The 43,511-nt window shown below is 66.8% G+C and carries 42 protein-coding genes; 20 read left to right on the top strand and 22 right to left on the bottom strand.

All coding sequences use genetic code 11. The annotated features are described in order from the left end of the window. Window positions 1-1,571: MMPL family transporter (locus JOZ00_RS08565; protein ID WP_293342460.1), on the top strand; the 1,571-nt coding region annotated here is incomplete at its 5' end. Here JOZ00_RS08565 and JOZ00_RS08560 read toward each other — a convergent pair. The 6 genes from JOZ00_RS08560 to bfr are packed head-to-tail and all read right to left on the bottom strand — an operon-like array spanning window position 1,568 to window position 8,178. Further along, a complete protein-coding gene (locus JOZ00_RS08560; protein ID WP_293342463.1) occupies window positions 1,568-2,698 on the bottom strand; it encodes an amidohydrolase family protein in 1,131 nt (376 codons plus the stop codon). The two genes, JOZ00_RS08565 and JOZ00_RS08560, sit on opposite strands and share 4 nt — an antisense overlap. Before the next feature lie 8 nt (window positions 2,699-2,706). Continuing rightward, on the bottom strand, window positions 2,707-4,059 hold the full coding sequence (locus JOZ00_RS08555) for a glutamine synthetase family protein (RefSeq protein ID WP_293342457.1): 1,353 nt from the start codon (window positions 4,057-4,059) through the stop codon (window positions 2,707-2,709). A 42-nt stretch (window positions 4,060-4,101) separates the two neighbouring features. After that, complete coding sequence (locus tag JOZ00_RS08550) at window positions 4,102-4,983, bottom strand: TIGR03854 family LLM class F420-dependent oxidoreductase (protein ID WP_293342454.1); 882 nt, start codon at window positions 4,981-4,983, stop codon at window positions 4,102-4,104. A 53-nt stretch (window positions 4,984-5,036) separates the two neighbouring features. Then, window positions 5,037-5,531 (bottom strand): carboxymuconolactone decarboxylase family protein, encoded by a 495-nt coding sequence (locus tag JOZ00_RS08545; protein WP_293342451.1) that lies wholly within the window; start codon window positions 5,529-5,531, stop codon window positions 5,037-5,039. Between the two features lie 37 nt (window positions 5,532-5,568). Next, the gene (locus JOZ00_RS08540) at window positions 5,569-7,635 is read right to left on the bottom strand and encodes an MDR family MFS transporter (protein ID WP_293342448.1); all 2,067 of its coding nucleotides are present in this window, start codon (window positions 7,633-7,635) and stop codon (window positions 5,569-5,571) included. 39 nt (window positions 7,636-7,674) lie between these two features. Further along, window positions 7,675-8,178, bottom strand: coding sequence for a bacterioferritin (gene bfr / locus JOZ00_RS08535; RefSeq protein WP_293342446.1), 504 nt, complete (start codon window positions 8,176-8,178; stop codon window positions 7,675-7,677). A gap of 259 nt (window positions 8,179-8,437) precedes the next feature. Between bfr and JOZ00_RS08530 the strand changes: the two genes are divergently transcribed. Continuing rightward, on the top strand, window positions 8,438-8,632 hold the full coding sequence (locus tag JOZ00_RS08530; protein ID WP_293342443.1) for a (2Fe-2S)-binding protein: 195 nt from the start codon (window positions 8,438-8,440) through the stop codon (window positions 8,630-8,632). Here the strand turns inward: JOZ00_RS08530 and JOZ00_RS08525 are convergent. The 4 genes from JOZ00_RS08525 to JOZ00_RS08510 are packed head-to-tail and all read right to left on the bottom strand — an operon-like array spanning window position 8,629 to window position 11,516. After that, window positions 8,629-9,387: an enoyl-CoA hydratase-related protein gene (locus JOZ00_RS08525; protein ID WP_293342440.1), complete on the bottom strand. Its 759-nt coding sequence runs from the start codon at window positions 9,385-9,387 to the stop codon at window positions 8,629-8,631. The two genes, JOZ00_RS08530 and JOZ00_RS08525, sit on opposite strands and share 4 nt — an antisense overlap. Window positions 9,388-9,415: 28 nt before the next feature. Beyond that, window positions 9,416-9,859: a TIGR03618 family F420-dependent PPOX class oxidoreductase gene (locus JOZ00_RS08520; protein WP_293342438.1), complete on the bottom strand. Its 444-nt coding sequence runs from the start codon at window positions 9,857-9,859 to the stop codon at window positions 9,416-9,418. Window positions 9,860-9,869: 10 nt separating this feature from the next. Continuing rightward, the gene (locus JOZ00_RS08515) at window positions 9,870-10,571 is read right to left on the bottom strand and encodes an EthD domain-containing protein (protein WP_293342435.1); all 702 of its coding nucleotides are present in this window, start codon (window positions 10,569-10,571) and stop codon (window positions 9,870-9,872) included. Between the two features lie 9 nt (window positions 10,572-10,580). Continuing rightward, window positions 10,581-11,516 carry a hydrogen peroxide-inducible genes activator gene (locus JOZ00_RS08510; RefSeq protein ID WP_293342432.1) on the bottom strand — a complete coding sequence of 312 codons (936 nt, stop codon included), beginning with the start codon at window positions 11,514-11,516 and terminating at the stop codon, window positions 10,581-10,583. Between the two features lie 101 nt (window positions 11,517-11,617). Between JOZ00_RS08510 and JOZ00_RS08505 the strand changes: the two genes are divergently transcribed. From JOZ00_RS08505 to JOZ00_RS08495, 3 genes are read left to right on the top strand one after another with little or no spacing between them, the layout of a single operon-like run. Next, the gene (locus JOZ00_RS08505) at window positions 11,618-12,205 is read left to right on the top strand and encodes a peroxiredoxin (protein WP_293342429.1); all 588 of its coding nucleotides are present in this window, start codon (window positions 11,618-11,620) and stop codon (window positions 12,203-12,205) included. A gap of 39 nt (window positions 12,206-12,244) precedes the next feature. Next, on the top strand, window positions 12,245-12,781 hold the full coding sequence (locus JOZ00_RS08500; protein ID WP_293342426.1) for an alkyl hydroperoxide reductase: 537 nt from the start codon (window positions 12,245-12,247) through the stop codon (window positions 12,779-12,781). A gap of 9 nt (window positions 12,782-12,790) precedes the next feature. After that, on the top strand, window positions 12,791-14,113 hold the full coding sequence (locus JOZ00_RS08495; protein WP_293342423.1) for an alpha-amylase family protein: 1,323 nt from the start codon (window positions 12,791-12,793) through the stop codon (window positions 14,111-14,113). Between the two features lie 50 nt (window positions 14,114-14,163). Here JOZ00_RS08495 and JOZ00_RS08490 read toward each other — a convergent pair whose 3' ends face one another. Continuing rightward, window positions 14,164-14,601, bottom strand: a complete 438-nt coding sequence (locus JOZ00_RS08490; RefSeq protein ID WP_293342421.1) for a DUF1810 domain-containing protein — start codon at window positions 14,599-14,601, stop codon at window positions 14,164-14,166. A gap of 18 nt (window positions 14,602-14,619) precedes the next feature. Here JOZ00_RS08490 and JOZ00_RS08485 point away from each other — a divergent pair, with 18 nt between their 5' ends. The 7 genes from JOZ00_RS08485 to JOZ00_RS08455 all read left to right on the top strand — a co-directional run bounded on the left by JOZ00_RS08485 (window position 14,620) and on the right by JOZ00_RS08455 (window position 21,888). Then, window positions 14,620-15,882, top strand: a complete 1,263-nt coding sequence (locus JOZ00_RS08485; RefSeq protein WP_293342418.1) for an alpha-hydroxy acid oxidase — start codon at window positions 14,620-14,622, stop codon at window positions 15,880-15,882. 162 nt (window positions 15,883-16,044) lie between these two features. Beyond that, window positions 16,045-18,387 (top strand): endopeptidase La, encoded by a 2,343-nt coding sequence (gene lon / locus JOZ00_RS08480; protein ID WP_293342415.1) that lies wholly within the window; start codon window positions 16,045-16,047, stop codon window positions 18,385-18,387. Between the two features lie 49 nt (window positions 18,388-18,436). Beyond that, window positions 18,437-18,826: a nitroreductase family deazaflavin-dependent oxidoreductase gene (locus JOZ00_RS08475; protein ID WP_293342412.1), complete on the top strand. Its 390-nt coding sequence runs from the start codon at window positions 18,437-18,439 to the stop codon at window positions 18,824-18,826. Between the two features lie 35 nt (window positions 18,827-18,861). After that, window positions 18,862-19,194: a TfoX/Sxy family protein gene (locus tag JOZ00_RS08470; protein ID WP_293342409.1), complete on the top strand. Its 333-nt coding sequence runs from the start codon at window positions 18,862-18,864 to the stop codon at window positions 19,192-19,194. A 39-nt stretch (window positions 19,195-19,233) separates the two neighbouring features. Continuing rightward, entirely contained in the window at window positions 19,234-19,866 is a 633-nt protein-coding gene (locus JOZ00_RS08465) for an endonuclease (RefSeq protein ID WP_293342406.1), read from the top strand. Between the two features lie 7 nt (window positions 19,867-19,873). After that, window positions 19,874-20,599, top strand: a complete 726-nt coding sequence (locus JOZ00_RS08460; RefSeq protein ID WP_293342403.1) for a DUF72 domain-containing protein — start codon at window positions 19,874-19,876, stop codon at window positions 20,597-20,599. A gap of 47 nt (window positions 20,600-20,646) precedes the next feature. Further along, a complete protein-coding gene (locus JOZ00_RS08455; protein ID WP_293342400.1) occupies window positions 20,647-21,888 on the top strand; it encodes an FAD-dependent oxidoreductase in 1,242 nt (413 codons plus the stop codon). Here JOZ00_RS08455 and JOZ00_RS08450 read toward each other — a convergent pair. From JOZ00_RS08450 to JOZ00_RS08440, 3 genes are all read right to left on the bottom strand, one after another. Continuing rightward, window positions 21,877-24,000, bottom strand: a complete 2,124-nt coding sequence (locus JOZ00_RS08450; RefSeq protein WP_293342397.1) for an NAD-dependent epimerase/dehydratase family protein — start codon at window positions 23,998-24,000, stop codon at window positions 21,877-21,879. The two genes, JOZ00_RS08455 and JOZ00_RS08450, sit on opposite strands and share 12 nt — an antisense overlap. A 109-nt stretch (window positions 24,001-24,109) precedes the next feature. Further along, window positions 24,110-25,594 (bottom strand): acetyl-CoA acetyltransferase, encoded by a 1,485-nt coding sequence (locus JOZ00_RS08445; RefSeq protein WP_293342394.1) that lies wholly within the window; start codon window positions 25,592-25,594, stop codon window positions 24,110-24,112. Between the two features lie 63 nt (window positions 25,595-25,657). After that, window positions 25,658-28,060: a CoA transferase gene (locus JOZ00_RS08440; protein WP_293342391.1), complete on the bottom strand. Its 2,403-nt coding sequence runs from the start codon at window positions 28,058-28,060 to the stop codon at window positions 25,658-25,660. 218 nt (window positions 28,061-28,278) lie between these two features. Between JOZ00_RS08440 and JOZ00_RS08435 the strand changes: the two genes are divergently transcribed. Further along, entirely contained in the window at window positions 28,279-29,199 is a 921-nt protein-coding gene (locus JOZ00_RS08435) for an undecaprenyl-diphosphate phosphatase (RefSeq protein ID WP_293342388.1), read from the top strand. Here JOZ00_RS08435 and JOZ00_RS08430 read toward each other — a convergent pair. Beyond that, entirely contained in the window at window positions 29,196-29,696 is a 501-nt protein-coding gene (locus JOZ00_RS08430; protein WP_293342386.1) for a GNAT family N-acetyltransferase, read from the bottom strand. The two genes, JOZ00_RS08435 and JOZ00_RS08430, sit on opposite strands and share 4 nt — an antisense overlap. A gap of 95 nt (window positions 29,697-29,791) precedes the next feature. Between JOZ00_RS08430 and JOZ00_RS08425 the strand changes: the two genes are divergently transcribed. Then, window positions 29,792-30,640 carry an SDR family oxidoreductase gene (locus JOZ00_RS08425; protein ID WP_293342383.1) on the top strand — a complete coding sequence of 283 codons (849 nt, stop codon included), beginning with the start codon at window positions 29,792-29,794 and terminating at the stop codon, window positions 30,638-30,640. 46 nt (window positions 30,641-30,686) lie between these two features. Beyond that, entirely contained in the window at window positions 30,687-33,080 is a 2,394-nt protein-coding gene (locus JOZ00_RS08420; RefSeq protein ID WP_293342380.1) for a phosphoketolase family protein, read from the top strand. Between the two features lie 103 nt (window positions 33,081-33,183). Here JOZ00_RS08420 and JOZ00_RS08415 read toward each other — a convergent pair whose 3' ends face one another. After that, the gene (locus tag JOZ00_RS08415; protein WP_293342378.1) at window positions 33,184-33,321 is read right to left on the bottom strand and encodes a hypothetical protein; all 138 of its coding nucleotides are present in this window, start codon (window positions 33,319-33,321) and stop codon (window positions 33,184-33,186) included. 91 nt (window positions 33,322-33,412) lie between these two features. On the opposite strand from JOZ00_RS08415, the gene JOZ00_RS08410 reads away from it, so the two are divergent. Next, the gene (locus JOZ00_RS08410) at window positions 33,413-33,979 is read left to right on the top strand and encodes an ABATE domain-containing protein (protein WP_293342375.1); all 567 of its coding nucleotides are present in this window, start codon (window positions 33,413-33,415) and stop codon (window positions 33,977-33,979) included. Window positions 33,980-34,023: 44 nt separating this feature from the next. Further along, entirely contained in the window at window positions 34,024-34,785 is a 762-nt protein-coding gene (locus tag JOZ00_RS08405; protein ID WP_293342372.1) for a CPBP family intramembrane glutamic endopeptidase, read from the top strand. A gap of 6 nt (window positions 34,786-34,791) precedes the next feature. Here JOZ00_RS08405 and JOZ00_RS08400 read toward each other — a convergent pair whose 3' ends face one another. The 6 genes from JOZ00_RS08400 to modA all read right to left on the bottom strand — a co-directional run bounded on the left by JOZ00_RS08400 (window position 34,792) and on the right by modA (window position 40,276). Beyond that, window positions 34,792-35,820 carry a zinc-binding alcohol dehydrogenase family protein gene (locus JOZ00_RS08400; protein WP_293342369.1) on the bottom strand — a complete coding sequence of 343 codons (1,029 nt, stop codon included), beginning with the start codon at window positions 35,818-35,820 and terminating at the stop codon, window positions 34,792-34,794. Window positions 35,821-35,869: 49 nt separating this feature from the next. Then, complete coding sequence (locus JOZ00_RS08395) at window positions 35,870-36,169, bottom strand: GlsB/YeaQ/YmgE family stress response membrane protein (protein WP_293342366.1); 300 nt, start codon at window positions 36,167-36,169, stop codon at window positions 35,870-35,872. 146 nt (window positions 36,170-36,315) lie between these two features. Beyond that, window positions 36,316-37,464, bottom strand: coding sequence for an alanine and proline-rich secreted protein Apa (locus JOZ00_RS08390; protein WP_293342363.1), 1,149 nt, complete (start codon window positions 37,462-37,464; stop codon window positions 36,316-36,318). 107 nt (window positions 37,465-37,571) lie between these two features. Next, window positions 37,572-38,681 (bottom strand): sulfate/molybdate ABC transporter ATP-binding protein, encoded by a 1,110-nt coding sequence (locus JOZ00_RS08385; RefSeq protein ID WP_293342360.1) that lies wholly within the window; start codon window positions 38,679-38,681, stop codon window positions 37,572-37,574. Then, a complete protein-coding gene (locus tag JOZ00_RS08380; RefSeq protein ID WP_293342358.1) occupies window positions 38,678-39,481 on the bottom strand; it encodes an ABC transporter permease in 804 nt (267 codons plus the stop codon). The genes JOZ00_RS08385 and JOZ00_RS08380 overlap by 4 nt, the downstream gene beginning before the upstream one ends. Before the next feature lie 6 nt (window positions 39,482-39,487). Next, complete coding sequence (modA, locus tag JOZ00_RS08375; RefSeq protein ID WP_293342355.1) at window positions 39,488-40,276, bottom strand: molybdate ABC transporter substrate-binding protein; 789 nt, start codon at window positions 40,274-40,276, stop codon at window positions 39,488-39,490. Window positions 40,277-40,519: 243 nt separating this feature from the next. Here modA and JOZ00_RS08370 point away from each other — a divergent pair, with 243 nt between their 5' ends. From JOZ00_RS08370 to JOZ00_RS08360, 3 genes are all read left to right on the top strand, one after another. After that, complete coding sequence (locus JOZ00_RS08370) at window positions 40,520-41,197, top strand: SDR family oxidoreductase (RefSeq protein WP_293342352.1); 678 nt, start codon at window positions 40,520-40,522, stop codon at window positions 41,195-41,197. 48 nt (window positions 41,198-41,245) lie between these two features. Further along, on the top strand, window positions 41,246-42,163 hold the full coding sequence (locus JOZ00_RS08365; protein ID WP_293342349.1) for an LLM class F420-dependent oxidoreductase: 918 nt from the start codon (window positions 41,246-41,248) through the stop codon (window positions 42,161-42,163). A gap of 178 nt (window positions 42,164-42,341) precedes the next feature. Then, window positions 42,342-43,511: NAD(P)/FAD-dependent oxidoreductase (locus JOZ00_RS08360; RefSeq protein WP_293342346.1), on the top strand; the 1,170-nt coding region annotated here is incomplete at its 3' end.

The following is a 43,511-nucleotide window of genomic DNA, read 5'->3' as shown; positions in this document are numbered from 1 at the left end:
AGGGTTTCCAGGCGGCGGATCGGCACTTCCCGAAGAGCAAGCTGTTCTCCGAGATGCTGATGATCGAGTCGGATCACGACCTGCGCAACTCGGCTGACTTCATCTCGCTAGACCGGGCGGCCAAAGCCCTTGAGCGTCTTCCCGGGGTCGCGATGGTGCAGAGCATCACCAGGCCCATGGGCCGAGCGCTGGAACATGCCACGATTCCCTACTTGTTCACCACACAAGGCAGCGGGAACGGTCAACAGCTCCCGTTCAACCAACAGCAAAACGCCAATACCAGCCAGCAGGCACAGATCACTACGCACACTGTCGAGGTGTTGCGCAAGGAAATCGGCTTCTTTCAGAGGGTGTCCGACGAACTTCATCAGACGGTGCTCACCGTCGAAGATCTGGAGCGGGTCAGCAACGAGATCAACGAGGAGATCGCGAACGTCGACGATTTCTTCCGTCCGATCAAAAGCTACTTCTATTGGGAGAAACACTGTTTCGACATTCCCATCTGCTGGTCGTTCAGATCGTTGTTCGACGGACTCGACCAGATCGACCACCTGGCCGAAGACATCAAGTTCGCGAGAGTCTCTCTCGTGGAGGTGGATAAGGCGTTCCCGCAGATCATCGAGCAACTGAAACTCACGGCCGACGACTCGGAGTCTTTGGCGGCTCTTTTGGTCAACACCTACGGTTCCTCGTCTCTGCAAACCACCCAGACCGACCAGACATACTTCGACCAGATAAATGTGGGGCTCGACTTCGACCAGTCGCGCAGCGATGACTTCTTCTACATCCCGCACGAGGGATTCGACAACGAAGACGTCAAGACCGGCATGAAGCTCCTGATGTCGCCGGACGGCAAGGCTGCTCGGTTCATCGTCACCCACACGGGGGACGCCAATGGCCCGGAAGGCGTACAGCATGTCGAGCAGTTCCCCGACGCTATAACCGCGGCGCTCAAAGAGACCTCGCTGGCCGGCGCGAAGATATATATCGGCGGTTCGGGGTCAACCAATAAGGACATCAAGCAATACGCCATGTCCGATCTGCTGATCGTGGCGATAGCCGCCTTCGTGCTGATTTTCTTGATCATGTTGTTCCTGACGCGGAGTCTGATGGCCGCCATAGTCATCCCCGCCACGGTGGCCTTCTCCTACGCCGGAGCGTTCGGGCTTTCCATACTCGTCTGGCAACACCTCATCGGCCTGCCGCTGTACTGGCTGATCCTGCCGCTCACGTTCATCATCCTGGTGGCGGTGGGTTCGGACTACAACCTGCTGTTGATCCTCCGAGTCAAAGAGGAACTGCACGCCGGAATTCACACCGGCCTCATCCGCGCGCTCGGGAGCACGGGTGGCGTGGTGACGTCAGCGGGTTTGGTGTTCGCGTTCACCATGCTCGCGATGCTGAGCAGCCAGCTCAGAACCGTCGGTCAAGTGGGTTCGACCGTGTGTATCGGTCTGCTACTCGACACGCTGATCGTACGTTCGTTCGTCGTGCCCTGCATTCTGCGAATCATGGGGCCCTGGTTCTGGTGGCCGACACTGGTGCGTACCCGGCCGCAACCGCAGAGCTAGGACCGTTTTCGGCGCCTTGCGTCGTCGAGGTTGTAGAGGCGCGCGGCGTTGCCGTGGGCGATGAGGTCGACGACTCGGACGGCGTCGGATTCGTTCCAGTCGCCGTTCGCCACGAAACCGCTTAGTACGCGGTGAATACTGTTGCGCCACAATGCCGCACCAAGAAAGTGGAGTTCTGCCGGGCCAAATCCGTCCGACGAGTAGAGGAGCTTGCGGAAGGGCGCCATCTCGAGCAACCGCGAGAGGAACGCCGGTGCCCGGGCCCCCAGATAGTTCACGCTCAAACCGCCGTCGAGGTAGACGTTGTTGAACGCCTGCGCCAGGTATCCGGCCTCTCGTTCATAGGGATAGCAGTGCAACAGCACGATCGGGGTATCGGCCGATACGCGCAGAAAGTCAAGCAGCAGCAGCGGATTGGCCTTATGCAGGTCGCAGTCCCGGTCGCCGAAGCCGACGTGAAACTGCAATGGCTTGCCGAGCCGCAACGCCTGATGCAACCCGAATCGCAACAGGACGCGATCCTGCAAGCGGGTACCGCCGCGCTCGCGCCATCGGCCGGCGGCCGCGGCGACCTGGGCCGGCGACGGTTCGCTCAGGTCACCGTCGAACCCGCCCCGGTAGGCCAGGATCGACTTGGTGCCCACCGCGGTGGCCGCGCGCCGGTGCAGGATCTCTTCGAATGCCGCCGCGTAATCGCCCGGCGCGCAAGCGGCTTGCTCGGCCACCTCCTCGAGACGGACGATTTCGTGAGCGCCGCCCCCTGACGCTTCGGCCATGTCCGTCACGCCGGCGATGTCGCCCGGGATCCCGGTGTCCACCAACCAGTCGCTCACCCCCGCGGCCGGCAGAAACAGCCGGGCCAGCTGGCCTTCGTCGAACTCGGTGCGGCGCTCCCAATAGAGCTGCGGATCAACGTGTTTGGGTAGGCCCAGCACGGGCGCACAGTGCCTGCGGACGGCAAAGCCGAGTTGGGAGTCGAAACCGGAGTCCGCAATCGGTTCGGTGTTGGCCTCATTGAGTGTGTTCTCGAAGCGTTGCCGATCACCGGCGGCCAACCAGCAGCCGTGGACGTGCTGGTCGATCAGTGGCACTTCGCCGATGTGTTGGGCCAGGAAGTCGGAAGCCATGACGGGAGTCACAGGCTCCAGGCCATGCGAAACTTGTCCGCCAACTGCTCTGGGCCGAGATCGCCGTAGTGCTCCTGCTCGAGGCGGCGGACGGCGACCACCGCATCGACCGCGGCATCGCCCAGGATGCCGCGCAACAGTTCCGAACCATCAAGGGCGGCAATGGCTTCGGGCTGAGCATCGGTCAACCGAACGATGCAGTCGCGTTCCCGGTCGGGATCCGATAGCAGCGCGGGGTCGATCGTGACCTCCGGTGGCAGCGCCGTCTGGTGCTTGATCCCGTCCAGCGCCAGGCCCAGGATGGTGGCCGACGCCAGATAGACGTTCGCCGAGGGGTCGATGGACTTCACTTCCACGTTGCCGCCGAGCGGGCTCGCGGGCCCACCCGCGATGAATCGCACCGCCGCCTCGCGGTTCTCGGTGCCCCAGCACGCATACGCGCCGGCCCAGTTGCCGGGCCGCATCCGCAGGCCGGAGACGATCGATCCGCACAGGATGCCCTGCGCCTCCGGCAGACCGTGCACCACCCCCGCGACCGCGCTCTGCCCCGCGGGCGTCATGCCGCGGACGCCGGTGCCATCGGAGAACAACGGTCCCTCGGGCGTGGTCAACGAAAAGTGTTGATGGGCACCCGATCCGGCGCTGCCGGCGAACGGTGCGGGTGACAGGCTGATGCGAACCCCGTGGCGACGCGCGGCGCGGGCGATGATCAGCCGCATCAGCACCAGCTGATCGGCCGCGGCCACCGGCGGTTGCGGCGACAGCGAGATCTCGAATTGGTTGGCACCGTATTCGGGGTGGAACTGCTCGATCGCGACTCCGGCCGTCGTGGCTGACTGGATGACATCCCGAACGAACGCCTCGTGTTCGAGCACACCGGCGAGGCCGTATTGCGCCCACAACGTCGACGGCAGCCGGCTCCCGTCCGGCCCTACCAGAACGAACTCGATCTCGTGCCCGACGGCGGCGGCGATGCCGGCGTCCGCGAGAGCGCCTTCGATCCGGGTGAGCGTTCCCCGACTGCACGCGGCAACCGGCGAGCCATCCTGCTCGAAGAACGCGGCCGGCCCCCACGCCAGCCCGTCGCCGACGATGCGTAGCGCGGCCAGGTCGATACGCAGGCGCTGATCGCCGACCACCCCGGCCTCCGGGGTGAAGGCGATGCCGGTCTGGTCGATAGCGAAGACATGCCACGACGGACTGGCCCCCAGCCCGGGGTTGGCGAACGCGTTGGTGCGCCGGATCGGAACGGTCTTGGCCAGCGTGAGTCCGGCGGGATTCACCGTCGTGCCGATGACGGTGTCGACACCTTCGGACTCCAGTTGGGCGATCGCCGCTGCGGCGAGCGGTGTGCCGGTCATGGCAGCCATTCTGCAGCCTCGCGAAAGCCCGGCGCCGCAAATTCAGTTCTGGCGGCCGACCAGCTCGGTGACGAATCGATCGATGAAGCCGTCGACGGACGCTCCCCCGGCCGGCCGGATGACGAACTTCGTCAAACCCGCTTCGATGTAGCCGTCGAGTTGCCGGTGCAATCGATCCCAGCCGGTGGCGATCAGCTCAACGGGGTCGAGGTCCGGACGACGCTTGCGCACCGCCGCGGCCAGCTCCGCGGGCAACTCGCCGTCGATGACGGCCAGCGAGATCCCGAAGTGATCGGGTTCGATCTCCCGCCCGGCTTGCGCCGCCGCCAGTTGGATCGCCTCGCGTCCCGCCCGTGCCTCGGAAGGGGTGAGGAAACTGCCCAACCAGCCGTCGCCCAGCTCGCCGATCCGGCGAAACGCCGCGGGCGCCGAGCCGCCCAACCAAATGTCCAGCGGCGGCACCGGTCTGGGCGCGACCGCGGCGCCGTTCACGTTGAAGTACCGCCCGCTGTAGCTGGCGGAATCCTCGACCAGCGCCGAGCGCAGCACCCTCAGCGACTCGTCGAACACCGCCGCCCGCTCGCCGTCGGGGACCACGAACACCTCGCGCTCGGCGGGAATCGCCGAACGCAATCCGAAGACGGGAAGCACCCGCTTGGGCGCGAGCGCAGCCAGCGACGCCAACTGCTTGGCCACCAGCACCGGGTGTCGGCCCGGCAGTACGGCGACCGACGTGCCCACTTTGAGCCGGCTTGTGCGGGCGAGGGCGTAGGCCATGCCAACCGTCGGATCGACGGCCGGTGAGTAGACCAGCTCCGAGAACCACAGTGAGTCCACCCCGCCGGCTTCCAGGCGATCGACGATGCCCGCCAACTGATCCGGTGCGGTATCCGCACCCAGTCCGACGCCGAACCGAATTTTCATCACCCGTGGCGCAACAACGGGGCGCCGCCGTTTGTGCCCGAAATGATCAGTGGCTACGCGCGGCTGGGGATCTTGAGCATGCATGCCTGACCGATGTCGAGGGTTCGCAACACCCGTCCCATGCCGACCCACAGGGCGCAGGACAGGGCCAGGTCGGCGAGCAGCTCGTCGGAGAAGTGTTCCGAGCAGCGGCTCCAGAAGTCCTCGTCGTCGCGCAATTTGGTGTGTTCGGTGGCGAACCGGTCGGCGAATTCGGCGGCCAGCCGCTCTTCCTCGCTGTAGCCGGGCCAGGTGCGCCACTCCCGGGCGTGGTCGTACAACTCCTCGTCGACGCCGGCCGCGGGACCGTCCTCGTCGCGGGTGTTGACGCAGACGACGCATTCGTTGTGGTGGGCGATGACGGCGCGGGCGAGTTCGCGGGTGCGCAGCGGCAGCCGGTTCTTGGTGTAGACCGCCTGGCTGAAGCCGCCCAGCGCGCCGCCGATGTCGGGCGACTTCGCAAACCAGCCGGCCAGGTCGTCGTCAGCAAAGGTTCCGATTCGGCTCATGGCGTGATGGTACGCCCGGGCCGGTCGCCGATCACCGTCAACGGGCTCTGAGAATGGCAGTCGACTGGTCGTCGTGCCAATCTCGTTGTGCCAGAACCCGATGCACCACGCGTTCCAGCGCCGCTTCCACCTCGTGACGATCCGGGCGACCCTCGAAACCGGGTGACCGGGCCAGCTTGTCAACAAGCCAGGCCAGCAGCAGCGCGTACACGTAGCCAACCTGCTGGGCCCCGGCCGGTGTCAACCACATCTGTTCTCCGTCGCGGCGGGCGTAGCCGCCGGTGACCAGGCGCGAGAACGTCGGCTCGAGGACTTCGAAAGGCATCCGCAGGTAGTCGGCCATGTCGGTGAGCCGGGCCACCCCGTAGATCTGCGCGTAGCGGTTGATCCGCAGCACTCCCCACAGACCGGCGACGTCGAGCTGACAGTCGGGCCGCATGGCGATGCTGCGCAGCCGCATGCCGGGCTCGCCGCGCAGCATGCGCGCGATGGCGTTCTCCAGCATCTGGTCCGGCGTCTCGCTCGTCGGCATCCCGAACGCATCACCGAGATCGACTGTGCTGTCGTGCAGATCCCGCAGCGGGACTTCACGTAGGAGCAGCGCCAGCACGAAACCGACCAGCGCGACCGGCGCCGCCCACAAGAAGACCTGCGTCAGTGACTCGGCGTAGGCCGTCACGATGGGCGCGGCGACGTTGGGGGGCTGCCGATGCAGGGCCTCCGGCGAAGCGACCGCGCTGGGTGGCGCGCCGCTCGCGGCCAACGCCGCAGCCATTCGATGGTTGAGGAAGTTCACGAACAGTGAGCCGAATATCGCTGCGCCGAAAGAACTTCCGATCGTCCGGAAGAACGTCACCCCGGAGGTCGCGACGCCGAGGTCTTCGAAGTTCGCGGTGTTCTGCACGATGAGGACCAGCACCTGCATGGACAATCCGATGCCGGCGCCCAGGATGACCAGATACAGCGACTGGACCAACGTCGGGGTGGACGGTTCCATCCGCGACATCAAGAAGAAGGCCAGCGCCATCAGCGCGGTGCCGACGACGGGAAAGATCTTGTAGCGGCCGGTGCGGCCGACGATGATGCCGCTGCCGGTCGAGGTGATCAGCATCCCGACGACCATGGGCAGCGTCCGCAGTCCCGAAGTGGTCGCCGAGACGCCATCCACGTACTGCATATATGTCGGCAGGAACGTCATCGCGCCCAGCATCGCGAAGCCCACGACGAAGGACAGCACGCAGCACACCGCGAAAACCGGGCTGCCGAACAACCGGATCGGCAGAATCGGCGCGGCCGCCCGCCGTTCCACCGCGACGAATGCGCCGAGTGCCACCACGGCGCCGACGAACAGGCCGATGATCGTCGGCGAGCCCCACGGGTACAGGGTGCCGCCCCAGCTGGTGGCCAGGGTCAGCCCGGCGGCGCCCAGGCCGATGAACGCTATCCCGGCGTAGTCGATGGCCGGCTTGGTGGACGCAGCCAGCGCAGGGATCGCCGCGGCGGCGACGAAGATGACCACCACCGAGATGGGCACGTTGACCCAGAACGCCCACCGCCAGGTCAGGTAGTCGGTGAAATAGCCGCCCAACAACGGGCCGATGACGGTCGTGACACCGAAGACCGCGCCGAGGATGCCCTGATACCGACCCCGATCACGAAGCGGGACAACCTCACCGATCAACGCGCTGGCGGTGACCGTGATCCCGCCCCCGCCGATCCCTTGCAGCGCTCGGGATCCCACCAGCATGGCCATCGACTGGGACAGCCCGCACAACACCGATCCGACGACGAAGAACAGCACCGCGCCCTGGAACACGCGCTTGCGCCCGAACGAATCACCGAGCTTGCCGACGAGGGCGGTGACGATCGTCGATGCCAGCAGATAGCTTGTGACGACCCAGGATTGGTGGCCGGCGTCGCCGAGATTGGCGACGATGGTCGGTAGCGCGGTCGCGACGATCGTCTGGTCCAAGGCCGCCAGCAGCATGCCGAGCACGACCGCGACGAAGATCAGGTTGCGTCGCTGCGGGCTGATCAGCGCCCCGCTGGACGCGGGATCCACGACCGCGACCGCCTGGCTCGCTGGCGTTCTCTGGCTTGTCATCCCTTCCGAAGGTTAGTCCGGGCTTTCGCTCAGTCCCGCTCAGTCCCCTGAAGGCGCCGACTGGGAGCCCGGTGGCCGGGACACGCATTGCGCCGAGTAGAGCTCCACCCCGAGCTTGTCCATCAACTCCAGCTGCGTCTCGAGGTAGTCGATGTGGTTTTCCTCGTCGGCGATGATCTGCTCGAGCAGGAAGGCGCTGGTGCTGTCCTGCTTTTGGCGGCACATGATCACGCCGGGCTTGAGCCGCTCCATCACCTCGTACTCGATGGCGAGGTCGGCCTCGAACTGCTCGCGAATCGTCTGGCCGATGCGCAGCGAGAACAGCCGCTGGTAGTTCGGCAATCCGTCGAGCAACAGGATGCGGTCGGTGATCGCCTCGGCGTGTCGCATCTCGTCGAACGACTCCGCCCGGGTGTGCTCAGCTAACTCCGTGAAGCCCCAGTTGTCCTGCATCTTGGAGTGTAGAAAGTACTGGTTGATGGCGGTGAGCTCACTGGTCAACTGCTCGTTGAGCAGACGCAGAACATCGGGATCACCTTGCATGGTCACTCCTTTTGGATGTGCAGGCTGTCATGTCGGCTCATCGCAGGTGCGCTGGGCTGTTGTACACCGTGCTCGTCCGTAGCAGCGACTTTGCCACGCCCGTTTCGAATGTTCCAGCAAGGTTTGGCTGTGCTCAGTGTGTCGCGTGCGCAAGTTGGGGTATGCATACTTAGGTTAGACTCCACTAATCGACTTAGGTTAGACTCATCTAATTATGAGGCTCACGCGGACGATCACCTGCCTGCCGGAGAAGTGCTGAATGTACGTGTGCCTGTGCGTAGGGGCGACCACCCACACGGTGTGCGAGGTGGTTGCGCAGGGTGCGTCCACCTCCAAGGAGATCGCCGCCGCATGCGGGGCCGGTGGTGACTGCGGGCGCTGCCGTCGCACGCTGCGGGCGATCCTCGCCGCATCAAAGGAAGAGGCGCGCGAACCCGCCCCCTCGATCGGTTAGCTTCGGCGTCCTTGGCTGAAATCGGCCAGCGCGTCGGCGTTGGCCTGGCCGCCCATCAGTTCGGCGAAATGGGCGTTCTCTCGCGCGGTCGCCGCGGCGATCCCCGGACGGACAGGGTCGACCATCGTGTGCTTGACCGCCATCAGACTCGAAATCGGCCGCGAGGCAAGGACTTCGGCGTGACGACGGGCTTCGGGTAGCAATTCGTCGGGCTCGCACACCCGCCAGACCAAACCCATCCGCAGGGCTTCGGCGGCGTCGATCCACTCCGAGGACATCAACAGCCAGGCTGCGTTCTGCCGACCGACCAGTTGCGGCAGCAGATACGACGAGGCCGCTTCCGGTGCTACGCCCAGACTGGTGAACGGACACTTCAGGCGGGCGGTCGACGACATGAACGCCAGGTCGGCGTACCCGAGGATGGTAGTCCCGATGCCCACGCCGACGCCGTTGACCGCGCAGATCAACGGTTTCGGGAAGGCGCCCAGCGCTTCGATCATTCCGGGGAAGCCGTGCTTGCCCGGGGTGAAATCCGGGTCGGTGATCCGCGCCTGCATCTCGCCGAGATCGGTGCCCGCGCTGAAACCACGACCGGTCCCGGTCAGCAACACGACCGCGACGTCCGGATCGTCGGCGGCGGCCAGCAGTGCCTCGGCGGTGGCGTCGTAGAGCGCCTCGTTGAACGCGTTGAGCGCTTCGGGCCGGTTCAGGGTGAGGGTGCGCACCCGGTTCTCGTCGTTGATCTGCAGCATCACGGCTGCAGCCTAACTCGTGGGTGCCGGCTCAGCCGTTGCTGTAGACGCGGGTGGGCGCGATCAACACCACGGCGCGCCGCTCACGGGCCATCACCCGGTCGTACTCGTCCCAGTCGTCGTGGCTGCGGCCCGCCGCGGTGAACACCTCGCGCAGCAGCAGTCGCAACCGGTCGTCGTCGGCCAGCCAGGGCTGTGTGTCGTCCGGGCCGACGAGCTCCGCCCGGCCTTCGGCGGTCGCCCATTGCCAGCCGTTGCGGAACGTGACGGCGAGTTGGGGCCGCTCGCGCAGGTTGGCGAGTTTGACCTTGCCGTAGGTGGTGAAACCCAGAACCGGTTCGCCGGAGTCCGGGTGCGGCAACTTGCCGACGTTGACCAGCGAAGCCTGCACCGTCCCGTCGGCGCGGACGGTGGACACTACTGCCAGACCGCTTTCCGTCGCGGCCAATGCGACGGCGTCGTCCAGTGTTGTCATGTTGAGTTCCTCAGTCGTTGAACGGTGTTTTCATGACGTAACGACTGGTGGGCACGGTGTCGATGTTCTCATTAGCGCCGAATGCCGCCGTGCTGGCGACCATCCGGCCCAACCGGTCCTGCAGGTCGTTGTCGTCGGCAGCTCCAAAAAATGCCTTGAGGTCGGTAATCGCTTCCGGTGGGAACAACTCCTCGACGATGCCGTCGATTCCCGGGCCTTCGGGAGTGAGGGTGCGTACCACCCAATTCTGGGTGTAGCCGAAGATCGACTGCGTTTCGATCGCGACGGAGGTGTGGTCGCGCTGCCACCGGTCTAGCCAGCTGGCCTGGTCCAGGCCGGGTGGCCGGCGTAGCAGCGCGATGTTCGCCAAACCCGTTGTGCGCGAACTCGGTTCGTTAGTGGGCGGACGCAGTGGCACCGATTCGGTTACCAGGTAGGCGCCGAGCTGCTGACACTCCTGGGCAAGCAGTTCGAGCGCCGCGGTCATCTGCTCGCCGTAGCACTGCTGGGTCCACATGCTCACCACCGCGGCGACCGGAGGATCCAAAGTCGTGAGCGTCATCAACGAGTGGCGCACCGCGCCGTCGCGGACATTGACGGACAACCCCTGCACGCCCAGCCCCAGCAGCTTGTCGGCCACGGGCCCTCGCTGGCGTGCGCACCACTCGTCATCCGCGTCGGGCCGCATCAGCACCGCGATCACCTTCTCCATAGGCAGAACCTACTTGACCAGCCGGACCTCATGGGAGTTGCTGATCAAGGCGCCGATGGTCGCGGCCAGGCGGCGGTAGGACTCGTCGCGGCCGCTCGAAGAGCGGAAAACCAAACCGATTCGGCGTCCCGGGCGAGGCGCGGCGAACTGCGCGAGCCCCAGGCGGCTGCGTACCGCCTCGACCGGCACCGCGCTCTGCGGTATCAGCGTCACCCCCAGGCCGCCGGTCACGCACTGGACCGCGGTCGCCAGCGAGGCCGCCCGGGTGTTGGCCAAATCCGCTCGCACGCCCGCCTTGTGGCACACGTCGAGTGCCTGATCCCGTAGGCAATGGCCTTCGTCGAGCAACAGCAGCGGCAGGTCGGCGAGCGCCGTCGTCGGCACCCGCCGTTTGTCCGACAGCGGATGGCCCGGCGGTAGCGCGAGCACGAAATCCTCGTCGTAGATTCCGATCTCGGTGACCCCGGCCGTGTCGGCGGGCAGGGCGATCAGCGCCGCGTCCAGCGAGCCTTCCCGCAGGACCGTTAGCAGCCGTTCGGTTTGGTCCTCGATCACCCGCACCGTCAGCTCGGGCAGTTCCTCGGCGAGCCCCGCCAAGATGGTCGGCAGCACGTAAGGAGCCACGGTCGGAATCAATCCCAGGCGGATGTCCGTCCGCAGCGGGTCGGATGACCCGGCGGCTGCCGCGCTGAACGCGTCGGCGGCGTCGATGACGGCTTGGGCGCGCGGCAGGAGTTCCGTCCCCGCCGCCGTCAAGAAGACACGCCGCGTCGACCGCTCGATGAGCTGGGTGCCCAGGCCGGTCTCCAGCGCCGCCAGCGCCTGCGACAGCGTCGACTGGCTCACACCGAGAGTGGTTGCAGCGCTGCTGAATTGACGCTTCTCGGCGACCGCGACAAACGCGCGGAGCCCGGCGATAGTGGGCTGATAACTCTTATCGGTCATGCCTATAACTCTAGTGGGATATATCACCTTTACTTCAATCAGGGTACGCGGCAATATGGGGAACGAAAGCTAATCTTGAGTAAATCCAAAAAAGGAGCGATATGCCTCTGCTGACCATCGGCGACCAGTTCCCTGCCTACGAGCTCACCGCGTTGATCGCCGGCGATCTGTCCAAGGTCGATGCCAAGCAGCCCGGCGACTACTTCAGCACGGTCACCAGCGAGGACCACGAGGGCAAGTGGCGCGTTGTCTTCTTCTGGCCCAAGGACTTCACCTTCGTCTGCCCGACCGAGATCGCGACGTTCGGCAAGCTGAACGACGAGTTCGAGGACCGCGACGCACAGGTGCTCGGCGTTTCCATCGACAGCGAATTCGTGCACTTCAACTGGCGCGCGCAGCACGAGGACCTCAAGAAGCTCCCCTTCCCGATGCTTTCGGACATCAAGCGGGAGCTCAGTCTGGCCACCGGCGTTCTGAACGCCGATGGTGTGGCCGACCGGGCGACCTTCCTGGTCGATCCCAACAACGAGATCCAATTCGTCTCCGTCACAGCGGGATCCGTGGGCCGCAACGTGGAGGAAGTGCTGCGGGTCCTGGACGCACTGCAATCGGACGAGCTGTGCGCCTGCAACTGGCGCAAGGGCGACCCGACGCTGGATGCCGCCGAATTGCTCAAGGCCTCAGCCTGATTCTCGGGCCGTAGGCACGCAGGCCCTTTAGGAGGCGAGATGACCATAGAGAATCTGAAAGAAGCACTGCCCGAGTACGCGAAGGACCTGAAGCTCAACCTCGGTTCGATCGCGCGTAGCACCGAGCTCAACGAGGAGCAGCTCTGGGGCACCCTGTTGGCCAGCGCCGCCGCGACGCGGAACACGCAGGTGCTGGCCGAGATCGGTGCCGAGGCGGCCGACATCCTGTCGGCCGAGGCCTACCAGGCGGCACTGGGGGCGGCATCGATCATGGCCATGAACAACGTGTTCTACCGTGGCCGCGGCTTCCTCGAGGGCAAGTACGACGACCTGCGTGCGGGATTGCGGATGAACATCATCGCCAATCCCGGCGTGGACAAGGTCAACTTCGAACTGTGGTGCTTTGCGGTGTCGTCGATCAACGGGTGCCCGGACTGCGTGACCGCCCACGAGCACACGCTGCGTGAAGCGGGTGTGGGTCGAGAGGCCATCCAGGAGTCGCTGAAGGCCGCCGCGATCGTTGCCGGCGTGGCACAAGCCATCGTCGCCGCCGAGACGCTGACAGCCGTTGGCTAACGTGGTGGTGTGACGGCCCCAGCCTGGACAGAACACGCGATCTGGTGGCAGGTCTATCCCCTCGGGTTTGTGGGCGCATTTCCCGAATCGTCGGGGCCGTCGTCCGAGCCGCCGCAGCCGGGTGAACACCGGCTGCGGCGGCTCGTCGGCTGGTTGGACCATGCCATCGAACTGGGCGCCTCGGGAATTGCGCTGGGGCCGATCTTCGACTCGCGCACACACGGATACGACACCACCGACCATTACCGCATCGATCCCCGCCTCGGTGACGACGACGACTTCGACCACCTGGTGGCCGAGGCGCATCGCCGCGGCCTACGGGTGCTGCTGGACGGCGTGTTCAACCACGTCGGCGAGGATTTTTCGCGTTACCGCGAGGCGTCCGACGACGACTCGGCCGCCCGCTGGTTTCGTGGCCGGCCTGGCCGCTTTCACACGTTCGAGGGCCATTCCGGGCTGATCACCCTCAACCACGACAATCCCGAAGTGGTCGACTACACCGTGGACGTGATGGCGCACTGGCTTGGGCGCGGCGCCGACGGCTGGCGCCTTGACGCTGCTTACGCTGTGCCAGAACACTTCTGGGCTGGTGTGCTGCCCCGGGTGCGGGAGCGGTTCCCGGATGCCTGGTTCGTCGGGGAGCTCATCCACGGTGACTACGGCGCGGTGGTGAAGGCCGCCACCTTCGACTCGGCGACCCAGTACGAGTTGTGGAAGGCCATGTGGAGCAGCCTGAACGACGGCAACTTCTTCGAGCTGGACTGGGCGATGCAGCGGCACAACGAGTTTCTGGCCGACTTCGCTCCCCTGACCTTTGTTGGCAATCACGACGTGACCCGCCTCGCAAGCCAGCTGGAAAACCCCAAGCACGTCGCGCACGCGCTGGTGATCCTGCTGACCATCGGCGGCGTGCCCAGCGTGTACGCCGGCGACGAGCTCGGTTTTCGGGGCGTCAAGGAAGAGCGGTTCGGCGGTGATGACGCGGTGCGTCCCGAATTCGGCACTCCCCCACTGCAATTGGATTCCTTCGGGGCCGACGTCTGGGCGCTGCACCAGTACCTGATCGGACTTCGTCGTCGCCATTCTTGGCTGCACGCGGCGTCGACCACCGCATTGAAGCTGGACAATCGGCACTACGTCTATCAGACCCGCAACGGCGACAACGCTCTGCTGGTTGTGCTCAACCTCGACGACGCGCCCTTGCGAGTGGTGCTGTCGGAGGTGGGCGCGACGCGGGCGCAGGTCGTCGGCGGGTCGGCGGCCCCGCCGCCGGAGGTCGTCGACAGCGTCACCGTCGAGGCGCAGGGCTGGCGGATCCTGAGCCCGGTTTAGGGCGATCGCGAGCGCGGCGTAGCCGGGCGAAGCGGGTCGCCCCATCGGGACTAGGTACTTGGCAACCGCTGCAACGTCTGCTCGTCCTGGCGACCGTCGTAGAACTTATCGAGCAGGGCGACGAAGTCCTGATTGTCGTCGGTGGCGTGGGCGAACAGCGTCATAGACGAGCACAGCTTGAGGTCGTCCGGCGACCCGAAGATCTGGCTTACCGATCGTCCCTGCACCTTGTTGACCAGCCGGGTGCACTCGCGCAACCGCGGCCCGAGCACGGGATGGCGCAGATACGCGTCGGCCTCCTCGAGCGAGGAGATGCCATAACGGGCCGCCATCGCGCTGCCGCCCAGGCCGCGCAACTGCGGGAAGACGAACCACATCCAGTGACTGCGCTTTCGTCCGTCGCGCAGCTCGGCCACGACGTCGCGGTACACCGGCTCTTGCGCCGTCACGAACCGCTCGAGATCGAAGGGGTCTGCTGCCGAGTCCATATGACTACGGTTGCACATATGGAATTCAAAAGACGGGAGGCCATCCACCGCCGAGTGCCCAAAGTGCGGGAGCTCGCCCCGCTGATTCAGTTCAAACGCCCCGAGTTCAACGCGACCAAGCGGCGGCTCGACGCCGCCTTCACCATTGAGGATCTGCGGCGCATCGCCAAACGGCGCACTCCCAAGGCTGCGTTCGATTACACCGACGGCGCCGCCGAGGACGAGCTGTCCATCCGTCGCGCTCGACAAGCATTCCGCGACATCGAATTTCATCCGACGATCCTGCGCGACGTCACCAACGTGACCGCCGGCTGGAACGTGCTGGGCCAACCGGTCGTGTTGCCGTTCGGCATCGCGCCCACCGGGTTTACCCGGCTGATGCACACCGAGGGCGAGATCGCCGGCGCGCGGGCGGCGGCGAAGGCCGGGATTCCCTTCTCGCTGTCCACGCTGGGCACCTGCGCGATCGAAGACCTGGCGAGTGCCGTCCCGCAGGCGCGAAAGTGGTTTCAGCTCTACATGTGGCGCGATCGCGAGCGGTCGATGGCCTTGGTGCAGCGCGCGGCAGACGCCGGCTTCGACACCCTGCTGGCCACCGTCGACGTTCCGGTCTCGGGCGTGCGGTTGCGCGACAACCGCAACGGTATGACGATCCCGCCGACGCTGACGTTGCGCACCATCCTGGACGCGGTGCCGCATCCGAAATGGTGGTTCGACCTGCTCACCACCGAGCCGCTGGCGTTCGCGTCACTCGATCGCTGGCCCGGGACCGTCGCGGAGTATCTGACCACCATGTTCGACCCCAGCCTGACGTTCGACGATCTGGAATGGATCAAGGCCCAGTGGCCGGGCAAGCTCGTGGTCAAGGGAATCCAGACGCTGGACGACGCCCGCGCTGTCGTCGACCGCGGCGTCGACGGCATCGTGTTGTCGAATCATGGTGGACGCCAGCTGGATCGGGCCCCGGTGCCTTTCCACCTGCTGCCCACCGTCAGCCGCGAGCTGGGCAATCACACCGAAATCCTGGTCGACACCGGCATCATGTCGGGCGCAGACATCGTGGCGGCGATCGCGCTCGGCGCGCGGTTCACGCTCGTCGGCCGGGCCTACCTCTACGGGCTGATGGCCGGCGGCGAGGCGGGTGTGTCCCGCGCGATCGAGATCCTGTCGGAAGGGGTGATCCGCACCATGCGGCTGCTCGGCGTCACCTGTCTCGAGGAGCTCTCCCCCCAGCATGTGACGCAGCTGCGGCGCCTGGGACCTGTCGTGCCGCCAGCGTGAAGCTGCCGTCACGTTCGCCGCCGAACGTGACGCTGGCGTCACGCTCGTGGCGGAGAAGCCCCCGAAATGCAGCTGGCCGCACATTCGGCCGGAAGCGAACTCCGGGAACAAACCGCGGCCGGGCTGGGTTAAGCGCATCAGACTCAACTTTTGGAGGATTTGATGGCTGAAGCCAATTCGGTGCCGGTGTTGTTTGTCACTGACACCATCGTGTTGCCCGGAATGGTGGTGCCGATCGCGCTGGACGACGCCGCCCGAGCGGCGATCGACGCTGCTCAGGCTAGTGAATCGGGGCAGCTGCTGATCGCTCCCCGACTCGAGGACCGGTATCCGTCGCACGGTGTGATCGCCAAAATTCTGCAGGTGGGACGGATCGCCGGCGGGGGTACCGCGGCCGTTGTTCGCGGTGAGCGCAGGGCACAGATCGGCGCGGGAGCGTCGGGCCCCGGCGCCGCGCTGTGGGTCGAGGTGACCGAAGTCCCCGAGACGGAGAACACGGATGAAATCAAGACCCTGGTCGCGGAGTACAAGAAGCTGCTGCTCGCCATGCTGCAACGGCGTGAGGCCTGGGAGATCATCGATTACGTCAACCGGCTCACCGATCCGTCGGCGCTGGCGGACACGTCGGGTTACGCGTCCTACCTGACCAACGCGCAGAAGCGGCAACTGCTGGAGACCGTGGACGTCGCCGAGCGGTTGCGGGTGTTGATCGACTGGACCGGCGAGCACCTGGCCGAGGTCGAGGTGAACGACAAGATCGCCGAGGACGTCCGCGACGGCATGGAGAAGACGCAGAAGGAGTTCCTGCTGCGTCAACAGCTGGCCGCGATCCGCAAGGAACTGGGCGAGGGCGAACCCGACGGGTCCGATGACTACCGGGCTCGCGTCGAGGCGGCCGAACTGCCCGAGAAGGTGCGCGAGGCCGCGCTGCGCGAGGTCGGCAAGCTGGAACGCTCCAGCGACCAGAGCCCGGAGAGCGGCTGGATTCGCACCTGGCTGGACACCGTGCTCGACCTGCCGTGGAGCGTCAAAACCGAGGACTCGACGGATCTGAAGGCAGCGCGCGGCATCCTGGACGCCGACCACCACGGGCTGGACGACGTCAAGGACCGCATCGTCGAATACCTGGCGGTGCGATCCCGTCGCGCCGAGCGTGGGCTGCAGGTCGTCGGCGGCCGCGGCTCCGGCGCGGTGATGGTGCTGGCGGGTCCCCCCGGCGTCGGCAAGACGTCGCTGGGCGAGAGCGTGGCACGGGCGTTGGGCCGCAAGTTCGTCCGCGTCGCCCTGGGTGGCGTGCGCGACGAGGCCGAGATCCGTGGGCACCGTCGTACCTATGTGGGGGCGCTGCCCGGCCGGATCGTGCGTGCGATCGGTGAGGCGGGATCGATGAATCCCGTTGTGCTGCTGGACGAAATCGACAAGGTCGGTTCCGACTACCGCGGCGACCCGAGCGCGGCCCTGCTCGAGGTGCTCGACCCCGCGCAGAACCACACGTTCCGCGACCACTACCTGGATCTGGACCTGGACCTGTCGGACGTGGTGTTCCTGGCCACCGCCAACGTGATCGAGAACATCCCGTCGGCCCTGTTGGACCGCATGGAGTTGGTGCAGATCGACGGCTACACCGAGGACGACAAGGTCGCCATCGCGCGTGACTACCTACTGCCTCGGCAGCGGGATCGGGCGGCGCTGACCGAGGGCGAAGTCGCCGTCACCGATGCCGCGCTGCGCAAGATCGCGGCCGACTACACCCGTGAGCCGGGCGTGCGGCAGTTCGAACGGCTGCTGGCCAAGGCGCTGCGCAAGGCGACCACCAAGCTGGCCGCCAAATTGGAAGGGGACCCCGCGTCGCTGACCATCGACGAGCCGGATCTGGTTGCCTACCTGGGCCGTCCGCGGTTCATGCCGGAATCGGCCGAACGCACGGCGGTGCCGGGTGTGGCCACCGGCCTGGCCGTTACCGGACTGGGTGGCGACGTGCTCTACATCGAAGCCGGGGCGACCGACGGTGAGCCTGGTCTGCAGTTGACGGGCCAGTTGGGCGACGTGATGAAGGAGTCGGCGCAGATCGCGCTGTCCTACGTGCGCTCGCACGCCGCCGAATTGGGTGTGGATCCCAAGGCGCTGGACCGCCGGATCCACGTGCACGTGCCCGCGGGCGCGGTGCCCAAGGACGGCCCGTCCGCCGGTGTCACGATGGTGACCGCGTTGGTGTCGATGGCCACCGGACGGCAGGTCCGCTCCGACGTCGGCATGACCGGTGAGGTCACGCTGAATGGACGGGTGTTGCCGATCGGTGGGGTGAAGCAAAAACTGCTCGCCGCCCAACGCGCAGGCCTGTCAACGGTTTTCATTCCGCAACGGAATGAAGCGGATCTGGATGAAGTGCCGGCCGAGGTGCTCGACGCGCTTGACGTCAAGCCCATGATCGACGTCGCCGAAATCGTCGCGCAGGCGCTGGAACCGGCTGAAAGTTCTGGGGCCACTGCCACCGCAGCGGCCTGATGACAACGCCGAGCGTGACCCGGGATTGTCCCCGGCGTCACGCTCGGCGTTGAATATTGCCGTGAGCCTGAAACGACGAGTAGTGCACAGAGTTCAACGGTTGGTGGTCAACCCGGTCGGCCGGCAACTGCCCATGACCATGCTCGAGACGACTGGTCGCAAGAGCGGGCTGCCTCGGCACACCGCGGTGGGCGGGCGCGTCGTGGACAACCAGTTCTGGATGGTCGCCGAGCACGGCGAACACTCCGACTACGTCCGCAACATCAAGGCCAACCCCGCCGTTCGGGTGCGCCTGGGCGGCAAATGGCGCAAGGGCACCGCTCACCTGCTGCCCGACGATGACGCGGTGCAGCGGCTGGGTAATTTGCCGCGACTCAACAGCGCGATGGTGCGCCTGATGGGCAGCGACCTGCTGACCGTCCGGGTCGATCTGGACTGACGCGGTTTGTCGGACGCCGGCGTTAAGGTCTGCGCATGGGCTACGACCAAGATCTGGCCTACCGGATCCGCGAACTCCTCGCCTCCCAGCGAGGCGTCGAGGAAAAGCGTATGTTCGGCGGCCTCGCGTTCCTGATCAACGGCAACATGTCGGTGGCCGTCAGCGGGCAGGGCGGTCTGATGGTGCGGGTGCCCCCGGACGCGACCGACAAGCTGCTGCAGCGTGCCCACGTCACCCCCATGGTGATGGCCGGCCGGGAGACCCGCGGCTGGCTGCGCGTCGACACCGACGGCGTGCAAACCAAACGCCAGCTGCAGAGTTGGGTGACTCGCGGGGTCGGCTACGCGCGCGACCTGCCTCCGAAATAGCGCGGTTTGCCTCCGGACAGTGGGGGTACGTGATGGCGTATGGCCAAGCCGCAACTGGTCCGACGACTGCTCGACGTGGCGGGCACCACTTATGCGGACGAGGCTCGAATCAAAATCAGTGACAAGCCGATGCCACTGTTTCAGCTTCTTGTCCTTTGCATGCTCGCCAGCAAGCCCATCGACGCGAGCATCGCGATGGCCGCCGCTCGCGAGCTGTTCAAGGCCGGTTTGCGCACGCCCAAAGCCGTATTGGCGTCGGATCGCCAAACCATGATCCGCGCGTTCGGTCGGGCGCATTACGTGCGCTACGACGAAAGCTCGGCCACCCGGCTCACCGACATGGCAGAACGCGTTCGCGACGACTACGCCGGCGATCTGCGCGAATTGGTGAACGGCACGGGCCAGGACGTCGCGGCGGTGAAGCGAAAGCTCAAGAAGTTCAAGGGAATCGGCGATACCGGCGCCGACATCTTTCTGCGCGAAGTCCAAGACGTCTGGCCGTGGGTGCGTCCGTACTTCGACGACCGCACCACCCGCACCGCCAAGCGGCTGGGATTGCCCGCCAAACCGGACAAGCTGGGCGCCCTCGCGCCGCGCGCCAACGCGCGGCTGGCCGCCGCCCTCGTCAGGGTATCGCTGGACGACGAGGTGCGCCGCCGGGTGACCGAGTGATCGGGCGGTGACCGTACGAGTCGGAACCTCCGGGTGGTCGTACAACCACTGGGTTGGCGTGCTGTATCCGCCGGGAACGCCGTCGGCGCGCCGGCTCAGCCGCTACATCCAGGTGTTCGACACGGTCGAACTCAACGCCAGTTTCTATCGCTGGCCGAAGGATTCGACGTTTACCGGCTGGCGCGAACAGCTGCCGGCCGGCTTCACCATGACGGTGAAGGCGCACCGTGGATTGACGCACTATCGGCGGCTGGCCTCACCCGAGCCCTGGATCGAACGGTTCGAGCGCTGTTGGCAGCTGCTCGGCGATCGCCACGGCGTGCTGCTTGTTCAGGTGCATCCCGAGCAGCGGCGCGATGACGAGCGCCTCGATTCCTTCCTGGAACGCATGCCCGCGTCCATTCGGGTTGCCGTCGAATTGCGGCACCCGTCGTGGAACGACCCCGCCGTGTATGAGTTGCTGGAACGCCGTCGCGCCGCGTACGTGGTGATGAGCGGTGCCGGATTGGCGTGTGTGCCGAGAGCCACCACGGATTTCGTCTACATCCGGATGCACGGTCCAGATGAGCAGGAGATCTATTCCGGTTCGTATTCGGACGCCGAATTGCAGCGCTGGGCCAACCGGATCGCGAAGTGGGACGCCGACGGGAAGGACGTGTGGATGTACTTCAACAACGACCTGGGCGGCCACGCGGTCCGCAATGCGCTCACACTGCGCGATCTTTTGCGTTAGGCCGTCGCGAGTACGCTGAAAATGTCGACAGAACGGAGCCCCACATCATGGCCAGCTCACCCACTTTTGTCATCGTCGGCGGCGGACTCGCCGGCGCCAAAGCTGTAGAAGCACTGCGCGACAACGGCTTTGACGGGCACCTCACTCTGTTGGCTTCCGAAGAGCACCTCCCCTACGAGCGACCCCCGCTGTCCAAAGAATTTCTGGCCGGCAAGAAATCTCTCAACGATTGCACCGTGCACAACTCCGACTGGTACTGCGACAACCACGTCGACTTGCGGCTCGGCTTCCGAGCGTCGTCCCTGGACGCCGCCCGGCACACGGTCGTCCTGCACGACGACACCGTCGTCGGGTACGACAAGCTGCTGCTGGCCACCGGGTCCTCGTCGCGGCGCCCGCCCATCCCCGGATCGGATGCCGACGGGGTCCATTACCTCCGCACGTACGAGGACGCGGTTGCGTTGAATTCCTTTCTGAGCGAAGGGTCTTCGCTGGCGGTCGTCGGCGCCGGATGGATCGGTCTCGAGGTGACCGCGAGCGCTCGTGAGCGCGCGGTCGAGGTGACCGTCGTCGAAGCGGCAAAACAACCGCTGGTGGCCGCGCTCGGTGAAGAAGTCGGCGAAGTGTTCGTCGACCTGCATCGCGATCACGGCGTGGACCTGCGCCTCGAGGCGCAGGTGGAGGAGATCACGACGGCCGGCGGGCGGGCCGGCGGGCTGAAGTTGCGCGACGGATCGACGGTCGCCGCCGACGCGGTGCTGGTGGCCGTGGGCGCTCAGCCGAATCTTGACCTCGCCGAACAGGCCGGGCTGTCGATGGGCGACGGCGGGGTGCTGGTCGACGCGTCGCTGCGGTCCAGCGATCCCGACATCTACGCCGTGGGCGACATCGCCGCCGCCGAACATCCGCTGTTCGGCACCCGCATCCGCACCGAGCACTGGGCGAACGCGCTCAAGCAACCCGCCGTGGCGGCGGCTGGAATGCTCGGAACGCCAGGCCAATACACCGAGCTGCCGTACTTCTTCACCGATCAGTACGACCTCGGCATGGAGTACGTCGGACACGCGCCCAGCTTTGAGCGGGTGGTGTTTCGCGGCGACGTCGCCGGGCGTGAGTTCGTTGCGTTCTGGCTGGACGGTGACAGCAAGGTGCTGGCCGGTATGAACGTCAATGTCTGGGACGTGCTTGACGACGTCAAGGCCTTGATTCGGTCGAAGGCTGCGGTCGATGCCGGCAAACTCGCCGATCCGCAGGCGCCGCTGGCCGACCTGTTGAGCTCAGCCGGCTGAGCCGTCGGGGCCCGGATCGACCGGAGTCCACTTCCCGTCGATGACGTCGGGCGGGCGTTGGGCCTGCAAGCGGTCCCGTTCGGCACGACGGCGCTTGATCCGCAGCCGTGCGTCGGCCGGCATCGTGATCAGTTCATCGCAGGTCAGGTAATACACGTCATCGACCGCGTCGATCAGGTCGGCGCTGACGCGCCGAGATCCAAGTTCGCGCAACGTCATCCGAAATTCATGAGTGAACCGCATCGTGGTGTCGTGGGCCAGCTCTCGTGAATCGTGGGCGCTGGCCCTCATTCGCGCAGGCAGCGACGCCGGTGGTTCGGTTGGCGCCGCGGCGGTCTCGGCGGCCGCCTCCGCAGCCGCCATCAACAACATCGCCGGGTCGTCGAAGAAAGTCACGCTGGCCAACTCACCTTCCCCCGGCCCGCGGTGTCCGATCCGGTCAAGAGCGGCATCCACGGCCGCGGCGGTGGGCGGAGACAACGCACGAATGCTGGCGAGGTTTCCGTCCCGCGCCAGCGAACGCAGTGGCGGGTCATCGCGCAACATCGATGCCAGCTCGGTGACCGCCGTTGCAACGTAGCCGCTTTCCATGATCGCGCCGACCCCGGCCACCCGGTTCCCCACCTTGCCGCGCTCGAACGCCGCCGTGGTGACACCCGTGTCGATCAACCACTGCGCGTTCAGGATCCAGCCTTGATGGATGCGATCACGCAGGAGCCGCAGTCGAACCTCCAGGCCGGCATCGGGCACTCCCGCCAGTTCGGCCGGTCCGAGATGTTCGGCTTCCGCGGCGGCGATGTAGGCCCGCGTATCGGACTTCAGGTGACGCAGCAGGCCCAACGAGCGGCCGGCGACGACGGCTTTGGCGAACAGGCCCAGCGCGCCGCCCGTGAACGGCGGTTCTCCGAATGGCAGAGGGTCGCCGATGTGGGGCTGGCCCACGAGGTTGTTCCGGACGACGGCTTCCTCATCCCAGCCGGGTAGCTGTGTGGCGCCGACGATGTTGACCGACACCCCGACGTAGGGGCGATGACCGAACACCGCGATCGCCCTGTTCCCCCATTCCTCGTCAACCGCGCCGCCCACGGCGAGCACCTGGCCAAGCACCCGATTCGCGGTGCGCAGCCCGCTCAACTGGACGTCCAGCGTGATCGGGGTCAACGGGCCGGGCAGCGCCTCGGTGAGGCCGGTCGCGCTGAACACCGGGAAGCGTGGATCGACTCGGTCGTCGAACTCCCCTTCCATGCCGTCCGGCGCGGCGCTGTGCACCTGAGCGGACGGACGGGGACGCGGCAGGACCTCCACCGGGAGCGCAAGCTGGCTGCCATGGCTGGTGGCTCCGGCGGCTTCCGGACGGCGGCCCACCAGTCCTCGCGCGGTGTCGGTGACCGCCTCGAGGGCCTGCCAGCCGAACTCGAACATCCAATCTTCTTGTGCGGCAGCGATATCCATCTCGGGAATGAGCTCCGACCAGCCGCGCACCCGATGCAGCCGGGAGCGCGGGTCGGCGGCGCGCAGCAGCCGCCACGCGGTCACCACGTTGACGGTGTCCGGGGTGGCGAGGTCCACGACCCCCGCGCGGTCGGTGTTCAGCGAATGCACCAGGAAGCGCACCAGGTCGTCGAGGTGCAGCACGCGCATGGGCTGTGCCGAGACCTTGGTTCGCAGCAGGGTGGCCACGGTCCGGCACACCATCCAGTCGAGCTGACGGCCGACGGGCGGGGCGATTCGGACGACCAGGCTCGGTCCCCAACTCGTCGCGACCAACTCCTCGGCGGGCCGATACAGGTCGGGCCGCCCCGCGGCGTGGGACACGAAGAGCAACCGCGCGCCGGCACGGGCTGCCGCGTCCGTCACGTGCGCGACCCCTTCGATGTCGGCGCTGCCCGGCGCGCTGGGGTCGATGGGAGCCAGGTGGATCACCACATCGGCGGCGTCGGCGAGCTCGCCCACCACCGGATCGCGCAGTGACGCGCAAACGAATTCGACATTGCTGTCCAAGCAAGGGTGCGGCAGTTCAGCAACGCCGCTGACCGAGTGCCCAGCGGCAATCAGCTGCGCCGTAACCAGGCGCCCCAGTGCGCCGGTGGCGTCGGTAACCAGGATCTGCACCTGGGCTCACCTCCCCCGACCTCAACCTAAACAATAGGCAAGTCGGTATGACCCGCGCGAGCGTCACTGCTCCTGCGTGGCAGTGACCTGGTGTGATGTTCCCGACCGCTCACTGCAGCGCCGCGGTGCCGTCGATGGCGACGGCAACCTTGGCGCCAGCTATATCTTCCCGCACCGACGCCTGCGCCGCGGCGCTATCGGCGATTACGGCCAAGGTGCGCGACCCATCGGGCGTGCGTACGGCCAGGAACACCCGTTCCGGCGCTCCTTCGCGGTCGAACGGAGTCGTCCAGGTCTCGATAGTGCCGACGCCTTCCCAGTTCACCAGGCAATCTCTGGTGGGTTCCCGGTCGACGGCCGTTTGCACATCCTCCCAGCGAAATTCTGCCGGCGGTTCGGTGCTGTAGACGCCGAAGCTGTGCTTGGTCAGGTAGCCGCCATTGGCGGTGATCAGGCCGCGCCGCCCGGGATTCGCAATCAGCGAATCCGCCATAGTCGCAATCGAATGCATGACGTAGTTGCTCCACGGGCCGCCCGCGAACGTCAATCCGCCGGTGACGGTCAGCGGGCGGGCGGGATCGTCGACGGCCAGGCCCAGTTCGGCGGCCGCCACCTGGACGGCTGACGGGAAGCACGAGTACAGGTCCACGTAGTCGAGGTCATCGACGCCCAAACCGGCCAGTTCGAGGGCCCGTGCGCCGGCTATCCGGATGGCCGGAGAGCGGTGCAACTCGGCACGCTCGGCGATCGAGGGCGTGTCGTGCGCATCGGTGCCCGCATGTGGATACACCCAACGTTCGGCGGGAATCCCCAGCCGAGTGGCCTGCTCGACCGAGGCCAGCACCAGCGCCGCCCCCTGATCGACCATGTTGTTGGAGTTCATCAACTTGGTGTAGGGCCAACTGATCATCCGGTTCGCAGGCCCGGGTGTGCAGATCTCGTCCGCGGTGGCCGGCTTGCGGATCCAGGCGTGCGGATTGTCGACGGCGACGGCGTTGAACCGCGACCACAGCTCGCCGATCCGCTTGCGGTGCTGCTCAATCGATTCGCCGTTCGCGATCCGAAGCGCCTGCTCGAACAGCGGATACACGTAAGCCGGCCGGTCCAGCTGAATCCTGATCTCCGCTTCGCCTGCCATCGGGACGTCATCGCCGGAAACCTCGGCCATCGGGACGGAGTCGTCCTGAACCGTCCACGTGAGTTTGCTGGCCTTGGCACGCAAACCCCTTCTGGTGCGCCAGGTTTCGGCGCCGGCCAGCAGCACTACGCCGGCCCGGCCCTGCTGGATGTCGAGGCAGGCCTGGTTGACCAGCGATTGCGGCACATTGCCACCAACGGGGCTGTACAAGGTCGTGAAGTCAGCGGCACCGATCCGCTCACCCAGCAACAGCCCCGGGTCCCGGTACTGCGCGGACAGGATGTTCACCACCCTGATGGAGTCCACGGCCTCGATCACGCGGGAATCGGCGGCTTTTCGCGCCGCGGCTGCCATCAGGTCCATCGGCTCGACGGACCGCGTTTCCGGGTCGATCTCGTCGCGATGGTTGACCTGGCCGTAGCCGATCAGCACCGGCGTCCTGGGGTCGACAGTCATAACGGTGAATTTAGCGTGGCTATAGAACCCCGCGGGTCCGCGGGCCGGAATGCGCCGGTCGGCCTAGGCCGGCTTGAAAAGAACGCCGTCGTTGACGAGCTGCTCGATCTCGCCGGCGCCCATGCCCAGCAGCCCCCGGCAGATCTCGACGGTGTCCTGGCCCGGCACGGGCGCCGGGCGCCGCGGGGCCGGCGGGATGTGCCGGAACGGCGCCGGACCGGTCTCGGCCGGCAGCGGGCGATCGATGAGTGGATGCGTCATGTCGGAGTACAGCTTTCGGTCGATCAGCTGCGGGTCCTCCAACAAGTCGGGCGGGCGCTGCATCGGGCCTGCCGCGACCCCGGACGACTGGAGCAGTTGAGCGGCCCGCACGGGGGTCAGTGTCCGGGTCCAGACCGACACCATTTCCATCAACTCGCCCCGATTGGCCAGCCGCGCTTCCCCGGTGGCGAAGCGCGGATCGTCGGCCCATTGGGGGTGATGGAAAACACCTGCGGCGCAACGCCATTCGTCGTCCGATTCGATCGAGATGACGCACCACTCGTCGTCGCCCGCGCACGGGCAGACGATGTGCAGGCTGGTGTCTTCGGAGATTCTGGGGATGCCTGCCTCGAGTGCGGCCTGGGTGACGTACAAGGTATCGAGTTGGTTGACCACGGTCTCGGCCTGCGAGATGTGGATGTGGGCGCCGCTGCCGCCCGCCCGGTTGCGGTGGATCAGCGCGGCCAGCGCCGCGATGGCGGTGATCCGCCCCACCACATGGTCGGGAAAGATCGTCGTCGCGTCATAGAAGGCATGCCGCGCGGTGCCGTCCTGGCTTTCCGGCTCGTCGGCCGTCCAGAGCCGGGTGACCCCGGTCGCGGCGCGCACCAACGGGCCGTAGCCCAACCGGTCGCTCCACGGGCCGCTGTCGCCGTACGCGCTGCTCTCGGCGAGCACGATCCGCGAGTTGATGGCGCGCAGCTTCTCGTATGGAAACCCAAGCGCGGTAAGCGTTCCCGGCTTGAAGTTGGCAAAGACGGCGTCGGACTCGGCGACCAGCCGGGTGAAGATGTCCTTGCCCTTGTCGCTGCGCAGATCCAGGCCCAAAGCCAGATTGTTGCGATGCGTCCAGGCGAACGACTCGCTCATGGCGTCGCCGGCGCGGGCCTGCCGCAACCCGTCCGGGAAGTCGGCGCTTTCGACTTTGATGATCTCGGCGCCGAGGTCGCCGAACAGCCGACTCAACTCGCCGCCGGCGACGATGATGCCCAGATCCAGAATCCGCAGCCCGGCGAACGGATGCTCGCCGAGGCGCCCGGTCGGCGACGACGCGACCGCTGGATTGCCGTGCCAGCCCGGTCCGTCCTGCCCCAGGGCCGGCGCCGGTGTGCGAAAGCCCGAGTGCTGCTCGTCGACGACGAAATAGCCGCTCGGTACCCGGGTGCGCACCCCGGGAACGAGCTCGACGTCGGTGATCGCGCCGACCGCCTCGAAGTGTTCGGAGCCCAGGATCTGCGACGGCGTCAGCACCGCGGCGATCGGCACGCCGTGGGCCTGCCCGGCGCGCACCAGTTCCTTCATGGTTTGTCCGGTGAACAGCGCCTCGATCAGGCGGCTGATCTCCGGCCACGCGGCGAAGCGCTCACCGATCGCGTCATATTTCGGGTCCTGGAATTCCTCGGGCTCCCCCAGCCATTGCCGCAGACCGCGCCATTGCCGTGGCGCCATGACGCACAGCCGCACGTAGCCGTCCTGGCACGGGTAGATCGGGTAGGCGTCCTGGTTCTTCGGGCGCCCGCGCCACTGCCCGGTGCGGCGGATGCCGGCAGCGACCTGCCCGTGCGCGCCGAATGCCGGGTCGAGCGCCATGACGACGGCGTCGAACCTCGAGAAGTCGATGTAACCGCCTGTGCCACAACGCAATCGGTTGTAATATGCCGCCAGCGCGGCCCACGCCGCCTGGGCGGCCGCCGTCGCCGATGCGATGCCCTCCGGCGGCAACACCGGTGTGCCGGTCGTCGGGCCGGATCGCGACAGGGCGCCGCACATCGCGTAGAACACCGCGTCGGTGGCCCGCCACAGTGAGCGCGGACCCGCGGCGCCGAAGTCGGAGATCGACAGCACCACCAGGTGCTGATACTGCGCGGCCAACTCCTCGGCCGACGTGCCGAACGTGGCGGCTTCTCCATAATGGCCGTCGTCGACGACGATGTCGGCTGCCGAGGCGAGGTCGAGGAACGCGGTGTGGTCGTCTTCGTCGTAGGGGTCCAGCACAACGCTGCGTTTGTTGGCGTTGTGCAGCGCGAACGGGATGCTGCTCCCGGCAAGCATCGGCGGCTGTTCGCGACCCGGGCTCCCCACTGGCGGTTCCACCTTGAGCACGTCGGCGCCCAGGTCCGCGAACAGGCGGGTCACCTGGTCGCCGGAACCGCTCGACAAGTCGAGGACGCGCACGGCGTCGAGCAACTTGTCGGGCATCTGCACACCGTAACCGACTGTTCAGGTCGGTGCGCGGCGGCGTCGGGGCCATTTGCCCGGCCGCCGACCAGCCAAAACACCAGTCAGGCAATCCGATTCGGTGCACCGGTCTTCCGGACCGCTCGAATCGGTTGGGCACCCGCGCGAGGATTGCGTCGGCTATCGTCACAGGCCGATCCGAGAAGCCGTAGCTGCCGGGACCAAACCGATGGAGGCACCGATACATGAGCGCGCACTTGAGCTACGTCGAGGCCGTGGTCGTCGGCGCGTTTCAGGGCGTCACCGAGTTGTTCCCGGTGTCCAGCCTCGGGCACTCGGTGCTGGTGCCTGCGCTGATCGGCGGCCAATGGGGACAAGACCTGAACGTTTCGGCGCCCGAGTCGCCCTATCTTGCGTTCATCGTCGGGCTGCACGTGGCGACGGCGGCCGCCCTGCTGGTCTTCTTCTGGCGTGACTGGCTGCGCGTCCTGGCCGGATTTGTCTCGTCGGCCCGATACCGCCGCATCCAGACTCCCGACGAGCGACTGGCCTGGCTGCTCGTCGCCGCCACCATCCCGGTGGGTCTGGCGGGGCTGGCGTTGGAACAGCTGTTTCGCACCACGCTCGGCAAGCCGATCCCGGCAGCCGCCTTCCTGCTCCTCAACGGCATCGTCCTATACGCGGGCGAGGTGTTGCGGCGTCGCGTTGCGCCTGCGCCCGCGCACGACCAGGAATCCCCCGACGAACAGCCCGAACACGGCGGAGAGGCCGTGGATCGACGGCTCTCCCAACTGCCCCTCGGGCGTGGTGTGCTGATCGGCGCCGCCCAGATCCTCGCCCTGCTGCCCGGGATCAGCCGCTCGGGCATCACCATCGTGGCCGGTCTGTGGCGCGGCCTCTCGCACGAAGACGCGGCGCGCTTCTCCTTCCTGCTCGCGACGCCGATCATTCTGGCCGCGGGGGTGTACAAGATTCCCGAGCTGTTCGGGCCCCTCGGCGCCGGCATCCAGGGCCAGGTGCTGGCGGGCAGCATCGCCTCGTTCGTCGCCGCCTACTTCGCCGTGCGCTTCCTGACGGCGTACTTCGAAACCCGCACACTCACACCGTTCGCGATCTACTGCGCCCTGGCCGGCGGCGCAAGCCTGGTGTGGCTCACCGTCCGCTAAACCCGCGCGAGGCGGTAGCGCAGCTGCTCCACCGGCGAGGCGCCGAACGTGGCGATGCGGCGCGCCCCGTCGAACCGCCATCCGTCGCGTTCGTAGAAGCGCTGAGCCGCAACGTTTCCGTCCAGCACCCACAGCAGGGCCCCCGCCACGCCCACGCCGCGTAGCCGTTCGCGCGCGGCCGTCATGAGGGCACGCCCGACTCCGGTCCGCAGGTAGGCGGGGTCGACGTAGATCGCCATCAGCTCGCCGAAATTCGGCAAGGGACTCAGGCCCGTGGTCACCATGCCGCAGATGGTGGAATCGTCGACCGCGACCAAGGTGGACGGCAGCCGCAGCCCCACGCGCCCGAACGTGTACCGCGAGGCCACCGCGCCGGCATCGAGATCGTCGAGATACTGCTGGTCGACCAGCCCCCGGTATGTCGCGCGCCACGACCGGACGTGCACACGCGCCACCGCGTCGGCGTCCGCCGGCACCGCCGCCCGCACCTCGGTCATGGTTGCAGTATCGGTTGTTGCGCAGCGTGAGTTCGAGTGCTGTGCTTACTCCGGTTGCCTAGTTGACACCCGTCAAGGATTTGGGAGGGACGGAAATGGCGGACACCGCATCGATCGGCCTCAAGGTGCGCGGCAAGGTCATCGCGATCACCGGGGGCGCCCGCGGAATCGGTTTGGCGACCGCGACCGCGTTGCACAACCTGGGCGCCAAGGTCGCGATCGGCGACGTCGACGAGGTGCGGGTGAAGGAATCCGGGGCCGCGCTCGGACTCGACGTCTACGCCAAACTCGATGTCACGGACCCGCATTCGTTCTCCGAGTTCCTGGACGAGGTCGAACGCCAGCTGGGCCCCATCGACGTGCTGGTCAACAACGCCGGCGTCATGCCGCTCGGCCGGATCATCGACGAGCCGGACGCGGTCACCCGGCGCATTCTCGACATCAACGTCTACGGCGTCATCCTGGGCAGCAAGCTCGCGGCGCAGCGCATGGTCGACCGCGGATCCGGGCACGTCATCAACATCGCCTCGCTTGCCGGGGAGACGTATCTCGCGGGGGCCGCCACCTACTGCGCCAGCAAGCACGCGGTGATCGGCTTCACCGATGCCGCCAGGATCGAATACCGGCAAACCGGCGTGAAGTTCTCGGTGGTCATGCCGACGTTCGTAAACACCGAGCTGATCGCCGGTACCTCCGGGGTCAAGGGGATTCAGAATGCTGAGCCGGCCGACGTCGCCGAGGCGGTCGTCAAGTTGGTGGCTCGTCCCAAGCCGCGGGTGCGCGTCACCAAGGCGGCCGGTGCCATCATCGCGTCGCAGAAGTTCATACCGCGCGCGCTGTCCGAGGGTCTCAACCGCGTGCTCGGCGGCGAGCACGTCTTCACCGACGACGTCGACGTCGACACTCGTCAGGCCTACGAATCGCGGGCCCGCGGCGAGGAGTGACTTTCGCTTCTGGCGATGTTCACTCATGCCACGCAGAATCGGCTAAGTGAGCGTAGAAACCCGGACCCCAGCTGCCCTTGCCGACAACGAACTCGATCTGATCAATGCTTACTGGCGCGCCGCCAACTATTTGTCCGTCGGACAGATCTACCTGCTCGACAACCCACTGCTGAACGAACCGCTGTCGTCCGAGCACGTCAAACCCCGGCTGTTGGGCCACTGGGGTACCACCCCGGCGCTCAACCTGATCTACGCGCATTTGAACCGGATCATCAGGGACCGCGAGGCCGACGTCATCTACGTCACCGGGCCCGGCCATGGCGGTCCCGCCCTGGTCGCCAACGCCTATCTCGAGGGCACCTACAGCGAGGTGTACACCGGCATCGAGGAGGACACCGACGGGATACGAAAACTGTTCCGGCAGTTCTCTTTTCCCGGTGGCATCCCGAGCCATGTGGCGGCTCAGACGCCCGGATCCATCCATGAAGGCGGCGAGCTCGGCTACGCGCTGGTGCATGCCTACGGCGCGGCTTTCGACAACCCGTATCTGGTGGTGGCGTGCGTGGTCGGCGACGGCGAAGCCGAAACCGGACCGCTGGCCGCCAGTTGGCACTCCAACAAGTTCCTCAACCCCGTCACCGACGGCGCGGTGCTACCCATCTTGCAGCTCAACGGCTACAAGATCGCCAACCCGACGGTGTTGGCCCGCCTGCCGCATCACGAGCTCGAATCGCTGCTGCGCGGCTACGGCTACCGCCCGATCACGGTCGCCGGTGACGACCCGGCCAACGTGCACCAGCAACTGGCGGCCGCTCTCGACGACGCCTTCGACGACATCGCAGCCATTCAGGATGCGGCCCGCGGTGGCAAGGCGCTGGAGCGACCCGTGTGGCCGATGATCGTGTTGCGCACACCCAAGGGCTGGACCGGGCCGAAGGTGGTCGACGGCAAGAAGGTCGAGGGCACCTGGCGATCGCACCAGGTCCCGCTGTCCGAAACCCACACCAATCCCGAACACCGCGCGCTGCTTGAAGATTGGCTGCGCAGTTATCGGCCCGAGGAGCTCTTCGACGGCGACGGCAGGCTGCGCCCCGAGCTGCGGGCGCTGGCCCCCACCGGTGATCGCCGGATGAGCGCCAACCCGCACGCCAACGGCGGCGCGTTGCTGCACGACCTCGACCTGCCGGATTTCCGCGACTACGCGGTGACGGTGTCGCGGCCGGCCGCCGCGATGCATGAGGCCACCCGGCTGCTGGGCACCTTCCTGCGGGACGTGATCGCCCGCAACCGGGACCGGTTCCGCTTGATGGGTCCCGACGAGACCGCGTCGAACCGGCTGGACGCCGTCTTCGGGTCCACCGACAAGGTGTGGCTCTCCGAGGTCGGTCCCGATGACGAGAACCTCGCACCCGACGGCCGCGTGATGGAGGTGCTCTCCGAGCACCTGTGCCAGGGCTGGTTGGAGGGGTATCTGCTGACCGGTCGGCACGGCCTGTTCAACTGCTACGAGGCGTTCGTGCACATCGTGGACTCGATGCTGAACCAGCACGCGAAATGGCTCGCCACCAGCCGTGAGCTGCCGTGGCGGCGTCCGATCGCGTCGCTGAACTACCTGCTCACCTCCCACGTCTGGCGCCAAGACCACAACGGTGCGTCGCACCAGGATCCCGGGTTCATTGACCTGGTCGCGAACAAGCGCCCGGAGTTGACCAGGGTCTACCTGCCGCCGGACGGCAACACGCTGCTGTCGGTGGCCGACCACTGCCTGCGCAGCCGTGACTACATCAACGTCATCGTCGCCGGAAAGCAGCCGGCGCTGTCCTACCTCGACATGGACGAAGCCATCGCGCACTGCACGCGCGGACTCGGCATCTGGCCGTGGGCGAGCACCGCGACCGCCGAGCCCGACGTGGTGCTGGCCTGCGCCGGGGACGTCCCGACGCTGGAGACCCTGGCCGCCGCCGAGATCCTGCGTCGCGAACTGCCGGATCTGGCGGTGCGGGTGATCAACGTTGTCGACCTCATGCGGCTGCTGCCAGAAACAGAGCACCCGCACGGGCTACCGGAACGCGAGTTCGACGCGCTGTTCACCCGCGACAAGCCGGTGATCTTCGCGTACCACGGCTACCCCTGGCTGATCCATCGGCTGACCTACAGTCGCGCCAATCACCACCAGCTCCATGTGCGGGGCTTCAAGGAGCGCGGCACCACGACGACGCCGTTCGACATGGTGATGCTCAACGATCTTGATCGCTTCCACCTGGTCATGGACGTGATCGATCGGGTCGACGGATTAGGCAGTCGGGCCGCGATGCTGCGTCAGCGGATGGTCGACGCCCGGATCGCCGCGCGTACCTACACCCGGGAGCACGGCGAGGACGATCCGCAGATCGCAGGCTGGACTTGGGAGTCGAGCGAGCAGAACGAACGCAGTGAGTGATGGGAGCGAGACGACCCATATAACCGGGGAGTCGAGCGAACGCAGTGAGTAGAACGAACGCGGGAGGGAAACGACCTGTTCAACCGGGAGCTGATTAGCGGAATCAGCCCTGGTTGATGGGGGGCTTTGGCTCGGGGTCGATGCGCCAGATCCAGTTGCCGTGCAGGGGTCTGTCGATGGCGAGGGCGCCGAGCGGCGCGAAGACGAAGATCGAGAGCAACGTCCATATTGATGTAGCCATTGTTGACTCCTCGCCCGAATTCATCGGCCTGTGTAACCGTCTTGAATAGTTACATCTTGCGCGCGATTGTGAAACCTGTCAAGGTGGTTACATGGCGTCATTCAAATTCGTGAGCGGACGGCGGTGCTTGGACTTCGTGGGCACGCTGAAATATCGCACGTCAGCGCGTGAGGAGTTGTTGACCGTTCCACAGCAGCTGTCGACCTGGGCGGTTGAGTCCGGGTTGGTGGATGCAGCGATCGAAATCAGCGACGCCGAACTCGCGGCCGCGATCTCGCTGCGCGAAGCCATCTACCGGATCGTGGTGGCACGGCTCGAGGGCACCCCGCTCGCAGCCGCCGACATCGACCTGCTCAACGAGCACGCGTTGCAACCCCAGCTCACCCCCCTGTTGCACGCGAACGGCTCGGTCAGCCGCGCCGGCACCGTGTCGCTGCTGCTCGCGACGCTGGCCGCGGATCTGCTCGACCTGCTTGCCGGCTCCGACGCCGAAAAGATCAAGGAATGTTCCGATCCGGGCTGCACGCGCCTCTACCTCGATGCGTCGCGGGCCAAGAACCGGCATTGGTGCGGGATGGGCACCTGCGGCAACCGCGCAAAGGTCCAGGCTTTCCGCGCGCGCCAGCACGCCGCAGCGGGCGCATCTAAGATCTCCTGAACAGTCTGAGCTGGCCGAACGGGGTTCGCGGGTAAACTTGACCAATGCTTGACGCGCCCATTGCCGCCGACACTCATCCCGTGTTGTCGCAGCTGTGGGCGCTGCATCGGTTCCGCCTGCATCTCGACATCGCCGTTGTGGTCGCGGTGTTGGTGTCGACGAATCTGATCGCGCACTTCACGACGCCGTGGGCCAGCGTCGGCACCGTCCCGGCCGCCGCCGTCGGGTTGGTCGTTCTGATGCGGTGCAGCGGGCTGGGCTGGGCGGACCTCGGCCTGGGCCGCGAACACTGGAAATCGGGTTTTGGCTATGCGCTGGCGGCAGTGGCCGCGGTGGCGTTGGTCATCGCGGTTGGTGTGTTGCTACCGATGACCCGGCCGATGTTCATGAACAACCGCTACGCCACGGTCTCGGGTGCGCTGATCGCCTCGATGGTCATCATCCCGCTGCAGACCGTCATCCCCGAGGAGTTGGCCTTCCGGGGCGTACTGCACGGCACGCTGAATCGGGCCTGGGGATTCCGTGGAGTCGCGCTGGCGGGCTCGCTATTGTTCGGTCTCTGGCACGTCGCGACCTCACTGGGGCTGACCGGCAGCAACGTCGGCTTCACCCGGTTGTTCGGCGGCGGCGTCATGGGAATGGTGGCGGGGGTCACGCTGGCGGTGTTGGCCACCGGCGCAGCCGGTTTCGTGTTCAGCTGGCTACGCCGGCGCAGCGGCAGCCTGATCGCGCCGATCGCGCTGCACTGGTCGCTGAACGGCCTGGGCGCACTGGCCGCCGCGCTGGTCTGGCACCTGTCCACCTGAGAGGGCTCAGACCAGCAGCACCGCCGCGCCCGCGATCCGGCCCGCGCTGAGATCCGACAGCGCCCGATCGGCTTCCCCGAGTGGGTACTCCGGCGTCGTCACCTCGATGTGGTGCTCGCCCGCGAAGGCGAGGAACGCACGCGCGTCGCCCCGGGTATTGGATGTGACCGACCGCACCTGGCGCTCCTGAAACAGATGCCGCTGGTAATTGAGGGCCGGGATGTCGGATAGGTGGATCCCGGCTATCGACAATGTGCCGCCTCGATCCAGCGCCTCGAGGGCGGGCAGCACCAGATCGCCGACGGGCGCGAAAAGTATTGCGGCGTCCAATGGCACCGGCGGCGGGTCGGCCGCACCCTGAGCCGACGCGGCACCGAGCTTCAGCGCCAGCTGCTGTGCCTGCACTCCGCGGGTCATCACGTGCACCTCGGCGCCCTGTGCCAACGCCACCTGTGCGGTGATGTGCGCGCTGCCGCCGAAACCGTAGAGCCCGAGGCGTCCGGCCGGCGGTAGGTCGGCACGTTGCAGAGAGCGGTATCCGATGATGCCGGCGCACAACAACGGCGCGAGCTCGCTGTCGCTGTAGCCGCTCGGCAAATGGTGGGCGAATGCGGCGGGCACAGTGGCGAATTCGGCGTATCCGCCGTTGGCGTCCCACCCCGTGTAGCGGGACTCGGGGCACAGGTTCTCGTCGCCGCGGCGGCAATACTTGCAGACACCGCAGGTGTGGCGCAGCCAGGCGATGCCCACCCGGTCGCCCGCATGGAATTCGTCTCCGGCGTCGGCGCCTACTTCGACGACCTCCCCCACCACCTCGTGGCCGGGCGTCACCCGGTCGCGGTGGACGGGAAGGTCACCCTCGGTGACGTGCAGGTCGGTGCGGCAGACCCCGCAGGCGCGCACGGCCACCAGCAGCTCCGACGGCCCGGGCCGCGGCACCTCGGTCGTGACCTGCTCGAGCGGGCCGGTGTCCATCGGCCCGGGGCTGCGCACCTGCCACGCCCGCATTGTCGTGGTGGTCAGCGGCGACGGCATCAATCCATCATGCCGCTAACCACCACGGCCGCAACGGGTTTACCGGGGGTTAGGTTCGTCGGACCATCCCGACGACCCAGAGCAGGATCAGGGCGCCGAGAAGTGCGGTGAAGAAGGTGAAGATCAGGCCGCCACCGGCCGTGTTGACGAAGAAGCTCAGGATGAACCCGCCGATCAGCGCGCCCACGATGCCGATCACGATGTCCATCAGGATGCCGGCGCCGCTACCCCTGATGATTCTGCTGGCGACCGCGCCCGCCAGACCGCCGATGATGATGTAGCCGATCCAGCCGACGCTGGTAAGGGTGCTCGAACGGGCCAGATATTCAGTAGCTGCCATGACGTACATGCGGGTCTCCTTGCAATCGATGGCAACGCCCAGCTGTTTGCTGGGCCGTCATCTCGGTATACCCGCTTTCCATCACGAAACGAGCGCCGAATTGGCGACGGTTACCCGCTCACTCCGAGCGGTACGAAGGAGCCCTTGGGCCAGGGTCAGGCGGACTGTGTCCGTTGGGGCGTTGGCACGGGAGTCGGAGTGACCTCGCCCGCCGGAGCCGGCGCCGGCGCCGCAGGGGCAGGAGCAGGGGCCGCCGGGGCGGGTGCCCCTGGAACCGGGGCCGGTGCTGCCGGAGCGGCCGGCGCCGCCGGGACTGGCGCGGGCGCTGCCGGAGCGGCCGGCCCCCCCGGGCCCGGCGCGGTGCCAGGTGCGGGCGCACCCGGAGCCGGTGCCGCGGGTCCTGTCGCGGGCTGAATCGACTCCGCCAGCGCCTTGGCCGCGCCCTTGTCGACGGGGTCGTTGGCGGTGCCGAGCCACACCACGAACCAGCGTTGCGGGGGTCCGTTCGTCGCGCTCGTCGCGGGCGTGCCGACGACGCCCGTCCAGATCTGTCCGTTCGGCTTGGAGGAATCGCTGAACTTGACCTCGTAGTAGGACGCGCTGCCGGTGATGCCGTTGGCTCCGCCGAGTGTGGAGGTTTCCTGGTTGATCCGGGTGCCGGGATACGGCATGAAGAACTCACCCATGTCCGAGCCCAGCCGAACCGCGGCCTTGGCGTTGTTGGCTTCGGCACTGGCGTAAAGCTTTTGATCCAGGCGCCCCATCACGATGCGGGTGTCGTTGGCGACCGGCGGTGCCTGGTCGGGCATCGGCGGCGGTCCGACGGTCTTACTCAGCAGCGACGAGCCGTAATCGAGGTGGGCCGCATCTGACTGCACCCAACCGGGCGGAAGGACGTAGCTGAACCCGCCGACCGCGTCGGTGAGTCGCCCGACGTTCGGATCCACCGCAGGTGGGGGCGGCGCGTTCGGGTCGACGGGCGGTGGCGGTGCCGCGTTCGGAGCGGCCGGCGGTGGCGGTGCCGCATTGGGGGCGGCCGTCGGCGGCGGTGCGGCATTCGGGGCAGCCGCCGCATTCGGATCCACCGGCGCCGGTTGGCCGTTCGGCGCCTGGGCGGCGGGTGCGGGCGCCACGGGCGGGGCCGCGGTCGTCGTGCTCGGCGGGACGGGGGTCGGAACCTCGGGATCGGCGTACGAGGTCGCCGGCATCGCGAGGGTGAGCGCGCTGGCGCCGGTCACCGTGGCGATCGCCAGGCTCGCCCACATTCCTTTGCGACGTGTCGGGGTCGGTTCCACCTGATCCATGGCGACGAACCTACCGCGTTACGGCTGTGACGCAAGGATGCCTTGCGGACTAATGCACTGCAGTTTTGCCAATTTTTTCGCGCGCGATCCGGGCGCGAACGACCATCTCAATGCGGTGCCGGGTAGAACGCCACTTCGGCGGCTTTGATGGAGAACCACACCCGCTCCCCCGGCGTCAGCCGCAGTTCTGCGGCCGCGTCGACGGTGATTTCCGCGGCCAGGCCCGGCGCGCCGTCCGGTTGCTGATCGCCGCGTACTAACACCGCTGACCCGCGGATGTCCATCTCCGCCACGGCGACTTCGACGCTATTGCGGGGGCTGCCGTGGGGTTCGTCCCGGTAGACGGCCACCGCCGTGGGAGGGAACACCGCTATTGCATTCCGGCCGGCCGCGAGCCCCTGGCCCTGCTCCTGAACGGCGTGCCAGCGCGCGCCCGAGAGTGTGCACAGTGAGCCGTCAGGGTCGATGGTGCCGTTGACCAGGTTGATGCCGGCGATGCGAGCCCCGAAGTGACTGCGCGGCGCGGTCAGCACCTCCGACACGGGACCGATCTCGGCGACCTTGCCGGACTCGAGCACCAGGACCCGGTCGGCCAGGGTAAAGACGTCCAAGAGGTCATGGGTGATCAGGATGACCGCGCAGCCGGTGCGGCTGACGACGCCGCGCAGCACCGCGCGGATCGCCGCGGCCGCGCCGACGTCCAGGCCGGTGAGCGGCTCGTCGAGCAGCAGCATGTCGGGTTCGGCCGCCAGGGCGCGCGCGATTGCCACCCGTTGGGCCTGACCGCCGGACAGCTGCCTGGGTTTCCGGTCGGCGAGGTTCTCGGCATCCACCTCGCGCAACCAGCGCAGCGCCGTCGCCTTCTCCCGTGCGCGATCCGTACGGAGCGTGCGGAACCACCCGGGACGGCTGTGCGGCCCGAAGGCGACATTGGCGGCGACGCTCATGTGCGGAAACAGCAATGGGTCCTGCAGCAGCAGCCCCACCCGCCGGTCATGTGTGGCCACGTCGACCCCGGCCGCGGTGTCGGTCAGCACCCGGTCCCCCAACCGCACCAGGCCGTCATCGGGGCGAACCAGGCCCGCGATGACGTGCAGGACGGTCGACTTGCCCGCCCCATTTGGCCCCAACACCGCAAGCACCTCGCCCGCGGCCACCGAGAACTCGACGTCCACGTCTCGATCCGCCACCACGGCGCGCAGCGACAACTCGCTCACAGCCGCCACCTCGTGTCGGTCCCGGCCAGGCGCCGGGCGCCCACACCCAGCACCACCAGCGCCGCCACCGCCACCAGCAGGATCGACAACGCGACCGCCGCATCGGCGTCGCTCACCCGTTGCAAGTAGATCTCCAGGGGCAGCGTGCGGGTGACACCTTGCCGGGAGCCCGCGAAGGTCAGCGTCGCGCCGAACTCCCCCAGGGAGCGGGCGAACGCCAGCACCGCGCCGGAAACCATGCCCGGCAGCAGCAACGGCAGCGTGACGCGCCACCAGATCGTGCTGGGCCGCGCCCCCAGCGTCGCCGCCACCACCTCGAAGTCGGCGCGCGCGGTGCGCGCGGCGCCTTCCAGCGAAATCACCAGGAACGGCAGCGAGACGAACGTCTGCGCCAACACCACGGCGGTGGTGCTGAACGCGATGCTGAGGCCGGCGGCCTCGAGGTACCGACCGAGTAGTCCGACCCGGCCGAACGCGTAGAGCAGCGCGATCCCGCCTACCACCGGCGGCAGCACCAGCGGCAGCAGGATCAGCGGGCGCAGCAACCGGACCGGTCGCGCCGTGCTGCGCGCCAGCACCAGCGCCATCGGAACGCCGAACAGCACGCACAGCGTGGTGCTGGCGGCGGCCGTTTTCAGGCTCAGCAAAAGCGCCGTCTTCGACGACGAGCTGGTGATCAGTGACCAGAAATTCGGCCAGTCAACCTTGACCGCGATCGCCACCAACGGCAGCACCACGAAGGCGGTTCCCATGGCGGCCGGCACGAATACCCAGCGCGGCACGTCCGTCGGCCGATACACGGTGAATCAGGGTTTCGCGAAGCCGGCCTGGGCCAAGACGTTCTGCCCTTTGTCGCCGGTCACCAGGGCGACAAACTTCTGCGCGATCCCCGACTGGGGCGCGCCCTTCAACACGGCGATGGGATAGACGTTCACCGCGCCGGCCGCCTCCGGGAAGTTGACGGTCGCGACCTTGCTGCCGGCGCTGTGGGCATCGGTGACGTAGACCAGGCCGGCGTCCGCCTGCCCGGTGGTGACCTTGTTCAGAACGTCGGTGACGCTGAGTTCCTCACTGACCGGGTTGAGGTGAATGCCCGTGCTGCCTTCGATGCGCTGGGTCGCCGATCCGCACGGCACCGGCTGCTGGCACGTCACCACGCTGAGGCCGGGCCTGGTCAGGTCGGCGAGCGTTCCGATGTGCTTGGGATTGCCCGGCGCGGTGACGATGACGAGCGTGTTCGACGCGAAGTTCGTCGGAGTGCCGGCCGTCAGGCCCGCCTTGACCACCTTGTCCATCTGCGCGGTGTCGGCCGATGCGAAGAGGTCGGCGGTCGCGCCCTGGGTCAGCTGTGTCGCGAGGTCCGATGAGCCACCGAACTCGAAATCGACGCTGCTGCCCGGGTTGTCGGATTTGAACTGCTGACTGAGCTGCGTGAACGCGGGCTTCAGCGAGGCGGCGGCGAAGACCACGATCTTTCCCTCGGAGGCCTGGGAGGGCTGGGAAGACGAGGACGAGGATGATTTCGAACTACAGCCGATCAACCCGGCCATCAGCATCGTCACACCCACACCGGCCAGGATCGGAATCCGACGCATGGATGCACCCTAACCGCCGACGATGCGGTCCGCCTACGGCAAAACGGGCGCAAAAGAGCGGCGGCCGAATAGTTACGCAAATGATCCGCGCGTCGCGGCGCCGGAGATTTCGCCGAGTAGCTACTGTCCAGTAACATCACCAACAGTGATGCCATAACGCGCTGAGATCCCAGGCAAGTCTCTTCGGTGGTTTGCCAGACGGAACCGCCAAGGTCTGGGTTCAAGGTTGAACACGAGGAGGTCATGGCAGTGGAGGTGCTGGTCACCGGTGGGGACACCGAACTGGGGCGCACGGTAGCCGAAGGCTTTCACGACGCCGGTCACAAGGTGACCCTCGTGGGCGCGCGACGTGACGACCTGGAGATCGCCGCCAAGGAGCTGGACGCGGACGCGATCGTCTGCGACACCACCGACCCGGGCAGCCTCGAATCGGTGCGTGGCCTGTTCCCGCATCACCTCGACACCATCATCAACGTGCCGGCTCCGTCCTGGGACTCGGGCGACCCGCGCACCTACTCGTTGTCCGACACGTCCAAAGCGTGGGGCGCCGCCCTCGACGCGACCGTGCTGTCAGCGGTGCTGACCGTGCAGGCCGTCGGCGACCACCTGCGCTCGGGAGGCTCCATCATCAGCGTCGTGACCGAGAACCCGCCCGCGGGCAGCGTCGACGCCGCAGTCAAAGCGGCGCTTTCGAATTGGGTCGCGGGGCAGGCCGGCATCTTCGGCACCCGCGGGATCACCGTGAACGCGGTGGCGAGCGGGCGCAGCGCGCAGGCCGGGTACGACGGACTCTCGCGCACGCCCCCGCCGGTGGCCGCCGAGGTCGCTCGCCTCGCACTGTTCCTGACCACTCCGGCGGCCCGCCACATCACCGGCCAGACGTTGCACGTGAGCCACGGCGCGCTCGCGCATTTCGCCTAGAGCGCACACCCTTCCTCGAACACCGCGCTGGTCGTTACGGTGACTAGCGTGGCTATTCGACTTGGTTTGCAGATTCCCAACTTTTCCTACGGCACCGGGGTGGAGGAGCTCTTCCCCACCGTCATCGCTCAAGCCCGCGAAGCCGAATCGGCCGGATTCGATTCGGTTTTCGTGATGGACCACTTCTATCAACTGCCGATGCTGGGGTCCCCCGACCAGCCGATGCTGGAGGCCTACACCGCCCTGGGCGCGCTGGCCACCGCCACCGAACGGGTGCAGCTGGGGACCCTGGTAACCGGTAACACGTACCGCAACCCCACGCTGCTCGCCAAGGTCATCACCACGCTCGACGTGGTGAGCCAGGGCCGCGCGATTCTGGGCATCGGCACCGGCTGGTTCGAACTCGAACACGAACAGCTGGGCTTCGAATTCGGCACCTTCACCGACAGATTCAACCGGCTCGAAGAGGCCCTGCAGATCATCCTGCCGATGATCAAGGGCGAGCGGCCGACCTTTTCGGGGCAGTGGTACCAGGTCAGCGAGGCGCTTGCGAACCCCCGCTTGCGCGACCACATTCCGCTGATGATCGGCGGCAGCGGTGAAAAGAAGACAATTCCGCTAGCCGCAAGGCATTTCGATCACCTGAACATCATCGCCGGATTCGACGAGCTGGCCCGCAAGGTTGAGGTTGTGCGTCGCAGCTGCGAAGAGGCCGGCCGCGACCCGGCGACGCTGGAGACCAGCACGCTGACAACCGTGCTGGCCGACGAGAATATGAAGCCCGATCAGATTCCCGCGGAGATGACGCAGCGCATGGTCGTCGGCTCGCCGGAATCGGTCGCCGAACAGCTGAAGACCAAGGTGCTCGACGCCGGGATCGACGGGGTGATCATCAACCTGCCCTTCTACACCCCCGGTGTGGTGACCGCTATCGGCGAAGCGCTGCGTCCCGTCGTCGGCGTGTAAGTTGGCGCGCCCCGGGCGCATTGGGACATGACGAGCATCACGTTCACCGACCAGGCGTGATGTTGCGATGTGGTTGATTACACAGGCGTACCAGCTAGGTTTCGGGGTATTCGCCTGACTAGCGTGGTAGCTAATGCACTCGCATGTCCAAAAGCCCGCGTCAGGAGCATCGGAATCCATGAGCCCCCAGCCAGAAACCACAGCTGGATCCGAACGTCGCCATCAAGTCGTCATCATCGGATCGGGTTTCGGTGGACTCAACGCGGCAAAGAAACTCAAGCACGCGAACGTCGACATCAAGTTGATCGCGCGCACCACCCATCACCTGTTTCAGCCGCTGCTGTACCAGGTGGCGACGGGCATCATCTCCGAGGGAGAGATCGCCCCACCGACCCGCGTGGTGCTGCGCAAGCAGCGAAACGTCCAGGTGCTGCTGGGTAACGTCACCCACATCGACCTGGACAACGGCAACGTCGTGTCGGAGCTGCTCGGCCACACCTACGACACGCCTTATGACAGCTTGATTATCGCCGCGGGCGCCGGCCAGTCGTACTTCGGCAACGACCACTTCGCCGAGTTCGCGCCCGGCATGAAGTCGATTGACGATGCGCTGGAGTTGCGCGGCCGCATCTTGAGCGCTTTCGAACAGGCCGAGCGGTCAAGCGATCCCGAGCGCCGCAAGAAACTGCTGACGTTCACCGTGGTCGGCGCCGGCCCCACCGGTGTCGAAATGGCCGGGCAGATAGCCGAATTGGCCGAATACACGTTGAAGGGCGCTTTCCGGCACATCGACTCCACCAAGGCGCGCGTGATCCTGTTGGACGCCGCTCCCGCGGTGCTGCCGCCGTTCGGCGAAAAGCTGGGCGAACGGGCGCGCGCCCGGCTCGAGAAGATGGGCGTGGAGATTCAGCTGGACGCGATGGTCACCGACGTGGACCGCAATGGCATCACCGTGAAGGACCCCGACGGCAGCGTCCGTCGCATCGAGTCGGCCTGCAAGGTGTGGTCCGCCGGAGTCCAGGCCAGCGGTCTGGGCAGGGATCTGGCCGAGCAGTCGGAGGTCGAACTCGACCGTGCCGGCCGGGTCAAGGTGCTGCCCGACCTGTCGGTCCCCGGACACCCGAACGTGTTCGTCGTCGGCGACATGGCGGCCGTCGAGGGAGTGCCAGGGGTGGCGCAGGGGGCAATCCAGGGCGCCAAGTACGTCGCCAACGCCATCAAGGCCGAACTCGGTGGCGCGAATCCCGCAGAGCGTGAACCCTTCCAGTACTTCGACAAGGGCTCGATGGCCACGATCTCCCGGTTCTCCGCGGTCGCCAAGATCGGGCCGCTGGAGTTCAGCGGCTTC

Source organism: Mycobacterium sp., from assembly GCF_019243155.1.
Classification (GTDB): domain Bacteria; phylum Actinomycetota; class Actinomycetes; order Mycobacteriales; family Mycobacteriaceae; genus Mycobacterium.
This window is presented reverse-complemented; position numbering and strand designations above follow the sequence as displayed.

Bases quoted from the DNA above. Each gene is read 5' to 3' on its own strand.
- JOZ00_RS08560 (WP_293342463.1), bottom strand. From the start codon at position 2,698: ATGGCTTCCGACTTCCTGGCCCAACACATCGGCGAAGTGCCACTGATC.
- JOZ00_RS08555 (WP_293342457.1), bottom strand. From the start codon at position 4,059: ATGACCGGCACACCGCTCGCCGCAGCGGCGATCGCCCAACTGGAGTCC.
- JOZ00_RS08550 (WP_293342454.1), bottom strand. From the start codon at position 4,983: ATGAAAATTCGGTTCGGCGTCGGACTGGGTGCGGATACCGCACCGGAT.
- JOZ00_RS08545 (WP_293342451.1), bottom strand. From the start codon at position 5,531: ATGAGCCGAATCGGAACCTTTGCTGACGACGACCTGGCCGGCTGGTTT.
- JOZ00_RS08540 (WP_293342448.1), bottom strand. From the start codon at position 7,635: ATGACAAGCCAGAGAACGCCAGCGAGCCAGGCGGTCGCGGTCGTGGAT.
- bfr (WP_293342446.1), bottom strand. From the start codon at position 8,178: ATGCAAGGTGATCCCGATGTTCTGCGTCTGCTCAACGAGCAGTTGACC.
- JOZ00_RS08530 (WP_293342443.1), top strand. From the start codon at position 8,438: ATGTACGTGTGCCTGTGCGTAGGGGCGACCACCCACACGGTGTGCGAG.
- JOZ00_RS08520 (WP_293342438.1), bottom strand. From the start codon at position 9,859: ATGACAACACTGGACGACGCCGTCGCATTGGCCGCGACGGAAAGCGGT.
- JOZ00_RS08515 (WP_293342435.1), bottom strand. From the start codon at position 10,571: ATGGAGAAGGTGATCGCGGTGCTGATGCGGCCCGACGCGGATGACGAG.
- JOZ00_RS08510 (WP_293342432.1), bottom strand. From the start codon at position 11,516: ATGACCGATAAGAGTTATCAGCCCACTATCGCCGGGCTCCGCGCGTTT.
- JOZ00_RS08505 (WP_293342429.1), top strand. From the start codon at position 11,618: ATGCCTCTGCTGACCATCGGCGACCAGTTCCCTGCCTACGAGCTCACC.
- JOZ00_RS08500 (WP_293342426.1), top strand. From the start codon at position 12,245: ATGACCATAGAGAATCTGAAAGAAGCACTGCCCGAGTACGCGAAGGAC.
- JOZ00_RS08490 (WP_293342421.1), bottom strand. From the start codon at position 14,601: ATGGACTCGGCAGCAGACCCCTTCGATCTCGAGCGGTTCGTGACGGCG.
- JOZ00_RS08485 (WP_293342418.1), top strand. From the start codon at position 14,620: ATGGAATTCAAAAGACGGGAGGCCATCCACCGCCGAGTGCCCAAAGTG.
- lon (WP_293342415.1), top strand. From the start codon at position 16,045: ATGGCTGAAGCCAATTCGGTGCCGGTGTTGTTTGTCACTGACACCATC.
- JOZ00_RS08470 (WP_293342409.1), top strand. From the start codon at position 18,862: ATGGGCTACGACCAAGATCTGGCCTACCGGATCCGCGAACTCCTCGCC.
- JOZ00_RS08465 (WP_293342406.1), top strand. From the start codon at position 19,234: ATGGCCAAGCCGCAACTGGTCCGACGACTGCTCGACGTGGCGGGCACC.
- JOZ00_RS08455 (WP_293342400.1), top strand. From the start codon at position 20,647: ATGGCCAGCTCACCCACTTTTGTCATCGTCGGCGGCGGACTCGCCGGC.
- JOZ00_RS08445 (WP_293342394.1), bottom strand. From the start codon at position 25,594: ATGACTGTCGACCCCAGGACGCCGGTGCTGATCGGCTACGGCCAGGTC.
- JOZ00_RS08435 (WP_293342388.1), top strand. From the start codon at position 28,279: ATGAGCGCGCACTTGAGCTACGTCGAGGCCGTGGTCGTCGGCGCGTTT.
- JOZ00_RS08430 (WP_293342386.1), bottom strand. From the start codon at position 29,696: ATGACCGAGGTGCGGGCGGCGGTGCCGGCGGACGCCGACGCGGTGGCG.
- JOZ00_RS08425 (WP_293342383.1), top strand. From the start codon at position 29,792: ATGGCGGACACCGCATCGATCGGCCTCAAGGTGCGCGGCAAGGTCATC.
- JOZ00_RS08415 (WP_293342378.1), bottom strand. From the start codon at position 33,321: ATGGCTACATCAATATGGACGTTGCTCTCGATCTTCGTCTTCGCGCCG.
- JOZ00_RS08410 (WP_293342375.1), top strand. From the start codon at position 33,413: ATGGCGTCATTCAAATTCGTGAGCGGACGGCGGTGCTTGGACTTCGTG.
- JOZ00_RS08405 (WP_293342372.1), top strand. From the start codon at position 34,024: ATGCTTGACGCGCCCATTGCCGCCGACACTCATCCCGTGTTGTCGCAG.
- JOZ00_RS08400 (WP_293342369.1), bottom strand. From the start codon at position 35,820: ATGCCGTCGCCGCTGACCACCACGACAATGCGGGCGTGGCAGGTGCGC.
- JOZ00_RS08395 (WP_293342366.1), bottom strand. From the start codon at position 36,169: ATGTACGTCATGGCAGCTACTGAATATCTGGCCCGTTCGAGCACCCTT.
- JOZ00_RS08390 (WP_293342363.1), bottom strand. From the start codon at position 37,464: ATGGATCAGGTGGAACCGACCCCGACACGTCGCAAAGGAATGTGGGCG.
- modA (WP_293342355.1), bottom strand. From the start codon at position 40,276: ATGCGTCGGATTCCGATCCTGGCCGGTGTGGGTGTGACGATGCTGATG.
- JOZ00_RS08370 (WP_293342352.1), top strand. From the start codon at position 40,520: ATGGCAGTGGAGGTGCTGGTCACCGGTGGGGACACCGAACTGGGGCGC.